Source organism: Microcoleus sp. FACHB-1515 (assembly GCF_014696105.1).
GTDB lineage: Bacteria > Cyanobacteriota > Cyanobacteriia > Elainellales > Elainellaceae > JAAUTJ01.
Genome location: NZ_JACJPO010000058.1, coordinates 57,058 through 107,249, shown reverse-complemented (window position 1 = coordinate 107,249; position 50,192 = coordinate 57,058). Strand labels below are relative to the sequence as shown.

50 protein-coding genes and 1 pseudogene (1 of these 51 running past the window's edge) are annotated in these 50,192 nt (G+C 54.0%); 18 read left to right on the top strand and 33 right to left on the bottom strand.

Annotated elements, in window-relative coordinates; translation table 11 throughout:
- Positions 1-109: 109 nt before the first annotated feature.
- Positions 110-844: an HAD family hydrolase gene (locus H6F67_RS20535; RefSeq protein WP_190768496.1), complete on the bottom strand. Its 735-nt coding sequence runs from the start codon at positions 842-844 to the stop codon at positions 110-112.
- Positions 845-932: 88 nt separating this feature from the next.
- Between H6F67_RS20535 and gloA the strand changes: the two genes are divergently transcribed.
- Positions 933-1,361 (top strand): lactoylglutathione lyase, encoded by a 429-nt coding sequence (gene gloA / locus H6F67_RS20530; RefSeq protein WP_190768511.1) that lies wholly within the window; start codon positions 933-935, stop codon positions 1,359-1,361.
- A gap of 163 nt (positions 1,362-1,524) precedes the next feature.
- Here the strand turns inward: gloA and hpsU are convergent, their stop codons facing one another.
- From hpsU to H6F67_RS20515, 3 genes are read right to left on the bottom strand one after another with little or no spacing between them, the layout of a single operon-like run.
- Complete coding sequence (hpsU, locus tag H6F67_RS20525; protein WP_190768495.1) at positions 1,525-2,130, bottom strand: hormogonium polysaccharide biosynthesis acetyltransferase HpsU; 606 nt, start codon at positions 2,128-2,130, stop codon at positions 1,525-1,527.
- Complete coding sequence (locus H6F67_RS20520) at positions 2,127-3,053, bottom strand: glycosyltransferase family 2 protein (RefSeq protein WP_190768494.1); 927 nt, start codon at positions 3,051-3,053, stop codon at positions 2,127-2,129. The genes hpsU and H6F67_RS20520 overlap by 4 nt, the downstream gene beginning before the upstream one ends.
- On the bottom strand, positions 3,050-3,964 hold the full coding sequence (locus H6F67_RS20515; protein ID WP_190768493.1) for a glycosyltransferase family 2 protein: 915 nt from the start codon (positions 3,962-3,964) through the stop codon (positions 3,050-3,052). Before H6F67_RS20515 ends, H6F67_RS20520 begins: the two co-directional genes overlap by 4 nt.
- A 307-nt stretch (positions 3,965-4,271) precedes the next feature.
- Between H6F67_RS20515 and H6F67_RS20510 the strand changes: the two genes are divergently transcribed.
- Entirely contained in the window at positions 4,272-5,888 is a 1,617-nt protein-coding gene (locus H6F67_RS20510; RefSeq protein WP_313926875.1) for a serine/threonine-protein kinase, read from the top strand.
- Positions 5,889-6,101: 213 nt separating this feature from the next.
- Here H6F67_RS20510 and H6F67_RS20505 read toward each other — a convergent pair whose 3' ends face one another.
- The 6 genes from H6F67_RS20505 to H6F67_RS20485 form a co-directional block, all read right to left on the bottom strand.
- A complete protein-coding gene (locus H6F67_RS20505) occupies positions 6,102-6,296 on the bottom strand; it encodes an NblA/ycf18 family protein (RefSeq protein ID WP_190768509.1) in 195 nt (64 codons plus the stop codon).
- 283 nt (positions 6,297-6,579) lie between these two features.
- Positions 6,580-7,332, bottom strand: a complete 753-nt coding sequence (locus H6F67_RS20500) for a Stp1/IreP family PP2C-type Ser/Thr phosphatase (protein ID WP_190768492.1) — start codon at positions 7,330-7,332, stop codon at positions 6,580-6,582.
- A gap of 27 nt (positions 7,333-7,359) precedes the next feature.
- Positions 7,360-9,075: an AarF/ABC1/UbiB kinase family protein gene (locus H6F67_RS20495; protein WP_190768508.1), complete on the bottom strand. Its 1,716-nt coding sequence runs from the start codon at positions 9,073-9,075 to the stop codon at positions 7,360-7,362.
- Between the two features lie 160 nt (positions 9,076-9,235).
- The gene (locus H6F67_RS20490; protein WP_190768491.1) at positions 9,236-9,565 is read right to left on the bottom strand and encodes a DUF6825 family protein; all 330 of its coding nucleotides are present in this window, start codon (positions 9,563-9,565) and stop codon (positions 9,236-9,238) included.
- Positions 9,555-9,683, bottom strand: coding sequence for a hypothetical protein (locus H6F67_RS28205; protein WP_277874618.1), 129 nt, complete (start codon positions 9,681-9,683; stop codon positions 9,555-9,557). Before H6F67_RS28205 ends, H6F67_RS20490 begins: the two co-directional genes overlap by 11 nt.
- A complete protein-coding gene (locus H6F67_RS20485) occupies positions 9,661-11,052 on the bottom strand; it encodes an HlyD family type I secretion periplasmic adaptor subunit (RefSeq protein WP_190768490.1) in 1,392 nt (463 codons plus the stop codon). Before H6F67_RS20485 ends, H6F67_RS28205 begins: the two co-directional genes overlap by 23 nt.
- A gap of 236 nt (positions 11,053-11,288) precedes the next feature.
- On the opposite strand from H6F67_RS20485, the gene H6F67_RS20480 reads away from it, so the two are divergent.
- A complete protein-coding gene (locus H6F67_RS20480; protein WP_190768489.1) occupies positions 11,289-11,519 on the top strand; it encodes a hypothetical protein in 231 nt (76 codons plus the stop codon).
- Here the strand turns inward: H6F67_RS20480 and H6F67_RS20475 are convergent.
- Genes H6F67_RS20475 through tyrS form a run of 3 tightly spaced genes read right to left on the bottom strand, consistent with a single transcriptional unit; the run spans position 11,516 to position 14,040 of the window.
- The gene (locus tag H6F67_RS20475) at positions 11,516-12,094 is read right to left on the bottom strand and encodes a hypothetical protein (RefSeq protein ID WP_242020735.1); all 579 of its coding nucleotides are present in this window, start codon (positions 12,092-12,094) and stop codon (positions 11,516-11,518) included. The two genes, H6F67_RS20480 and H6F67_RS20475, sit on opposite strands and share 4 nt — an antisense overlap.
- Positions 12,075-12,794, bottom strand: a complete 720-nt coding sequence (pyrF, locus tag H6F67_RS20470; protein WP_190768488.1) for an orotidine-5'-phosphate decarboxylase — start codon at positions 12,792-12,794, stop codon at positions 12,075-12,077. Before pyrF ends, H6F67_RS20475 begins: the two co-directional genes overlap by 20 nt.
- Positions 12,795-12,798: 4 nt before the next feature.
- Complete coding sequence (tyrS, locus tag H6F67_RS20465; RefSeq protein ID WP_396798604.1) at positions 12,799-14,040, bottom strand: tyrosine--tRNA ligase; 1,242 nt, start codon at positions 14,038-14,040, stop codon at positions 12,799-12,801.
- A 424-nt stretch (positions 14,041-14,464) separates the two neighbouring features.
- Between tyrS and H6F67_RS20460 the strand changes: the two genes are divergently transcribed.
- Complete coding sequence (locus tag H6F67_RS20460) at positions 14,465-16,276, top strand: penicillin-binding protein 1A (protein ID WP_199304545.1); 1,812 nt, start codon at positions 14,465-14,467, stop codon at positions 16,274-16,276.
- Positions 16,277-16,357: 81 nt separating this feature from the next.
- On the opposite strand, the gene H6F67_RS20455 is transcribed toward H6F67_RS20460, so the two are convergent.
- The 3 genes and pseudogenes from H6F67_RS20455 to H6F67_RS20445 all read right to left on the bottom strand — a co-directional run bounded on the left by H6F67_RS20455 (position 16,358) and on the right by H6F67_RS20445 (position 18,164).
- Positions 16,358-16,681: a DUF1825 family protein gene (locus H6F67_RS20455; protein ID WP_190768487.1), complete on the bottom strand. Its 324-nt coding sequence runs from the start codon at positions 16,679-16,681 to the stop codon at positions 16,358-16,360.
- A gap of 146 nt (positions 16,682-16,827) precedes the next feature.
- A pseudogene (gene fosX / locus H6F67_RS28540) lies at positions 16,828-17,229 on the bottom strand (FosX/FosE/FosI family fosfomycin resistance hydrolase).
- 23 nt (positions 17,230-17,252) lie between these two features.
- Entirely contained in the window at positions 17,253-18,164 is a 912-nt protein-coding gene (locus H6F67_RS20445) for a J domain-containing protein (protein WP_190768486.1), read from the bottom strand.
- Between the two features lie 588 nt (positions 18,165-18,752).
- Here H6F67_RS20445 and H6F67_RS20440 point away from each other — a divergent pair.
- Together H6F67_RS20440 and H6F67_RS20435 are read left to right on the top strand one after the other, a co-directional pair.
- A complete protein-coding gene (locus H6F67_RS20440; protein ID WP_396798588.1) occupies positions 18,753-19,145 on the top strand; it encodes an NINE protein in 393 nt (130 codons plus the stop codon).
- Entirely contained in the window at positions 19,099-19,677 is a 579-nt protein-coding gene (locus tag H6F67_RS20435; RefSeq protein WP_242020734.1) for a ComEA family DNA-binding protein, read from the top strand. Before H6F67_RS20440 ends, H6F67_RS20435 begins: the two co-directional genes overlap by 47 nt.
- A gap of 18 nt (positions 19,678-19,695) precedes the next feature.
- Here the strand turns inward: H6F67_RS20435 and H6F67_RS20430 are convergent, their stop codons facing one another.
- From H6F67_RS20430 to H6F67_RS20420, 3 genes are all read right to left on the bottom strand, one after another.
- Positions 19,696-20,946: a VWA domain-containing protein gene (locus H6F67_RS20430; protein ID WP_190768485.1), complete on the bottom strand. Its 1,251-nt coding sequence runs from the start codon at positions 20,944-20,946 to the stop codon at positions 19,696-19,698.
- A gap of 128 nt (positions 20,947-21,074) precedes the next feature.
- On the bottom strand, positions 21,075-21,410 hold the full coding sequence (locus tag H6F67_RS20425) for a type II toxin-antitoxin system PemK/MazF family toxin (RefSeq protein ID WP_190768484.1): 336 nt from the start codon (positions 21,408-21,410) through the stop codon (positions 21,075-21,077).
- Positions 21,407-21,628 (bottom strand): hypothetical protein, encoded by a 222-nt coding sequence (locus H6F67_RS20420; protein ID WP_190768483.1) that lies wholly within the window; start codon positions 21,626-21,628, stop codon positions 21,407-21,409. Before H6F67_RS20420 ends, H6F67_RS20425 begins: the two co-directional genes overlap by 4 nt.
- A 137-nt stretch (positions 21,629-21,765) precedes the next feature.
- Here H6F67_RS20420 and H6F67_RS20415 point away from each other — a divergent pair, with 137 nt between their 5' ends.
- The 4 genes from H6F67_RS20415 to H6F67_RS20400 all read left to right on the top strand — a co-directional run bounded on the left by H6F67_RS20415 (position 21,766) and on the right by H6F67_RS20400 (position 24,397).
- On the top strand, positions 21,766-22,452 hold the full coding sequence (locus H6F67_RS20415) for an ATP-dependent Clp protease proteolytic subunit (RefSeq protein ID WP_190768482.1): 687 nt from the start codon (positions 21,766-21,768) through the stop codon (positions 22,450-22,452).
- Between the two features lie 13 nt (positions 22,453-22,465).
- A complete protein-coding gene (locus H6F67_RS20410; RefSeq protein ID WP_190768481.1) occupies positions 22,466-23,131 on the top strand; it encodes an ATP-dependent Clp protease proteolytic subunit in 666 nt (221 codons plus the stop codon).
- A gap of 4 nt (positions 23,132-23,135) precedes the next feature.
- Positions 23,136-23,732: an ATP-dependent Clp protease proteolytic subunit gene (locus H6F67_RS20405; protein ID WP_190768480.1), complete on the top strand. Its 597-nt coding sequence runs from the start codon at positions 23,136-23,138 to the stop codon at positions 23,730-23,732.
- A 62-nt stretch (positions 23,733-23,794) separates the two neighbouring features.
- Complete coding sequence (locus H6F67_RS20400) at positions 23,795-24,397, top strand: J domain-containing protein (RefSeq protein WP_190768479.1); 603 nt, start codon at positions 23,795-23,797, stop codon at positions 24,395-24,397.
- Between the two features lie 140 nt (positions 24,398-24,537).
- Here H6F67_RS20400 and H6F67_RS20395 read toward each other — a convergent pair whose 3' ends face one another.
- The 3 genes from H6F67_RS20395 to H6F67_RS20385 all read right to left on the bottom strand — a co-directional run bounded on the left by H6F67_RS20395 (position 24,538) and on the right by H6F67_RS20385 (position 27,278).
- Positions 24,538-25,734: a Coenzyme F420 hydrogenase/dehydrogenase, beta subunit C-terminal domain gene (locus tag H6F67_RS20395; RefSeq protein WP_190768478.1), complete on the bottom strand. Its 1,197-nt coding sequence runs from the start codon at positions 25,732-25,734 to the stop codon at positions 24,538-24,540.
- 116 nt (positions 25,735-25,850) lie between these two features.
- Entirely contained in the window at positions 25,851-26,051 is a 201-nt protein-coding gene (locus H6F67_RS28535; RefSeq protein ID WP_396798601.1) for an SH3 domain-containing protein, read from the bottom strand.
- A gap of 459 nt (positions 26,052-26,510) precedes the next feature.
- On the bottom strand, positions 26,511-27,278 hold the full coding sequence (locus H6F67_RS20385) for a TIGR01548 family HAD-type hydrolase (protein WP_190768476.1): 768 nt from the start codon (positions 27,276-27,278) through the stop codon (positions 26,511-26,513).
- A 103-nt stretch (positions 27,279-27,381) separates the two neighbouring features.
- Between H6F67_RS20385 and H6F67_RS20380 the strand changes: the two genes are divergently transcribed.
- Positions 27,382-27,681, top strand: coding sequence for a 30S ribosomal protein PSRP-3 (locus tag H6F67_RS20380; protein ID WP_190768475.1), 300 nt, complete (start codon positions 27,382-27,384; stop codon positions 27,679-27,681).
- Between the two features lie 47 nt (positions 27,682-27,728).
- Here the strand turns inward: H6F67_RS20380 and H6F67_RS20375 are convergent, their stop codons facing one another.
- The 7 genes from H6F67_RS20375 to H6F67_RS20345 are packed head-to-tail and all read right to left on the bottom strand — an operon-like array spanning position 27,729 to position 38,835.
- On the bottom strand, positions 27,729-29,732 hold the full coding sequence (locus tag H6F67_RS20375; protein ID WP_190768474.1) for a glycosyltransferase family 4 protein: 2,004 nt from the start codon (positions 29,730-29,732) through the stop codon (positions 27,729-27,731).
- Between the two features lie 59 nt (positions 29,733-29,791).
- Positions 29,792-30,520 carry an FkbM family methyltransferase gene (locus tag H6F67_RS20370; protein ID WP_190768473.1) on the bottom strand — a complete coding sequence of 243 codons (729 nt, stop codon included), beginning with the start codon at positions 30,518-30,520 and terminating at the stop codon, positions 29,792-29,794.
- 17 nt (positions 30,521-30,537) lie between these two features.
- Positions 30,538-31,752: an ABC transporter ATP-binding protein gene (locus H6F67_RS20365; RefSeq protein WP_190768472.1), complete on the bottom strand. Its 1,215-nt coding sequence runs from the start codon at positions 31,750-31,752 to the stop codon at positions 30,538-30,540.
- A 19-nt stretch (positions 31,753-31,771) separates the two neighbouring features.
- Positions 31,772-32,560 carry an ABC transporter permease gene (locus H6F67_RS20360; RefSeq protein ID WP_190768471.1) on the bottom strand — a complete coding sequence of 263 codons (789 nt, stop codon included), beginning with the start codon at positions 32,558-32,560 and terminating at the stop codon, positions 31,772-31,774.
- A complete protein-coding gene (locus tag H6F67_RS20355) occupies positions 32,550-35,108 on the bottom strand; it encodes a glycosyltransferase (protein WP_190768470.1) in 2,559 nt (852 codons plus the stop codon). The genes H6F67_RS20360 and H6F67_RS20355 overlap by 11 nt, the downstream gene beginning before the upstream one ends.
- A 9-nt stretch (positions 35,109-35,117) precedes the next feature.
- Positions 35,118-37,682: a glycosyltransferase gene (locus tag H6F67_RS20350; RefSeq protein WP_190768469.1), complete on the bottom strand. Its 2,565-nt coding sequence runs from the start codon at positions 37,680-37,682 to the stop codon at positions 35,118-35,120.
- Positions 37,683-37,686: 4 nt separating this feature from the next.
- Positions 37,687-38,835: a glycosyltransferase family A protein gene (locus H6F67_RS20345; RefSeq protein WP_313926873.1), complete on the bottom strand. Its 1,149-nt coding sequence runs from the start codon at positions 38,833-38,835 to the stop codon at positions 37,687-37,689.
- Positions 38,836-39,214: 379 nt separating this feature from the next.
- On the opposite strand from H6F67_RS20345, the gene H6F67_RS20340 reads away from it, so the two are divergent.
- From H6F67_RS20340 to H6F67_RS20330, 3 genes are all read left to right on the top strand, one after another.
- Positions 39,215-40,249, top strand: coding sequence for a glycosyltransferase family 2 protein (locus tag H6F67_RS20340; protein WP_190768468.1), 1,035 nt, complete (start codon positions 39,215-39,217; stop codon positions 40,247-40,249).
- A 10-nt stretch (positions 40,250-40,259) separates the two neighbouring features.
- Positions 40,260-41,924 (top strand): LIC_10190 family membrane protein, encoded by a 1,665-nt coding sequence (locus H6F67_RS20335; protein WP_190768467.1) that lies wholly within the window; start codon positions 40,260-40,262, stop codon positions 41,922-41,924.
- Between the two features lie 86 nt (positions 41,925-42,010).
- Positions 42,011-42,208 (top strand): hypothetical protein, encoded by a 198-nt coding sequence (locus H6F67_RS20330; protein WP_190768466.1) that lies wholly within the window; start codon positions 42,011-42,013, stop codon positions 42,206-42,208.
- Here H6F67_RS20330 and H6F67_RS20325 read toward each other — a convergent pair.
- Positions 42,196-45,015: a GAF domain-containing protein gene (locus H6F67_RS20325; RefSeq protein WP_190768465.1), complete on the bottom strand. Its 2,820-nt coding sequence runs from the start codon at positions 45,013-45,015 to the stop codon at positions 42,196-42,198. The two genes, H6F67_RS20330 and H6F67_RS20325, sit on opposite strands and share 13 nt — an antisense overlap.
- Before the next feature lie 290 nt (positions 45,016-45,305).
- On the opposite strand from H6F67_RS20325, the gene H6F67_RS20320 reads away from it, so the two are divergent.
- From H6F67_RS20320 to H6F67_RS20305, 4 genes are all read left to right on the top strand, one after another.
- Positions 45,306-46,430, top strand: a complete 1,125-nt coding sequence (locus H6F67_RS20320; protein ID WP_190768464.1) for a quinone-dependent dihydroorotate dehydrogenase — start codon at positions 45,306-45,308, stop codon at positions 46,428-46,430.
- 347 nt (positions 46,431-46,777) lie between these two features.
- The gene (locus H6F67_RS20315; RefSeq protein ID WP_190768463.1) at positions 46,778-47,104 is read left to right on the top strand and encodes a hypothetical protein; all 327 of its coding nucleotides are present in this window, start codon (positions 46,778-46,780) and stop codon (positions 47,102-47,104) included.
- 39 nt (positions 47,105-47,143) lie between these two features.
- Complete coding sequence (locus H6F67_RS20310) at positions 47,144-47,398, top strand: hypothetical protein (RefSeq protein WP_190768462.1); 255 nt, start codon at positions 47,144-47,146, stop codon at positions 47,396-47,398.
- 96 nt (positions 47,399-47,494) lie between these two features.
- A complete protein-coding gene (locus H6F67_RS20305) occupies positions 47,495-47,905 on the top strand; it encodes a hypothetical protein (protein ID WP_190768461.1) in 411 nt (136 codons plus the stop codon).
- Here H6F67_RS20305 and H6F67_RS20300 read toward each other — a convergent pair.
- From H6F67_RS20300 to purM, 3 genes are all read right to left on the bottom strand, one after another.
- Positions 47,902-49,230, bottom strand: coding sequence for an NAD(P)/FAD-dependent oxidoreductase (locus H6F67_RS20300; RefSeq protein WP_190768460.1), 1,329 nt, complete (start codon positions 49,228-49,230; stop codon positions 47,902-47,904). The two genes, H6F67_RS20305 and H6F67_RS20300, sit on opposite strands and share 4 nt — an antisense overlap.
- A 224-nt stretch (positions 49,231-49,454) precedes the next feature.
- Positions 49,455-50,003, bottom strand: a complete 549-nt coding sequence (locus H6F67_RS20295; RefSeq protein ID WP_190768459.1) for a hypothetical protein — start codon at positions 50,001-50,003, stop codon at positions 49,455-49,457.
- Positions 50,004-50,125: 122 nt separating this feature from the next.
- Positions 50,126-50,192, bottom strand: partial view of a phosphoribosylformylglycinamidine cyclo-ligase gene (gene purM / locus H6F67_RS20290; protein WP_190768458.1) — the 3' end only. It continues 947 nt past the right edge of the window; 67 of the gene's 1,014 nt are visible here — the last part of the coding sequence; the start codon falls outside the window, past its right edge; it ends in the stop codon at positions 50,126-50,128.

Genomic DNA, 50,192 nt, shown 5'->3' with positions numbered 1-50,192 from the left:
TTAACGGTCGAACAAACAGCGGTGGGTACATGATCAAAAGCATCTTTGGGATAAGTAATAGCTTATCGATTGGCTGCTGCTTGTGCAAAATAGGTCTCTTAAGACTGCACTAGGCAATCACTTCAATTTGATCGAACTGATCGATCACCACATCCGCGCCTGCCAACTGCTGAATCGATGTCCAGCCCCACGTCACGCCGATCGCGCCTGCCGCACCTGCCGATCGTGCCAGTTCGATATCTGCGATCGAATCACCCACCACGAGCATTTGAGCGCAAGGCACATCGATCGCTGCGCCTGCCCGTTCTAGGAATTGCGGATTGGGTTTGCCGAGATTGTCGTCTGTGCCGATCGCGGCATCCACGTCGAGGGCGTAGTGCTGCACAAATTCTTGAACGTTGGCAGTAGTGTCAGCAGAGAGAATGGCGAGTTTGAGCTTGGCCGATCGCAGCGATCGCAGCAGTTCTAGGCTGCCTGGGAATATTGGCGTTTGCGGCGCTTTGGGCTGGAGATTGCGATCGGCTTCGGCAAAGGCTTCCTGGGCGATCGACAGAGCTTCCATCCAGTCGCGTCCCGTTTCGGCAACGTAGGCAGCGGCGGCAATTTCGTTGTCTCGTCGCGATCCAACCGCCATCATGCCCGCCGGATTCAAACCGTTCTCTCTAACCCCGAACGCCATCAGCAAGGGTTCTCCAACACCGGGAATTTTGGCATCGATCAGGCGCGATCGCCGCATTCCCAGAGTCCGCAAATAAGCATGTGAATCGGCCAGCGTTCCGTCCTTGTCAAAAACAACGGCGGCAATATTAGAAAAAATGCGGTTTTGACAGCGAATGGTTGGCATGAATCGGATGCAATACTCCAGCTATCTTGTGGTACGCCTGCCGCGATCGCAAGCCACAATAAAAGAAAACTGCATGGGAGATGAATTTATGCGGCTACTACACACGATGCTGCGCGTTGGCAACCTGGAAGAATCGCTGAAGTTCTACTGCGACCTGCTGGGAATGAAACTGCTGCGGCAAAAAGATTATCCGGGCGGCAAATTTACGCTTGCCTTTGTTGGCTATGGCGAAGAATCCGACCACACGGTTTTGGAACTGACGCACAACTGGGAAACCGACCATTACGATTTGGGCGACGCTTACGGCCACATCGCGATCGGCGTGGATGATATCTACGGAACTTGCGATCGCATCAAGCAGCAGGGCGGCAATGTCGTTCGCGAACCGGGACCGATGAAGCACGGCTCCACCGTGATCGCGTTTGTTCAAGACCCGAACGGCTACAAGGTCGAACTGATTCAGCTTGGCACACAGGGAACAGCGTCGGAAACTGAGCGGCAAGTGGCAGCGCGTTAGGAATCGGGGGCGGTCTCGCCCTGGGGTGTGTTAACAGCCATTGATCCTCCCCAGCCCTCTTTAAGGAAGGAGCCGAACCACGCCTCAAAGTCCCCCTTTTCAAGGGGGATTTAGGGGGATCTCCGCCAGGGAATCAAACCACCAGAAGGTCTTCAAACACACCCTAGCCCGATCGCATCGATCGCACCTGCTGAGGACGGCAGGGATGTCCCCAGCAGACATAGCCTGCGGGCATCGAAGTCAGAACGGTACTGCGAACGCCGATCGTCGCATTGGAGCCAATTTGGACGCCGGGCGCGACAAAGCACTGGGCAGCGATCCAAACACCGTTGCCGATCGCGATCGGAGCCGTCTGCAAGCCAAAGGCGGGATCGGTGCGATCGTGGCTGCCCGTACAAAGGTAAGTTTGCTGGGAAATAACGCTGTGTGAACCGATCGAGATGGAATCGAGGCTATAGATCACCACGCCATCTCCGATCCAGCTTGCCTCCCCGATGCTCACCTTCCAGGGATACGTGACGCGGACGGTCGGACGAATGATCACGTCGCGCCCAATTTCTGCCCCGAAGCAGCGCAAAAGCCAGCAGCGTCCTCGGTTGAAGCTGTGCGGCGTCAGGGGAAACGCGATCGACTGCACCAGCCACCACAGGAAAATCAACCAGTTTGGCCGTCCGCGATCGAAGTGAGTTTGATCGTATTGCCGCAGATCCATCCAGGCGGGAGTCGTCAGGTCGATCGGGAGTCGAAAGTCGGGAGTCGGCTGATTCATCGATCGGTGCGGCGGCGACGGAGTTCATACAGCTTGACGCTGATTTGATATTCGTACTGGCTAATCAGGCGGGCGTGGATGTAGCCTGCTTTGCCGTCGAGGAAGCCCAGCATCAGAAAGTAGACGGTGAGGAAGCGGATTGTGGGGCGAAACGGGAGCCACACCCACAGCCGCCGCAAAAAGCGTTTGCGCTCTAGCGGATTGCCGAAAAAGTTCGATCGAATCGTGCCTTCGGGCGATCGCCCTTCCAAAAAGTTGAGATAAAGCTGAGCTTCCCAGTTGGAGTAGCGGTTGTGGCGATCGATCCAGTGGTAAAGATCGCGGAAATCTTCGTGCAGCATCGGCGTTTTTAACAGGCCGATTCGACTTTTGGGAATCGGGATGCCGTCGCGCTCCAGGATCACATGCTCGTGGACTTCGTTATCTCCGGTTTGCGGAGCGGCCTGCGTCTGCAAATTTTCGTAGCGACCGAGTCGATGCCGAAACAAGCGCAAATTCAGGTCGGGATATTTGCCGCCGTGCCGCAGCCAGCGACCGAGGAAAATCACTTTGCGCTTCAGGTGATAGCCGTCAAATCGATCGTCCTGAATCGCGATCGCCATTTCGTTCCACAAGTCAGGTGGAATCCGCTCGTCCGCATCGACAATCAGCACCCACTCGTAGCGAAACGGCAGCTTGTCGAGCGCCCAGTTTTTCTTTTTCGGCCAGCCGCCGCTGAACTCAAACTGCATGACGATCGCGCCTGCACCTTCGGCAATTTCAACGGTGCGATCGATGCTGTGTGAATCGACCACAAAAATTTCAGCCGCTCGTGTCAGGCTGGCAAAACATGCGGGCAGATTCATTTCCTCGTTTTTGACGGGAATCAGGACGGACAAGGGGAGGGTGTCGGGTGTCGGGCGTCGGATATCGGCTGAGTTCATTTGCCCGATCGCTGCTGCAAGCAGGCTTTGAGGTAGGCAATTTGTCCATAAGCATAAACGAGATTGTCAAAGCAGATGGCGGGCTGGTGCAGGTGGCGGATTGCTTTGACGCAGCCGCGCAACAGGCGATCGCTACCTTGTTGAAGCTGTTGGCGGCGATCGATCTGAGCAGCCTGCTCGCGATAGCAGTCGCTAATGCCCTGCCACCAGTTTCGGCTGAGAAACCAACTCGCCCGCAAGCGTTCTGGGGCAACCTGGTGAGCCACTTGCGCCTGTGGCAAATAGGCGACGCGCCCGCTGCGCTGCAACACTTGTTCAGTTGCGTACAGTTCTTCGTTCGAGAGCAAATTTTTTCCTCTCCGGCCTAGGTTCACGTCAAAGCCGCCGATCGACTCCAGCGTTGATTTGCGGATCGCGTAGTTCAAGCCTCTCGGCGTTTGACCAGGGCGATCGATCCACACGCATTCCGCTCCCAAATCATATGCGCCCAAACTTTGCATCAGGCCAGCCGACAGCCAGCGCGGGCGCGTCATGCCGTCCGGCCACAGCAGCGTGACGCGCCCGCCTGCGATCGCCAAATCGGGATGCAGGACAAACGCATCGTAGAGCATTTGCAGCCAGTGCGGACTGGCGATCGCATCGTCGTCGAGATACGCCAAAATCGGGCTGCTAGCGTGTTTGGCTGCGGTATTGCGGGCGATCGACAAGCCAAGCTGTGGTTCATACACATAGCGCAGGTGCGGATGAGGCAGGCGAGATTCCACAACGGCGCGAGTTCGATCGATCGAGGCGTTATCAACCACGATCGCTTCAAATTCGCCTGCAAAATTTTGAGTCAGCAGGCTATCGATCGCGCCACCGAGATAGCGATCGCGATTGTGCGTACAGACGATCGCAGAGATTAGCGTCATTTCCGTTGATGTCGATCGGCTTTTGATCGATGCCGCCTCGATCGACATTAACCATTGTGTCTTGACCCTTTCGTCAAATCATCCGCCCGGAACCAGAGCACACCGCTAGAATGTTCTCTAGGGTGTTTCTAGTTGCTGAAATTGAATGGCTCAGGCGCGATCGAGGCAACGCTTCTGTCTCGCTTCATTTTTGCGAGCATCGATCGAAATTGATAAAGTCACCTAGAATCTAGGTTAGGGTAAATAAATCTTTATGAAATCGTGGTGCGTCTTCTAGCAGCATTCACAGTAATTAGAAGCGCCTAGTTTGCCGCCTGATTACGACATTGGCGGGTTCGCTCCGTACACGGCATCGGCAGATATTTCGGCAATGACAACGACAAAAGATTCCTACATCGGTCACACCCTGGCAAAGCGCTATCACCTGATCAAGCTGATTGGACAAGGTTCAATGGGCAAGGTATACGGCGCAAAAGATATGCTGCTGGGCGGGGTTCCGGTTGCGGTGAAATTTTTGTCGCACGCGCTGCTGAACAAAAAAATGAAAGACCGCTTTGAGCGCGAAGCCACCACCTGCGCTCAGCTTGGACATCGCAGCCGCCACATCGTTCGCGTTTCGGACTGCGGCGTAGACGATGAAGGCATTCCGTTCTACGTGATGGAGTATCTTGACGGTCAAAGCCTCAGCGAACTGATTGCTCGCCAACCGCTGCCGCTGCCGCGCTTTCTCAGCTTGATTCGGCAAATCTGCCTGGGGCTTCAGTGTGCTCATCAAGGCATCCTGATCGACAACGAACTTTGCCCGATCATTCATCGCGACATCAAGCCCAGCAACATTGTGATTAGCCACGATGACACGCTGGGCGAACTGGCAACGATTTTGGACTTTGGCATTGCCAAACTGCTGCATGAAGATAGCGGCCAAACCAACTGCTTCATGGGCACGCTGGCCTACTCGTCGCCAGAGCAGATGGAAGGACGCGAACTCGATGCGCGATCGGACATCTACAGCTTGGGCGTGATGATGTTTCAGATGCTCACGTCCAAAATGCCGCTGATTGCTGAACCACTCAACTTCAGCGGTTGGTATCGCACGCATCGGCTGCAAATGCCGCGATCGTTTGAAGCTATCAATCCCAGCCTTAAGCTGCCGCGATCGCTGGAAAATTTAGTGATGAGCTGTCTTGCCAAATCGCCGGACGATCGCCCCCAAACGGCGGCAGAGGTGATTCGCGAACTGGAACCGCTCGAAAAGCAATATCGTCCGGGCTTGGAACTCGGCAAACGTATTGGCGATGCGCTGGCGCAAAAGCCGATCGCCCCGAAAATCGATTTGCGCCTGTCCGAAGGCGCACCAACGATCGCAACCTGGCCGCACGACAAACCGATCGCCGATATTGTGTTTCCGCAGGTACTCAGCACAAATCGAGAAACGATCGCAAGCGTTTGGGTGATGCTGCCTCGACAAGAAATCGAGCGACGCTTAATTTGTGCTCGCTACAACTGGTTTTTGTTTTCACCATCTCCGCATCCGGTCGTGCTGTGGCTGACCGTTTTGTTTAGCCGCATTGCTGAACCGCGCTGGCTATCTTGCTATCTTGACTTGCGTACCAATCAAGGGCAACACATCACACGCCTGCTTGCAGAAAGCGGTCAATACCGAGTGTTGCTGTTTTCAAAAGAAACAAAGCGCTGTACCAACGTGTTGCCTGCGACGGTTCCGCCCAGCCAATGTAAGCTGCTGATGGAGTGGGCAGCGATCGGTTTTTCTTCACCTGCAACTTCGCTCTACACCGTCAGCAAGCAGATGTTGAAAGACGAACTGGAAAAGACAAAGCCGAGTATTTTGCTAAGACTTGAATCGCTATATGCAGATTTGAACTACAACTCAAATTCAACGACATCCAGCGCGATCGTGAACTAAGTGTTTTGCATTAGCCTTGGTTGAATCGTCCAAGCGGTGACTGAAGAAGCGCTCTTTCCTTTCTAAAGTCAAACGGGCGAATCAAATAATCGAAATCTGAGGCGAGCAAATTGATTCGCGTCTTCGGAAGTTGACGCCCCAGCACCCCCAGCTTCCTTCCGCGATAGAACAAAGCAAGAGAAGGAGGTCGTCCACTGTCGAATCGAAGCGGAACTAGAACTGTGGGCCAGATTCGATTCCCCACTGGTGCTTGAGGAAGTGCTTGTACATCGTTTCGCGCAGCATCATTTGCTCGTAGAGCTTAACGAGAAACTGCTGGGCTTGCTCGTGGCTCATCCGCTCAACTTGCGTTTCAAACGATCGCAAACTGAACTGCTGCTCTAGAGTGAGTTCGACGGGCTGGTTCATCATACAGGTTAACTCCTTTAACCGGATGGTGGGCGCAGTCGGGAAAGACTGCATTGAGATTAAACTGGCGATTTGCTTGGCTTAATCCTCCCTTGATATTACAAAAGATAACAAGCAATTGACAAATCGCCCATCCCTCTTCTTGGGTACTTTGGGAATCTTACCGAAGGAGGAAAAAGAAACTGCTGTTTACGCTACCGATCGGCAGTAAGACTCAACCGCTCCCTACGGTTTATAACCAGAAGAGCGATCGCATAGAAATTTAAAGTTCTTTGCCGCGCTGCTACTGTGCAGCTAAATCGTTCCAGTCGGACGGATCGATCGAAATAATCACAACGGTGATATTGTCACGCCCGCCTTGATCTTTAGCATCGTTAACCAAGGCGATCGCCGCCTGCTCGCCCGCTGCGATCGATTTGAGTCGGGCAGCAATCGCGCTATCGGGCAGTTCTTCGGTTAGGCCGTCGCTGCACAGCAACAGGCGATCGCTCGGCTGAAGCTCGATCGCCTGCACGTCAATTTGCCGCACATCCTCACGCCCCAGGCAGCGAGATAAAATATGCCGCCAAGGATGCATCCGCGCCTGCTCCGGTGAAATCTCGCCTAGCTTCGTCGCTCGTGCCACCCAAGTATGGTCTTCGGTGATTTGCTCTAGCTGATTTTGACGCAGACGGTAGAGACGCGAGTCGCCGATGTGAGCACACCAAGGCTGATCATCACGAAACATCAAAACCACTGCTGTTGTCCCCATGTCCGATCGCTCCGGGTGCATGGCTTGGTCTTGCAGAATGGCTTGATTCGCTTCGAGCAGTGCGGTTTCGAGCAGCGTTTTGGAATGCTCGGTTGAGTCCCAATGTTCTTCTAGATAAGCTTGAATCGCGTCAGTGGCAATCCGACTAGCTTCTTGCCCACCTGCATGTCCGCCCATGCCGTCTGCTACCACAAAGAACCGCCCGCGATCGTCGATGTGATAGGCGTCTTGGTTAACAGTGCGAAGCAACCCCGGATCAGTCAGACCCGCGAAGGAGCATTTCATAAGGCACAGATGACACAGGCAGAAACGTTAAAACATGCGTTCATAGCGATCGAGACGAATCAGCAGACGAATTAGCGCAATTCCAGCAAGGGCAGCCGCCGTTGCCGCCGCCGCCGCCAGCCAAACATATTGGTGAATGAAGAGCAGCGTAGCGGATAGGGTAAACGCTCCGGTCAAGATTGCGTAGTTAGTCCCTATATTAACGTTACTCAGCCGACGCAAGGCGCGATCGGTTTCGGTGGAGCGCGTGCGGATGCGAATATCGCCGCGCTCTAGCTTATCGATCGTATCTTCGATCCGGCGCGGTAGGCCGAAGGCCGTGCTGCCTACCTGCGCTGCTTGCCGACCGAGTTCGCTCAAGATGCCGCTTTCTGGAGAATGCCCGTTACTGCTCATAATTTGGGTAGCAAAAGGTCTGGCGACCTCCATGAAGTTGAAATCAGGATCAAGTCCTTTGCCGACACCTTCTAGCGTCGAAAAAGCTCGCATCACAAAGGTAAACGTAGCGGGAAACCGAAACGGCTGGTCATACGCGACTTCATACAGATCGTCGCTAATCGCCGCGACCGATTGATTCTCAAACGGCTGATCCATGAAGTGATCGAGCATGTACTGAATCGATCGCCGCACAGGTCCCATATCGTCTTGCGGAGCAAGTGCGCCCAGCGCGACCAGCGATTCCATCACGCGATCGCCGTCTTTTTGCGCGATGCCAAAGAACGTATCGAGCAGCTTTTCGCGCGTAATCGGCTGGATCTGTCCCATCATGCCGAAATCGTAAAAAATCAAGGCTCCATCCGGGCTGGCGGCAATGTTGCCCGGATGCGGGTCGGCGTGGAAAAATCCATCATTGAGCAACTGTCGCAGATAAGCTCTTGCACCAAGCTGGGCAAGATTCTTGCGATCGAGTCCGGCAGCTTCGATCGCATCGTACTGACTGATTTTGATTCCGGGCAGATATTCCAGCGTCAAAACTCGGGGTGAGGCATAGCGCCAATAGACGCGCGGCACTTTTACCCACGATTCGCCTCGGAAGTTGCGGCGGAAGGTGTCGGCGTTGCGGCCTTCATTGAGGTAGTCGATTTCTTCCCACAAAATCCGGCAGCATTCCTCGTAGATTCCAATCCAGTCGCGGCCTCGTCCCCATTCCGGATGCCGCTGAAAGTATCCGGCGATGCCTCGGAGAATTGCCAGGTCAATTTCAAACAGCTTTCGCAGTCCGGGTCGCTGCACTTTGACAACGACTTCTTCGCCGGAAAACAGTTGAGCGCGATGGACTTGGCCTAAGCTAGCCGCAGCCAATGGAATTGGGTCAAAGCTGCGGAACAAATCAGGAATCGGCTTGCCCAAGTCTTGCTCAACGATCGCCTCGACCTGTGCGTAGCTAAAAGCCGGAACTTTGTCTTGCAGCTTCGAGAGTTCTTCGACGTATTCGCTGGGGAAGAGATCGGCACGAGTGGAAAAAAGCTGCCCGACCTTGATGAAGGTTGGCCCCAAGTCCAGCAGCGTTTCGCGAATCCAAACGGCCAAGCGGCGACGACGCAGCGCTTTTTTCTCTTCGCTGATGCCGCCTTTATAGCTCCAAGACTTGTTATATGCCCAGCGTTCTGCAAGCAGCTTGAGCATGAATGACCAGATGTCGATGAAGCGGCCTTGACGCGAATAGCGATCGCGGCTCCAGCGATATGCCTTTGCAGGCGGCGGACGGCGAACTACCAGCTCGTCCTCGTGCTGCGCTTGCATTGCCGCCAAGGTTTCTGAGTGAATTTGCGGGGTCGGCTCCGGCAAATCGAAAGGCGCGGAGCGGAGCGGCTTCGCGTCGGGCGGCATCAGGTGAGAGTCGTCAGGAAAAGGCACTCAGAAACTTCCAGGGACAGTGGGCTAAGAACTCTAGGCTAGGAACTTAAAGCGAAGCGCTGCGGTGACGCTGAATTTCCACACGCAAGGTGGCAATTTCGGCGCGAAGATCGTCGATCGTCGCCTGCACGTCTTCGCTGCCCTCTGTTGCTACAACGGTTGTCGCAGTGCGTCCGTGCATTGCCAGTTCTTCTTCTTGTCGGGCGCGTTCCAAGACTTGCTCGGTGAACTGCCGCAGTCGTTCGCGCTGTTCTGCGTCAAACTTGCCCAGTTCACTCAGGGCATCAGTGACGGCAATTTCAACTTGTTCGCCTAGCGCTTCAGCAAACGCTCTGCCAACAAAAAACGCATGAATCAGAGGATTGCTATTGCTCATAAAGAAAGATTGCGATCGCTTCCGCCCAAATTATAGCCTGCTCGCCCTCCATCGCGCCGTCTGCCGCAGGAGAGTTTCCTGCAACGCCCAGGTGATTACCGCACCGAGAAGGCTTCATCAAAGCGACGAGTGATCGGCTCGACCAAGAAAGTGAGCACGGATTTTTGGCGCGTCACGATCTCGGCAGTCGCAGCCATACCCGGAACCAGATCAACTTCCTGACCGCGCACTCGCATCGAGGTGCGATCGAGCTTCACCTGCGCCGTATAGACCAAACCGAGATTTTGATCCATTGTGGCGTTGGGACTAATTTGCTCGACTGTGCCTTGAATTGTGCCGAATTCCTGAAACGGAAAAGTTGCCAGCTTGACTTTGGCAGGCATTCCCTCGCTGATAAAGCCGATGTCACGGTTGAGCACTTTTACTTCCAGCAGCAGCGTTTGGTCTTGCGGCACAATCGACAACAGTTCTTCTCCCGGTTCGATCGTTCCTTCGCTCAAATTCGCTTCCAGATTGTAGACACGACCGGAAACCGGAGCGCGAATGATCGATCGATCCTGCTGCGTCGTCGTTTGGGCGATTTGGCCTTCCAAATTCGTCAGTTCCTCGCGCCGCTGGTTCAACTGCGTCAAAATTTCGCTTTGCCGCTGAGCGGAAAGGCCATTCGCTGTTTCTAACGCAGCCTGATAGGATTGCTCTGCCTGACGAATTTGCTGCTGCTGAGCCGCGATCGACTGCGGCAAGGAGTTTACGGTATTTTCCGCCTCGGTCAAGCGGTCTCTGGCTTCTAGATAGTCAAAGCGAGGCACAACTCCATCCGCCACAAGAGGACGCAGGCTGCGTTCGCGCTCTTGAGCGTTGGCAAGCTGCGATCGCGCATTGGTGAGATTTTCTTGAAGCCGAGCGAGTTCCGCACGGGCTGCACCGATCGCGGCCTGCTGGCGGTTCGCTTCGGCAATCGCAGCCGCGCGGCGCGTATCAAAATCTTGCAGGCGGGCAGCAAGAAGCTGATCTTGAGTGGAAGTGCCTGCCGTGCTGCGTCCGGTACGTTCTGCCTCTAAGCGAGCAATATCCTGGCGGATCAGCTTGGCCGATTCTTGCAGACGAGCGATCGCCGTTTCAGTTTGCGTCGGGTCTTGCACGATCAGCACATCGCCCTGCTTCACTTCGTCTCCTTCCTTGACCCGCACCTCGCGCAAAACGCCGCCATCCAAAGCGCGAACCGGACGAATTTGCGCCGAGGGAATCAGTTCGCCGTTGGTCGTTGCCACTTCATCAACTTTGCTAAAGTGCGCCCAAGCGATCGAGCCAAACACAAGCAAAGACAAGCTTCCGGCCAATAAGCGCGTGTAGAGCGGCGGCAGTTCGCGGACAGCTTTTCCCAGTTCATACGACAAATAATCTTCGGGATTGGCGAACTGCTGGCGAGTTTGACGAGCTTGGGCAGCTTGTGTGGCAGGGGCAGGACGGGGAGAATCGATCGTCATGATTGGGGCAAGTACTGAGAAAACGGACAAGCTTTTGTGATTAAGCGTTCCCGATCGCAACCGACTTTGCAAAAGATTTTTTGCAATTTATTACTTTTTTTCAATTATTTCGGTTTTAGACGAGGAAAAACGGTTTCTTCATTCTACTGAGGGAGGCAGTTTCAAAGTGAACCAATCACACTTCTAGAACCCAGTTGAAATACTGCTGTTAATACAAACTGGTTGGGAGAACGGCCATGAACGTTGATTTTAATCATTTGTTTGAACGATCGCTTGACCCGCTGATTGTCGATTCGCCACAAGCGCAACTGACTCCCAGCGAAACAAATCCTTCAAGCGCGAATGCACCCGTTGATCTTAGCGAAGATTCCGCTGTGAACTCGGACGATCGCTTTAGCCGCGCAGGTCGCTATTATGACCGCAACGATCATCAGCGATTTGGCTACAGTTCAGGAGATGAAAGCTAAGGTGCGATCGAGCGATGGCGGCAGTCGCGCAGCCACAAGCGGATGGCCTGGGCGATCGCGCCGTCGCTCGTATCTTGGGGCGGTGTAGGTGGCTGGTCAGCAGGCAGATTGCCCAGTTGCGATCGCATTGTCACCAGCCACCAGCCATCGGATTCCTGCGCCAGAAAAATCCAGTGATAGTGCTGAAGATTGATCGCTTGATCATCAACATATTGCCGCTCCAAGGTGGTGAAAAAAAGCTGCTGCGGCTCGGCTGTTGTGGTCGGCAAGTATTCACCTGGCCCCCGCGAAAGCGGCTCAAATTCAGGCCGACCCGCGACTAAAACATATCCAGGTCGAGTCGCTGGAGTATCAAAATTTGTGAACGATCGCTGCGTCACCCGATTCGCATAGCTGGGCAAATCTCGCAGCAGCAAAGTTGTTAAAGCGGACAAATCCGTTGGGCAATCGATCGACGGGCGAATCGGGCGTTCCACCTCCGCCAGAACCGGAAGCGGCAGCAGACCCAACCCAAAACCGATAGCAGCCAGCCAGCCATACAAGCGACACATCAAACTAACCTGCGGCAATTTCATCACAAATGCGATCGAAGGCGGCGGCTGGATCAGGTGCAGTTGTAATAGGACGACCAATCACCAGATGATTTGCGCCCGCTTTCATCGCTTGAGCAGGCGTTAGCGATCGCTTTTGGTCGCCTGCTTCTGCCCAAGTGGGACGCACACCCGGACAAACGAGCAAAAAGGAATCACCACAAATCGATCGCAGTTGCTCTACTTCTTGCGGAGAGCAAACCGCTCCGGCCAATCCGCTATCTTGCGCCAGCAGCGCCATTTGCAGCGCGTATTCCGGTAGCTCCAGCGGAATCTTCAGGTCGAAAGCCAAAACTCGTGCAGATAAACTTGTTAAGACTGTAATGGCAATTAGCTTTGGTGGGGGTTGATTTGCGGCCTGTGCTCCTGCTTCTGCGGCGGTTTGTGCCGCTTTAAGGGCATCTTTGCCAGCAGTGGCGTGGACAGTGAGCAAATCGACGCCATAGCTGCCTGCGGCGCGACAAGCTCCTGCCATTGTGTTTGGAATGTCGTGTAGCTTCAGATCAAGAAAAACCTGCTTTTGACGAGCTTTCAGCGTTTCGAGGATGCTGGGACCGCTGCTGACAAACAGTTCCAGGCCGACTTTCCAAAAGCCAACTTGCGGCAGGCGATCGATCCAGGCGATCGCTTCCTCCTCGCTCGACACGTCCAGCGGCACAATAATTTTCTCAGCAGGATTTGACATGGATTTAGGCAACGAGGCGGACGAATTTATTTTTACCGACCTGGAGCACTTTGCCGATTAGCTCCGCAGGCTGATCAAAGCTGAGATCGACTGCTTGGATGCGATCGCCATCAAGCCGCACCGCACCGCCTTGAATCTGCCGCCGTCCCTCGCCGCCGCTTTTGCATAAACCGCTTGCACCCAAGATGTAAAACAGTTTGGCGGGAAACTGAATGTTTGAGAGAGAGAATTCTGGGACAGATTGCGCTTGAGTTGCGTCGCCCTGCACGATCGACAGGGCAGCATTTTGGGCAGCTTGGGCAGCTTCCTCGCCGTGATACTGTCGGACAACATCGAGCGCGAGCAGCTTTTGGCGATCGCGGGGGGCATCTGGCAGCGAGTCAAGCGGCAGGTTGGTCAGCAGTTCCACGTAGTCGTTCAAGAGGCGATCGGGCGTTTTCTCCAGCTTGGAGTACATCGTCAGCGGGTCTTCGGCCAGTCCAACGTAGTTGTTGAGCGATTTGGACATTTTTTGGACGCCATCGGTTCCCAGCAAAATCGGCATCAGCAAGCCGAACTGCGGACGCTGCCCAAAGTGCCGCTGCAAATCGCGTCCGACCGCAAGGTTAAACTTCTGGTCAGTTCCCCCCAGCTCGACATCGGCTTGTAGAGCAACCGAATCGTAGCCCTGCATCAGCGGATAGAGAAATTCATGCAGGAAGATCGGTGTTTCCTTTTGGTAGCGTTCCGAGAAGCCTTCTTTTGCCAGCATTTGCCCGACGGTCATCGTGGCCAGCAGGTCAATAATTTCGCTCAGATTAAGCTTGGAGAGCCATTCAGAGTTGTAGCGAATCTCTAGGCGATCGGGCGTGTCAAAATCGAGAATCGGTCGCACTTGCTCTAAAAACGTTTTGGCGTTTTGGGCAACTTCTTCAGCGCTAAGCTGACGGCGCACCTGCGATTTTCCAGTTGGGTCGCCAATGCGAGCGGTAAAATCGCCAATGAGCAAAATTGCCGTGTGTCCCGCGTCCTGAAACTGCCGAAGCTTGCGGAATACAATACTGTGGCCGAGGTGCAGTTCGGCTCCGGTCGGGTCAACGCCGAGCTTGATTCGCAGCGGGCGATCGCTCTGTTGCAACCGCGCCACCAAATTCTCATCGGGGTTTGTGGACTGTGGCTGATTGGGAAAAATCTCGACCGTGCCGCGATCGAGCCAGTCGGGGCGATCGAGTGTTATCGAAGTAGAAATCGTTACGCTCACAGGAATTTACAAAAGCAGGTAGGAGGAAAGCAAAGCTGGAAAGACTAAAATTTTGCAGCGCATTTACAAGCAGCGTATCTATAATTGCAAACTTCTGTGCGACTGAAGTAGTTTCGGCTATAGTGCAAGGCAAGCGTTTGTCAAAAATTTAAGTCGGGTGGCGATCGAAATTCTCCAATTTGGTGGTGAAATGATACTCTGTCTATCTTGAACAGCCGTTTAATCTTGAACGCCCTGCTGCTATGCGCCTCAACCCGCCTTGCCTTTTGTAAATTCCTTTCGCAAAGTAACTGCTGTGGCCTCCAACACTGCCCGCTCCAAAAAGCGCCCCTCCGAACCGCCCGCCTCTAACAAGGCACAGCCGCCTGCCGCCCTGCAATTTGTGCAGACGGTCGGCAAAGTCACGGCGGGAACAATGCTCGGAATCACAATGCTTGCCAGTTCCGTTGTTGCGGGAGGACTGGTCGGACTAGCCGTGAGCTTCCGAAATTTGCCGGATGTCCGGGTGTTGCGTAACTACGTTCCTGCCGAAACGACGTACATCTACGACATCAAAGGACAGTTGCTCGACAGCCTGCACGACGAAGCCAACCGGGAAATTATTCCGCTCGATGAAATTTCGCCGGAACTCAAGCGAGCAGTGCTGGCGATCGAAGACAGCAGCTTCTATCAGCATCGCGGCATCGACCCGACGGGCATCGCTCGCGCCTCGATCGCCAACTTTGAAGAAGGACGCACGGTCGAAGGCGGTTCAACCATCACCATGCAGCTTGTCAAAAATTTGTTTTTGACGCCAGAGCGTGCCCTCAGCCGCAAAGTCGCCGAGGCGGTGCTTGCCTTGCGGCTAGAGCAAATTTTCGAGAAAAATCAGATTCTCGAAATGTACCTCAATCAGGTGTATTGGGGTCACAACAACTACGGCATCCAAACCGCTGCCCAAAGCTATTTCAACAAGTCGGCCTCGCAGCTTAATTTGGCCGAATCTGCAATGCTGGCCGGACTCATTCAAGCGCCCGAAGTATTCAGTCCGTTCTTGGACTATCCGCTTGCCAAGCAGCGGCAGGCGATCGTGCTGCACCGAATGCGCGAACTCAACTGGATCACTGCCCAGGAAGAACAAGCCGCCCGCCGTCAACCGTTGCGCCTCGGCCAGATCACCTCGTTCCGCGCTAGCCGCTTGCCCTACGTCACCGAAGCTGTGACGCAAGAACTGATTCAGCAGTTTGGCCGCGATGCCGTTTTGCAAGGCGGAATGCGCGTGCAGACGACGATCGACATGAACTTTCAGCGCATGGCTGAACAGTCCGTGCAGTCGAGCTATCGATCGCTCCGCAGACGCGGCGTTCGAGCTGACCAGATTGCGCTGGTGGCGATCGATCCGCGCACCCACTTTGTCAAAGCAATGGTCGGCGGCGTAGACTACAACCGCAGCCAGTACAACCGCGCCATTCAAGCACAGCGGCAACCCGGATCGGCGTTCAAGCCATTTGTCTACTACGCGGCGTTTGCCTCTGGTCGATTTGGTCCCGATTCGATCATCAACGATTCTCCGGTCAGCTATCGCGACGGCTACGATCGCTATGCGCCGCGCAACTACGACGGCAGCTTTATGGGACCCATCACGATTCGCAAAGCGCTGGAAGTATCGCGCAACATTCCAGCGATTCGGATTGGGCAGTCGGTTGGCCTGGAAAATGTGATCGAAGTTTTGCGATCGATCGGCGTGACCAGTCCAATGCAGCCGGTGATCTCGCTGCCGCTCGGCTCAGTTGATATGTCGCCAATGGAAATGGCAGGCGCGTATGCCGCCTTTGCCAGTGGCGGCTGGTACTCCAAAACGACCTTCATCGTGCAGGTTACGGACAGCCAGGGCGAAATGCTGCTCGACAACACGCCGCGCCCGCAGCTTGTGCTCGATCCTTGGGCAGTGGCCGCGCTGAACAGCGTCATGCAGGGCGTGATCACGAATGGAACCGGAACCGCGGCCCAAATTGGCCGTCCCGCCGCAGGCAAAACAGGCACAACGTCTTCACAGCGCGACATTTGGTTTGTTGGCTATGTGCCCCAGCTTGCCACTGCCGTTTGGGTCGGCAATGACGACAACCGCCCGCTTCCCGGCGGCTCAACAGGCGGCGTTTACGTCGCTCCGATCTGGCGGAGCTTTATGCAAAAAGCGTTGCAGGGCGTGCCCGCTGAAAGCTTTAAGCCAATGTCGGCTTTTACGCCACCTAGCCGTCGGTAGGAGTCGGCGCTGCTGAATTGCTCTTTCTCTGTCGATCGATCGCAACTCGGTTTTCTTCCAAACCTCCAATCCCTAGCCGCTCTAGGGCTGGCGCTCTAGTTCAGTCTTCATCCGCTCTAGCGTCAGGTGCATCTGGTCAAACATCTGCTGCGGCGTAACGCCAAACTGGTTAAGCTGCGTTTTAAGCTGCTCGACGGTCATTTGCGCCATGAAGTCTTCAGAAAGCTCAAAGCGCTTCATAAACACGCGATAGCGCTCCATCATTGCTTCCATCTGCTCGATGAAGATCTTCTTGCCTTCGCGATCGAATTTGCCGTAGTCGCCGCCAAGCTGCATCAACGACTGATAATCATGAAAAAGCTGCTTGGCTTCTTCCTGAACAATTTCAGAATCAAAGAATCCCATTGCTGCTGGCCTCGTTGCGATCGAAACTGCCTGTCTGCCGTTCGATCGGCGCAGGCATTTAATAGTTTCACTATACTTTAAGCCTTTAGCCGTTGCGGTTGAAAGGTCGGAAATCTCTACTTCTTGAGGTTGGGAAGCAACGCTGCTTAGCTTGGTTGGTGTGCGGCTAAGCGTTGCTCAAGTGTCCCCGTGTGTGATTCAAATAAATGATTGTCATAGTCGTAGAGATAGAGCGATCGCCCTTCTCCTGCAATTCGGTTACGACCTTGGTGAATTTCAATGTTGATCGAGTTTAATCAATTAACGTACTGCTCAAAGTCTGGCTCAGAAAGTTTAAAGGCAATATGGTTATAAGTTTTCTCAAACAGCGATTCACCTTCCATGATTGCTATCCAAATATTGTGAATCAGAAAAAACTTCTCCCTTGCGATTAAAAATATTTGATCGACACTGCAATAAACTTCTTGGGCATCAAAGATCGCCGTCAAAAAGTTTGCTATGCGATCGAGGTCGTGCACGATAAAAGTAATGTGGCTTAATTCCTCGATTTGCACAAACTCTTGAATTTGCACTACCGTTTCTTAGCAAATAAGCCGCCAAATAAACCGCCTTTTTCGTCTTTTGGCATGGCTCCGTTCATCATTGAATCAAGCTGAATATTAAGCTGCTTCGCGTGTTGTAGCGCAAGTTCGTTGCGGGGGTTGAGCTTGAGGGCTTGCTGGAAATAGGTCTTTGCCATACCGGGAAGATTTTGCATCAGGTAGGCTTTGCCCAGCAGCGCATGGTAATCGCTTTTCTTGGGATCGATCCGAATCGCATCGCGCAGTTCTTGCACGGCCTTTGCCCACTCTGTGTGCTTCATGTATTCCTGTGCTCGCTGATAGTGTCGCTGGTCGTAATTGACCACGACTCGATCCGGATCGGGCGCAACAGGCGTGAATTCGAGCGGCCTGGCAGCGGTGGCAGGAATGATGCCTGTACGCTTTTCGCGAATCATCGGTTCACCCATCTTCAGCCGCAGGTAAACCAAATTGAGTTCTTCAATTTGCGGAGCGATCGACACAAACTGATCGAGCGGCTGATACTGCGCTTCGGCCAGGTCGGTCACAGCCTGCTCATAAAACGTGTCGATCGAAGCAGTCGGTACGCTGAGCAGCCGCCGAGCACGATCGCTTTTGGGGACAAGCACTTCTTCTTTGGTCATGCGGCGGACGCGAAATCGCAGCGTCGCCAACATTTCCGATCGCCCCTTTTCCTGCTTGAGCTTTTGATAGGCCGGATTGACCAGCCGCGCAAAAAGCTGAGTGGCAAAATCGCGAGTTTCGCTGTCTGCTCCGGCCAAGCTGTCAGGATGTAGCAGTTTTGCGACGCTGCGATAGCGCTTGAGAGCGCGGCGATCGTCTGCGGTCACAGCCAGCCCCAGCACCGCATAGGGGTCAGAAAATTGCTTTAGCCAGTCTGCGGAGAAGGGAATCTGTGACATTAGTAGCCGATTTTTTATCGCAAAAATTCTATCAATTTATTTTTTGCAAGGCTGTACAGTAGGACACTGCCTGTGTGCTGCACCCAACAGGTTAAAAACCGATCCTACAAACTTGAAACGATCGCATTTTGAATAAAGAGAAGCAGCAATCGATCCCTGGCAGTGGGGCTAGAAAACCAGATAAATCGCGCTTTGCTTCCAGTAGTGACACTTCCAATAGTGACAATGCAGCGGCTACATCGCCAACCGATCGAGAATTGATTGAGAACCCATCTTCTCTTCTACTGTATTCTTTTGACATCCGGATGACCCTGTAGACAGAAATTTGTGTTCAACGTTCGATAGCTGCATCCCAAGCTGCCCCACAGTTTGCTGCACTGACGGTTTTGCGTCATTCTTAGTATGTTGCTTCTGAGTCCCTTCGTCCAGAGTCAAGTTACCGATTTTTGAGATTCTGCTTTGATTACAAACTTGTTCTAGCAGCGTACAGCGCGAGGTTCTTTCCGCATTGCTGCTGCGATCGCGCCTGTCTGCCACCACTCAGTCCGCCGCCGCTATGATAAAAACAATTTCGATCGCTTGTTTGCCATGTCTAATTTGCTGAGCCAGCCCAAAGATCGCCGCATCGCCACGCTGCTTGCTTGGTCAGGAGCCGTCACGCCGTTTTCGGGGCTGCACAAGTTCTATTTAGGCCAGCCTGTTTGGGGCGTGGTCTATCTGCTGCTGTCTTGGACAATGATTCCCAAGTTTGCCAGCGCGATCGAGGGCATTTGGTATCTGCTGCAAAATCAAGCCGAATTCGACAGCAACTTCAACGGCGCACTGCCACCTGCTCCGCCCCCTTCCCCCCCGATCGATGCAGGCCAAGTTGAAGCCGTTGCTGCTGCCCTGCGTCAGTTGGATCAGCTTCGGAAAGAAGGCTTGATGTCGGAATATGAATTTGAGCAAAAGCGTCGTCAACTGCTCGATCGAATTGCGTGAGGAAGACATGCCGTTTTCTCGCTGGTTTGCTTCCAGTCCAACTCCGCTCTGGCAGCGCATCAAACACGACCCGTACTATCGCCTGCAATCGATTTCAGAAGTGCAGTTGGCGATCGAACTGGGCATCCGCATCGACGTGAATCGAGCCACGATGGATGATTGGCTCAGGCTTCCGGGAATTTCGATTCATCAGGCGCGATCGATCGCCGCCCTCACGCAGTCGGGCGTTCAGCTTTTGTGTCTGGAAGATGTCGCTGCCGTTTTGAATGTGCCTGCATCGCGGCTGGAGTCGATCGCTCCAATTTTGCAGTTTTGCTATTACGACCGGGCGATCGCGCCGCAACCGATGAACGCAAATACGGCAGCGATCGAAGCGCTCGTTAAAATTCCGGCTGTAGATTTGTATTTGGCGCGGGCGATCGTGGCAGGCAGGCGATTGGGCAAGTACGGCAATTTAGCGGATTTACAGCAGCGCTTGAATCTGCCACCGCAACTGACAGCGGAGCTGCTGCACTACTTGCGGTTTGAATAGGGCTGCGGTTTGAATCAGTTACGGCTGCGGATCTTGCAGGATGGTTTTGGAAACGATGCGCGTTTTTTTGCGATCGCTCTCCGACAGTTCCTCGCCCGATTGCAGCCTTGTGGCGTTGGCTTGCAAAACGGTGGCCGCGCTTTGATCACCCATTTGCAGCGCGGTTTTGGCGGCAGATTGCAGCATTGTGGCAGCTCCGGCACGATCGCCCTGCTGAAGTTTCGCCTCGGCAATTTGCGTTTGCCGATATTTCGCCAGCGCGAGAACGTGCTGCTGCACTTGTGGATTGGCGGCAGGCTGATAGATGCGCGTTACATTTGCCAAAACTGAAACTGGGTCAGACAGGATGCCTGTTTGATTTTGTGCCGGATCGTCATAGCGGACTTGAAGCTGGGCGATCGCTTGCTGACCTTCGGGCAACTGTCCCACGTAGAGATTCGCTAGCACGACGCGAGGCGCATCCACCATCAGATCGCCTAACCGCACGGCAACCTGATTATTTTCCTGAATCAGCGGCAGTTCGATCGTGTCAGGAACAACTTGGGCGATCGGCTTGAGTTCGGCTAATCGCACTCCGGGCGACAAGCTAAACAGCAGATGGGCATTTGTTAGCGCCACCGACTGAATGCGGCTAAACAGGCGGCTAAATTCGCTGACGGCTTCTTCGGGCTGCTGAATGTACGAGAGCGTTCCACCGCCCGCATCCGCGATTTTCTCAAGAATGTCTTGGTTCCAGTTGTTGCCAAATCCCAAGGTGTTCAGCGTCAGATTGTACCCAGCGGCAAGCTGAGCGAACTTGAGGCAGCGATCGTTATCTCCATGTTCGTTCTCGCCATCCGTCAGCAAAAACGCCTGCGAAATCGTGTCTTTCTTCGCCTTCGCCAGTTCTTCAATGCCGAGTCGCATTCCCTCGTCGATCGCGGTTCCGCCGCTGGCCTTCAAGCGATTTATCTCGACTTTGATGCTGGCTGGATTTTCAATCACCTGATTGTGTACGAGCACTTTCGCCTGATGGTCAAAAACAACGACCGAAAGGCGATCGCCCGGAGACAAACTGTCTACAATGCGCGAAGCGGCCTGCTTGACCGTGTCGAGCGCTCGTCCGTGCATCGAGCCGCTGTGGTCGAGAATCAGGCACAGATTCAAAGGAGCCGATCGCCCCATCGATTCCGCCAGCGCCGAGATTGAGATGGCTAGCTGTCGCTGACTGTTTGGCTGTGATGCATCCAGATTGACATCGTTGAGCGCGGCTTGCAGACCTACTCGCATATCAAGGCTCCTAGACAACAGAGAGATCGAATAGCTTCATCGCTGGGGCGATCGATTCCGAAAAAAATTCGCTTGCTTCTAGAATCGCGTGTCGATCGGATTTCGTCTACTCATCTTTGTGGTGCGAATTAATCGAATACGGCAAGCGCGACCTTCACGGCTCCACGTACTCCCTGCCAATCTTGATCGGATAAATGACCAATTGAAATGAGATTGGTCGATCGCGGCAGCGTCACAATAAAGCTGCGAAACACAGAAGCGACACGCAAACCTGCCGCCGACCAATCAAGTAGCTCATAATCAGTTGCTCCCAGCGCAGTGGTTGAACTGGTAATCAGTCCAATCACCACATCAGGGCGAGTTGCGTGATAGGTTGCAAATGAAAGAACAACAGCAGGACGACGCTTAACGCCAGTGACACCTGGAAAATCAACCGTAATCAAATCACCTGCATTCAGCGTCACTCAACATTCTCCTCATCAGAAAAAATCGTATCTGCATGTTGCAAAGAGAAGTTTGTCAAATCTGTTTGATCTTGCTTACTCCATCGATCGCTTTGTTCAACAAGCGCCACATTATTCTCAACCAAGCTATTCAAAATTAACGTTGCTAAACGAAGCCGTTCAGCCAGCGTTAGTGTTTGAATAATTTCGTTGTACACCTCTTGAGCAGTACTTGGCATATCGACTTCTTCTGTGAATGAATCGGAGTAACAAGCTTCGGTTATCCGTAACGGCGATCGCTCTTCGTCAGGCTCGATCGATCTGTGACTCACGTTACTATGATAGAAATTGCTTCTTTACTCGGCACTGTGACGATATGGGTTCTATTAAAGCTGTGCAATCGCAATATTTTGGAGATGCAGCGTACCGGACGCCTCCGCCTGACCTGCCCTCATTGCTGTTAAAGGAGCGGATTATTTACCTCGGTGCGCCGCTGGTGTCTTCTGATGACCTGAAGCGGCAAATGGGGCTAGATGTTACCAAGCTGATCATCGCGCAACTGCTCTACCTTCAGTTTGACGACCCCGAAAAGCCGATTTTCTTTTACATCAACTCGACCGGAACTTCTTGGTACACGGGCGATGCGATCGGCTATGAAACCGAAGCGTTCGCCATCTGCGACACGATGAGCTACATCAAGCCGCCCGTCCACACGATCTGCATTGGTCAGGCGATGGGCACAGCCGCGATGATTCTCGCATCGGGCACGAAAGGCTTCCGGGCGAGCCTGCCCCACGCCACGATCGTCCTCAACCAGTCGCGCACCGGGATGGGTCAAGCGCAAGCGACCGACGTGCAAATTCGGGCGAAAGAAGTGCTGGCAAACAAAGCCGCCATCCTTGACATCCTCTCGCGCACAACCGGACAAGCTGCGGAGAAAATCGCGCAGGATACCGATCGCACCTTCTACATGACGCCCCAACAGGCGAAAGAATACGGACTGATCGATCGCGTCCTCGAAAGCACCAAAGATCTGCCCGTCCCCGTTCCCGCCCTCACCTAACCTCATAAAGCTCATGTCTGTTGACGGTACTTTGCGCGTCCCCTACAACCTGCCGGGAACTCAATACTGGCAGTGGGTGAACATCTACACTCGCCTGAGTCAAGAGCGCATCATCTTCTTGAATCAGCCGCTGACCGATGGCGTGGCGAATTCGATCGTTTCGGCCATGCTGTACCTGGAATCCGACGATTCGACCAAGCCGATTTTGCTGTACATCAACTCGATCGGCGATCCGGTTTTGTCTGGAATGGCCTCGGTTGTCGCCGGATCAGTTTCGATTCTGGCGGGCTTGGCAATCTATGACACCATGACCCACATCAAATCGCCCGTCCACACGATCTGCCTCGGTCAAGCGGTCGGAATGTCGGCGATGCTGCTTTCGGCTGGAAAGAAAGGTCAGCGGTTGAGTTTGCCTCATGCTTCGATCGTCCTTGACCATCCGAAAATGGGCAGTCAGGGACAGGCGACAGACATCCAGGTGATGTCGCAAGAAGTGCTAGCCAAGAAAAACCTCGTCCTGGAAATCCTCTCAGAAACGACCGGACAGCCGATCGAAAAAATCCGCCAAGACACCGAGCGCACCTTGTACATGACGCCCGATCAGGCGCAAGAGTATGGGCTGGTCGATCGCGTCTTGACCAATACGAAACTGCCCGAACCGTCCCTTACCCTCCCCTAAACTCATGCCGATTGGAGAACCGAGCGTTCCTTACCGCCTCCCAGGTGGCACATACGAACAGTGGATTCGCATCTACGAACGGCTGTTTCGCGAACGGATCATCTTTTTGTTTGAAGAGGTAGACGATGCGATCGCCAATGCGATCGTCGCCTATATGCTCTACCTCGACTCCGAAGATCCCAGCAAGCCGATCTACCTCTACATCAACTCTCCTGGCGGCTCGATTACGGCAGGCATGGCGATCTACGACACGATGCAGCACATCAAGTCGGAAGTCGTGACGATCTGCGTCGGGCTAGCTGCCTCGATGGGTGCATTCCTCCTTGGTGCAGGCAGCAAAGGCAAACGCCTCGCCCTGCCCCACGCTCGAATTATGATTCACCAGCCCCTCGGCGGCACTCGCGGACAAGCCAGCGACATCGACATCGAAGCGCGGGAAATTCTGCGCGTCCGTCATGAACTCAATAAGCTGATGGCGCAACATAGCGGTCAAACGGTTGAGCGAATTGAGAAAGATACCGATCGCGACAACTTCATGTCCGCCGAAGAAGCCAAAGCTTATGGTCTGATCGATCAGGTGATCGAAAGTCCGCTTGGCTAGGCTAGATGCCAAACTCATCTTCTTAATGGCAGAATTTCAATAATTCTGCCTTTTTTTCGTCAATGAACCTTGCTGACTGCTATCGCCTGTTGGGACTTCGCACCGGAGCATCGTATGAGGAAATCAAAACTTCCTATCGACGCTTGGCGCGGCAATATCACCCCGACGTGAATCCCGGTCAGCAGGCCGAAGAAAAATTCATCCAAATCACCGAAGCCTACAAATATCTTTTAGACGTCGTGCAGCCCCTTGAAGGCACAACGACCGAGAAGAAATCTTCGCGTCCGTCCACACCTCCGCCACCGCCTGCCAAGGTGCGCGTCACGCGCAAGCCGCCACCTGTCGAGATTAATCGCGATCTATCGCAGACCGATCGCCAACTCAAGCAAAACTCCTACGAACAGCTACAGGAATTTCTCAAGACGCAGCGGTTTCCCAGAGCGATCGCCCTGGTCGAAGGTCTCGCCCAGCGGATGCCGAACGACCAAGAAGTCCGGCAGTGGCAGGCAATCACCTACCAGCGCTTCGGCCACCACCTCGCCATCACCAATCAGGCGGAAAAAGCCAGAGTGTATCTGAAGAAAGCCCTGCGAACCGATCCGCACAACAAAGCCTTGTGGTACGAAGTCGAGCGCGATTTTCGCCGAATTGAGGAAATTCTTTAGCAAGGAAATTGATTTCCTCGCTCAAAGCTGAAGTCCGTTCAAACAGACTAAATTCACGCCGATTAACCCGTTTCAACAGGTTTGAGCTTTGAGCCGGAAATTGATTTCACGGCTCACGGCGACTGCCGCAACTCTTTCAGCTAGGCATCCGGCAACTTATATTGATCCACGATGCGCTTAGCGTAATCCGGCACATGAGCATCGAGTTTTTCAGGGTAGTTCCGCTTGACAAATAGATAGTTGCGTGTGAAGTGCGAATCAATCGAAAATCTCGCATACTCCAAGCCTTTTGGCCCAATTTTCTCGATCACCACGCCCATCAGCTTCGCCGCCCACATTGGCAGTGTCACCCCCTTATCGTAAGCGGGAATGCTCTGCTGAACGGCGTTGCGGCGATCGCCCTGCGACATCACAGGCTGCGTCTCGATCTGGTCTTGGACGAGATCGAGCATTTCCTGACCGCGATCGTTTCGCACCACGATCCACTGCCAGCCGAACGGCGCACCCATATAGCCAACCACGAGATCCGCCAGCGAATTTACGTAGTCAAAGCAACTCATGCAGGACGGCGCGAACACGTCCTTAAGCTGATTGGTTTTGAGGCCGAAGAAGGGAACAGTCTCGGTTGAGCCGTCTTCGTGGCGGAAGTGGACGCGGAAATCCTGCATGAATTCGTAATGCACGACCGTATCGGGCGATCGACTCGTTGTTTCCAGAAATTTCTGCAATCCGGCGCGAGTAACATTATCGACGCAGGGCGTTCCCAGAACGTACAGCTTTTCGAGGCCGAGCTTTTGTTCGACAGCGCGGAGCGCTTGGATCTGACAGCCGACACCGATCGCCAGCAACCGCTTCATTCCCGACTGTTCGACCTGCTCCAGAATCGACAAATTCGGTGAAAGTGTTGGCTTGTTCACTCGTGCGGCCAGGATTTCTTCGCGGTTACGGGCGATCACAGGCTGCGGCTGAAAGCGATCGTCTGTGGTGTTTTGAACGCAGACCACACCTTCAACCATGCCGCTTTCCAACATTTCAATGGCGATCGAACTCACAATTCCTGTCCACTGCGCGCCTGCGATCGGCTCGGTTTTGCGAGCAGCCATCATCTGCTGACTGACACCAAAGTACCAGTCGTCTTGATTTTCGAGATTGCGGCTGCGTCCGTGCGTTTGCTCTTCCAGTGGCGCAATCTGCTGATTCAAAAAAGCACAGGCGTCTTTGACATAGTGAATGTAGTGCGTGTCGCACAAGCCGCACTCGCTGCACAGCGCTTTGGCCGGACGCGGACTATTCGGTTTGAGCGCTTTGGCGCGTTGATGTGGCTGAACAGAAGTCATGTTAAATCGCGATGCAAACGAAAACCTTTTATCTAGCATAAGGTCTAGCGCCTGCGGACGGATTTACGCAATTGTCAAGATTTTTAAGAACTGGCAATCACCATACAGGCTGAAGGCTAGTTCCACCATCCTCGCGCATAGCGGAGATCAATAAAATCTGCGCGAACCCATCCAATGTGTCCGGACACAGGAAATCTGACTTGAATCCACGTCTCACAGTTTCTGCTAAATGCTTGACCGATAACTTGAATCCTGTCCCCGACTAATCCATACGCAGTTGCTGCATACTCGGTTCCCGGACCAGTTCTGACGTTCACCCGATTGCCGAAAGCGTCACCAGCAATATTGCCTGGCTCAGCCTCAACCGGAAAAACTCGACCCACTGGAATGTACTCATCAAAAACTTCACAGGTTGCTACTGGTTGACCATTGGACGGTGAACTGACTGATAGCACTACGACGGCGGAGAGAAAAAACCTTCTGAGCACTGCCTAAATTCCTTGGTTAGCATTGCTGAATTTCAATCTGAGCTTAGCTTTTCAGCGAGCAAGGCACCCTACTGAAACTTCTCCCACAACACAGTCTTCTTACTAGTCCGTAGCTCGTTTGCTAGCACTTCACAATTCATCTCTCAGTGACTGTCGCATCTCTCGATCAACAAACTCTCAGGCACTTTTGGTAATTCGGGTTCTTGAAGTTCCCTAAAATTTAATCTTCTCGTTGAGCCACTTTAGCCATCACGCTCCACTTCACCAAAAGCGCGTAAAAACCAATCTTTAAGCGTTGATCAATGCTTCAACTTGAAGCGGGCTTAGCTGCTCAATGTTTTCCAGCACGATCGCTGCCCCCGCCTCAGTCAGCGTCTTCGCATAAGCCGTTGCGTAATCGGCTGAATTTTGGGCGTGAGGGGGCAGAATGCCAACGCCGATCCAAAGGCGATCGGGCTGAAGCGCTTTGGCATTCAAAACGGTCTGCATGTCTGCCACCGTATCACCTGCGTAAAGGACGGGTGCAAGTGAATCAAAGCGCTTCACCACGTCAAATAGTCCGGTCGGGTCAGGTTTGCCTGGAGCATCTTCCATCGCCACCAGCAGGGGAGAGTGCAATCCTAATCGCTTTTCCAGCACGTAGTTTGCCGATCCGCGTGTTGCGCCGCTGAAAAATCCCCAGCCGATCGCCGCTTCGGTCAAACTGTCGAGATAGCTCGATCGCACCAGCAGCGGTTCATCACGAATGTAGCCATTCCAGTTCACCGGATCAGTGCCACGATAGCGACTTTGGAAGAAGGCAACGATCTCGTCGTAGCTGACGGTTTGCTGCGATCGATCGCGCCCTAGTGCTTCGTAATACCGATACACCAGTTCTTGAGACGCTTCCCAGTCGTTATTCCAAATTCCTTCGCTCTTGAGAACATCGATATCCGCTACTGTCGGACGATATGCGCCTCCGGTGAACTGCTCGACGGTGTCGGCTAAGGCGCGACGGTACGATCCGCCGACATCGCGAATGACACCATCAATATCGAAAATGACGATCGATCGCACAGCAAAAATTCCTAATCTTTTGGGTTTGGCAACTAGCGGAAGCCATGCACTAATATAGAGGGTTGTAGATTACTTGCAAAGTCGGGTTTGGCTCGGAGGCATTTTGTCGAAGTTTATTTTGAAGGTTTTGTGGTTAGAAGATAACGTGGCGCTTGCCGTTGATCAGGTCGTCGGCAAAGGCACAAGCCCGCTCACGTCCTATTTCTTCTGGCCGCGCAACGACGCTTGGGAACAGCTTAAGACCGAAATGGAAGCAAAGCACTGGATCGCCGAAAACGATCGCATCGAACTGCTCAACCAAGCAACCGAAGTGATCAACTACTGGCAGGAAGAAGGCAAGCGCCGTCCAATGGCCGAAGCGCAAGCCCGCTTTCCGGAAGTGACATTTACGGGTAGCGCCTAACGTCGATGGCGCGATCGCCTAGCAAATCAGGGTGCAGTTGATGCACCCTATTTTATGCCTGCCATCTGGTTGCACTTCCACTGCTGAAATCGCTCGACCATTTGCTGTTCTGACTGAGCGTAGATGCTTTGCCAGTCGTATTCTTGTTCGACAAGCTGACGGCTGTTGGTGCGGAACTTCTGCCGAAGTGAAGCATCTTGCAGCAGCTTCAGAACGCCAGCGGCAAAATCTGCGGGGCGATCGCACACCAGCAGATGCTCGCCATCTTGAACCTTTAACCCTTCACACCCAAGGCTGGTCGAAACTACAGGCAGTCCCATCGCCATCGAGTGAATGATCTTGATGCGCGTGCCGCTTCCAACGCGCAGCGGGACGACCGTGAGGCAGCAGGCTTTCGCCACTTCGCTCATATCGTCGGGGTCAGCGATCACCTGGATGCGATCGTCTCGTCCCAAATCTTTGACCGATTGAGGCGGCGATGCGCCCGCGATCCAAAACTGCACGGTCGGGTCTTGCTGCCAGATCAAGGGCAGAATGGATTCGGCAAAGTAGCACGCGCCGTCGATGTTCGGGTAGTAGCTCATTGTGCCGATGAACAGAATGCGCTTGCTGGAATTGTCGGGAAAGGGAACGATCGATCGCGTGTCAATGCCGTTATTCACCACAAGCGTTTCCCCAACCTTGCAGCGTGAATCGAGAATCGCTTTATCAGTTTCGCTGACGACATGCCGGAGCGGAAACTGCGGCCACTGAGCATCTTCATAGGCAGCGAGCAGTTGCGCTTCCTGCTCGGATTCGACAAATGCTCGGACTGCATCGACCTGTTTGGCAAGCTTGTCGATCGCCGTGCTGTCTGGGTTTACTTCAGCGCAGCGCTTGAGCAGTTCCGATTCGATGTTGTGTTCTTCCAAAACGTGATAGGCGCGAGGAAACAGGTGGCGATATTGCGCCATGTAGATGAAGTTGAACGAAACGATGTCGAACTCGATCGCGCTCAGTTCTCGCAGCACCTTTTCCATCCGCTGACTGCTGTAGCGATGAATCAGCTTGGGCTGTTTGGGCTGCTTCGGTTCCGCATCACCTAGATGCAGCATAATCGTCAGATCGCAATATTGTTCTAGCTCTGCTTCAAGAACATAGTCTTCTTTGGTGAAGATGAACGAGGCAACCGTGACATGGTGGCGATCGCCCAAACTTTTAATTTCGTGAAACATTCGCGACAGAGCGCCCAGCGTGGGTGGAAACGGTGGATAGGGCGTCAGCATCAAAATTTTTAATTTTTCACCGTTTGGTGTTGTTGCGAGTTGCTGCTGATAGTCAGCAATCCTTTGTCCTTGCAATCTCAGGCGACGGGCATACTCTAAGCTGCCCTGCAACAAATGATTGTTGGGTCGCAGCCGAACGGCTTGTGCATAAGCCGCGATCGCCGCTGCTGTTTGATCTTGTGCCAGCAGTGCTTCACCCAAGTAATAGTATGACCAGGCAAAATTCGGCTGAAGCGTAATTGCGTGCTGAAGCGTTTGTGCTGCTTCTGCCCAGCGGCCAGCTTTGACTAGCGCTTCACCCAAATTGAAGTAAAACCAGGAAATATCCGGATCAAGTTCGATCGCTCGCTGGCAAGCTTGAATCGCAGAGAGCCATTCTTCCTGACTAATATAGGCTTTTGCCAGGTCATAATGGCACCAAGCATTGGTGGGCTGAAGCACGATCGCCTGCTTGCTCGCTTGCACGGCTTTTGCCAACAGTCCTTGCCCGCAGTAGGCAGCAGTCAGCGCTTGGTAATAGCTTGGCGTTGTAGGATCTAGCGCGATCGCTCGTTCACAAGCGGCTGCGGCAGCTTCCCATTGCTCTTGCTGAAGCAGTGCTTTCGCCAGCTTATAATGCGCGTGGGGCGATCGAGGAGACAACGTCACGAACCAGCGGCAAACCGCAACCAGCAGGGCAACAAGCGACTGGCGATAAAACTGTTGGGCTTGCTCAAACAGATTCATCGCTTCTAAGGTGCTGGCAGTCATTTGGGCGATCGCCGTAAAATCAAGCCGAAATCTCATGCTGGTCGTATTCCTACAAGCTAAAAAGCAACGCAGTACGAATCAAAAGAGCGGCATCCTCAAAGCTTCAGGCTTTGGTGGATGAAATACCTTTCCCAAGGTTTATCAAGATTGAACGGATTGTGAATCGATCGATAGCAATGGGACTGCAATAGTGGCTCAATCTGCAACCAGGCCGCGTAGTCACACTCTAGGCTGAGCGCCAAAAATTGATACTGCTCGAAATCAAAATTCTTCAAAACAACATATTCGCTGCCTTCAATATCAAAAGCGCCATAATCAATTGTGCGAGGCGCGTCATGTTTGTTGAGCAGTTCAGTAAGCGTGGTCGCTGGTTTTTCGATCGCCTCGCCCGCTGCAATCACGCTTTCGCTTCCGGGCTTGTACTGTTCTAAATGCGCTTGAATTCCGCTGAAATACGGCTGTGCCGGATCGCCTTGTCCGGCGATGTAGGTGACGGTGCCGGGGCGATCGCTCAGACAGACATTTTCACAGATGCTGTTGGGGCGATTTTGCACCAGTTGGGCAAAGAAAAAATCGTTCGGTTCGATGCAAATGCCCGTCCAGCTTCGTTCTTTTTCCAGGACGTAGCAGCTACTTGCGGCTTGACCATTGGCGGCTCCCGCTTCGACAAAATAGCCGTTGCGCTTGGTGGGAAAGACATATTCGCAGATCCAGCGATCGTTGAATGTCTCGTTGTAGTAGGTGGTTTGGGGCGGGAAGCGATTGGGATCGCGATCGATCGCACGGCGGCGCAGCTTTTGCAGAAATTCGAGCGGCTTGGGCATGAACGCCTCCGGCAGCGTTAAGCTTGATGTCCTTCGATCGACAGTGGAACGCCCACATTAGTTTCCCACTGACGCGGTGGATGGAGAATACTTTTCTCTGGATTTAATCCTTGGATGATGAGCGGATAACGCTGCCAGTGATAATCGTGGGGCTGACCCCAATCAGGAGGGAAAATGCCAACGTTCACATAATACTGACCACCGCTGAGATCGAGCCGTGCCAGATTCAGCTTAATTTTGCTGCTGCCCGGAACGAGCGGAAGCGTGAGTCCAGCCGCTTGTGAGTGCGTGTTGAGGTAGATTTGGCCGTCTTCGGTGCTGATGTTGATCAGAAAAATGCTGTTGTCCGATCGCATTTGCGAGAAATATTCGATTTCAATACCGATCGCATCCCCGACTTGAATTTCAGTAGTGGGGCGATCGCGTCGATCGAGCAGACGAACGCCGCGAATTTCGACTGCTCCGGTGCGCTCCTGCACCGGAGCAGTCGGACGCACATCAAATTTTGCGCTGTAGGCAGTGACAACTTCTGTGGGATCGCCCTGCGCCATAATCTGACCTTGGTTGAGCCACAGAGCAGTGTCGCAAAAGTTCTGTACCTGCTTGACGTTGTGCGAAATCCACACGATCGCGCAGCCGTTCGATCGCAACTGACCAATGCGATCAAGACATTTAGACTGAAAGGCTTGATCGCCCACTGAGAGAAATTCATCGACCAGCAGCACGTCTGGATTTGAGTGAACGGCAACCGAGAAGGCCAGCCGCATCTGCATTCCGGTACTGTAGGTGCGCGTGGGGTTGTCGATGAACGATTCGAGCTGAGCGAACTCCACAATGTCATCGAAGCGGCGAGCGGCCTCGCGGCGCGTCAGCCCGCCAATCACGGCACTGACAAACAAATTTTCGCGCCCCGACAGGTCTGGATGAAAGCTGGCTCCCAGATCGAGCAGTGCGCCGATGCGTCCGTGCACCTTGACACGACCTTCATCCGGCTGACCAACGCCGCCGACCAGTTGCAGCAATGTCGATTTCCCGGCTCCATTCTTGCCAATGATGCCGAGCATTTGTCCAGATTCAACGCTGAAGCTGACCTCGCGCAGCGCCCAAAACTTTTCAGTCGGGCGCAGTCGTTTTAAGCCGCTCAAAGCCGCTTCCATAATCGTCCGGGGGCGATCGGCATGGTAGCGGGCATAGCGTTTTCCAAGGTTTTGAACGGTGACGGCAGGCATCATGGTGGTTGGGCGGTAGAAGCTAGATTTCTTCGACAAAGCGGTGACTTTGGTGCTTGAAGATGCGATACCCGATCGGCAGCAGTACAATTGCCACGATCGCCAAGCTCAGCAGCGATCGCGGGTCAGGCAGTTCGCCGCGCAGCAAAATATCGCGGTAGGCTTCCAGCAGCAAAACCATCGGATTGATCAGGTAGAGCGATCGAAATCGTTCCGGCACATTGCTGACATCATAGAAAATTGGCAGCACGTAGAACATCAGTTGCAGCAAAACGCCTAAGGTGTGCTGCGTGTCGCGAAAGGTGACATTGAGCGCAGCCAAAGGATAGGCCACGCTGACCGTCAGCACAAACTGAAGGGCGAACAAAATCGGCAGCAGCAGCACGATCGGCGTGAGATGTACGCCTTCAATTGCCAAAAAGACGACCAAAACGGGCAGCGCCAGCAGAAAGTGAATCAGTCCGGTTGTGACGGTGACAATCGGCAGAATGGCAACCGGAAATCTTGGCTGACGAATCAAAGGGCGATTGTTGGTGATTAATCCGGTTGCTTGAAACAGCGAGGTTTGCGTCCAAGTCCAAATCAGCAGACCGCTGAAGGCGAACGAGGCGAAGTTGGGCACGTCCACCCGCAGAACGGATCGAAACACAAAGGCAAAGACGGCCAGTTGCAGCAAAGGGCTGATCAGCGTCCAAGCAATGCCAAGCATCGATCGCTTGTAGAGCAATTTCAAATCGCGACTGACCAATTCGCGCACGAGATCGTAAACGTAGATGAGTCGGCTCGATCGCCTTTTTCTGCTAGCTACCATGTGCTTTTACAACTTCAGATTGAGGATGAGAAGACGCGATCGCTCGCTCGGAGACGGGAATGTATCGATCGCTACGGCCTTGCCGCTGTACGCGCTGCCAGCTTTGCCAGTAGCACCAGTAGCCCGCGAAATAGCCAGAAACCTCTTGCCACAGCAGCAGCCAAGGTGTTTTGTCCCAGCCGCGCAGTCGATGATAGATGCGCCGAGCGTAGTAGTTGGGCAGTTCCCAAAATTGATGGCGCAATGCGCGTCGATCGCCGTCTTTGAGCCAAAGCGTTAAATTGTATGCGGTCGCGCTTTTCATGTAGCCGTGAATTTGGCGGTGAAGCGCTGACATTTCGCGGCGATGACGGTGCCAAACGTAAGCTTGCGGCTGATAAACGATCGTGTAGCCCGCGTTGAGCGTTTTGTACATCAAATAGCTTTCTTCTGCACCTGCGGTGGGCGTACCAGGGCCAAGGACTTCTTCCATCAGGCCAATCTGTGGATGGGCGAAAATGCTGGCGCGAAAGGCAGCGTTGGCAGAAACGCCAAGTTCCCATGTGGGCGGAGTCGTGTGTGCGTAAGCGGCGAGCCAGCGACCATCTGCCTCAAACGGAACAAATCCTTGGCTAAGGCCATTGCGTAGTCGTTCCACCAAAATTTGAGCAGGCGTTTCGAGTTCACGAGGCAGCACATTTCCGGTCACGATCGCGACTTCCAATCGATTCATTGGCGCAATCAGTTTCTCTAACCAGTCGGGCGGAACCGTAATGTCATCGTCGATGGTGACGATGATCTCGCTGGTTGTCGCCGCGATCGCCGCGTTGCGCCCGTAAGACCCTCCCGGACGCGCTTCCTGCACTAGCTTCACAGTGGGAAATTCCGCGATTACAGGCGGCGTCAGATTGGAATGTGGGCGGTTGTCGGCAACCACAATTTCGATCGGACGCTGCGTTTGTTGAGCAAGCAGATGGGTCAGGCAGTTGTGTAAATCGTTGGGGCGATCGCAGGTTGTGATAACGATCGAGACGGGCAGATCTGGTGTGAGCGTATGCGGAGTATCGGTTGACTTTGAAGCAGGCTCAACAACCAGTGCTTGTTGCAGTTGGGTTTCGATCGCCGCCCAAGCTGCCTGCTGATCATGTTGATGCGGAATCGCCAGCAAGGGCAGCGTGAGATTTTGGGCGATCGCGTGCTGCAAGCGTGCGGCACTCACAGTCTGGCCGCGATGCTGAATATCAACGCTGCCGATCGGCCAGCCTGCCGCAATCACAAACACGCGCACCGCTTCGTATTCGCTCAAATCAGTCCAGGTTGGCAGCGGTTCCGACAGATTTACTTCGCGCACCGCGATCAGTCGGGTGGGTGCAGGCAGCTTGGCAGGTAAGCCAACGCGCGATCGTCCACTGACCAAACCTTGCCAACCGCTTTGCAGTTCCGTTGCCATCAGCGGATTGTGACGCAGGGCAAGCAGCGATCGCGCTAGCTTCCAGCCGCCCAAAATGACAATCTGACGGCGATATTGTGGGTATTTGTGCCAAATGGCCTTGAGATAAGCGGCAAAGCCGAAGCCGTTTCGCTTGGCCTGCTCGTGCAGTGCGGCTGGTATCAGCGAGGGACGATAGCGGGCGATCGCACTGGGTTCATAAATCAGCGTTTGTCCAGACAGCAGCACGCGGCAAAATAAATCCAGCTCGCCGCCATAGGCATCAAGCAGTTCATCGAAGCCGCCGAGATGCGCTAGCGCGGTGCGCCGAAAGGCCATGTTGAGTCCTGTCCCAAGCTGCATTGTGCCGAGATCTGTCCAATGCGGCGTTTGGCCGAGGTGATGCCAGCGGCGATCGAGTCCGCGATTGAAGCTGTAGTTTTGCTCAAAGATGATTTGCGTTTCGGTTTTAAGCTGATCTGCGACAATCAGGCCAGTCAGCGCGATCGCGTCTGGATTGCGATCGAAGCTCGTGGCGATTGCATGAAGCCAGTTTGCATCAACACGGCTATGCGCGGCGGTAAAGGCCACGATGTCACTTTGGGCTGTGGACGTTGCGAGATTGCGGGCGGCGTTCAGGCTGCTTGCTTGCAGGTAGCGGAAGTGGGGATAGCGTGAGGCGAGCAGTTGTGCCAATGTCTCACTTGTGGGCGCAGATTCGACGATCAAGATTTCATCGGCGACTGGCGCGATCGCCTCTAAGCTGGTGAGGCATTCAGCAATCGCCGGATTTTCGGCTTCCAGACAGAGAGCAACCGTAACGGAAAGCGGCATTGAGCGCGGTGCAGCTTTCGACTGGAGCCAATTCATGATTGACATTGAATCATTCCAGTTCGTCTTGGGATCGCTGAGTCGATCGAAGACGCTTTGTTGAGCGATCGATCGTGAACACTGATGGAGAATTGCTTTTGCCAGCATTGCGGCTGGACAGCAGCCGTTTGCAATCGGAAGCTGAATGCTGCCGATCGGCGTGCCCCGAAACTTCACCAAGCCCTGCAAGGTGTCGTAGCCATCCAGGTTGGAGATTGTTGCAATCGGCTGGCTGAGTTCAATGTCGAGGGGCTTGATCCGGCTGAACATAGTGCGTGCTTAGCGAGAAGAGAAAGCGGGTTCTGGTGCGGGTAAGGAGCGCTGACTGGGTGGAAGATAAGGAGTGCTGCGGCCTTGCTGTCGAACTCGCTGATGCGACTTCCAAAGTGCCCAAGCACCTACAAGATTTCCTCGAATTTCCGTCAGCAGCAGCGAAAGCGGATAGCTGGTTTGTCCCAAGAGGCGGAGGACGATTCGCTTGGTGTAGTACAGCGGCAGGCCAACGAACAGGGTTAAGAGTGCCCGCCAATCGCCGTCGTTTAACAGCGTTGTGAGATGGTAGGACACAATGCCTTTGCTGTAGCCATAAAGCTGCCGAGCCAGTGCTGCTCGATCGCGGCGGTGCTGATGCCACACACAGGCAGTTGGCTCGTAAATGATGGTCGCTCCGGCTTTGAGGATTTTATAAAACAGGTAAATGTCTTCCCCAACGCCCGATGGCATTCCGGGACCTAGTGCCTCGTCCATCAGGCCAATCGCCGGATCGTGAAAGATAGCGGCGCGAAACGCAGAATTAGCCGTCGCGCCCAATTCCCAGGTTGGAACAGCAAAGGGAAATGACTGCACAAACCATTGGCGATCGGCCTCAAATCGTGCAAATCCGCGTCCTAGGCCGCCGTTACCATACTGCTCAAACAAGCATTGTGCAGGCGTATCGAGTTCGATCGGCAGTACATTTCCTGTTACTGCCAGCACATCCACACGAGTAAAGGGCGCAATCAGCTTTTCGAGCCAGTCTGGAGGAACAACCACATCATCATCAACTGTGACAATGATTTCGCCTTGACTTTGCACAATTCCAGCATTGCGAGCGTAAGCAACTCCCGCTCGCCCTTCGCAGCACAGCACAACACCGGGAAATTCAGCGACAATTGGCGGCGTCAAGCCGGACTCTGGGCGGTTGTCTACCACAATGATTTCGATCGATCGCGGCGACTGCTGAGCGGTGAGGCTCGCTAAACATTGGCGCAGCATGTCTGGGCGATCGCAAGTTCCTACAACGATCGAGACAGCAATCTCTGGGGGTAGAACCGCAGGTGTATTCGGTGCGCTCCAGCGATCGCGCAAGATTGACAGAACGCGAGCAGCTAAGACAGCATCACTCTCGCTTCGATCGAGGTCAAGCAGACGCAATCCGACTGCTTCAACGATCGCCGATCGCAATTGGTCAAGCGTTAGGGCTGGCTGAGTTGGCCGGATTGCCTGCGCGATCGGCGCGTTTTTCCAGGTGAAATAAAGCTGAACGGACTCATAGTCCGAAAGGTCATCGAGCGGTGCGAGCGGCTGAGCCAGTTCGATCGAGCGAATAGCAATCCGCTTGGTGGGCGTGCAGCGATGACCTTGGGACGCTGGTGCAGCAACGGTAGTGCCGAGCAGCGGTTGCGTCGTGTCTGTAGCCGAGCGACGCACAAACGACATTAGGCCAGTCAAGCTGCCCCGCAGTTCTGCCCAGATGAAATCGCGGGGCAAAACTGTGGGGTGAATCGTCGATCGCACCAGTCGCCACAGATGCCAGTAAAACAGTTTCACCAGACTCACCAGAAGCGATCGCGACTGGCTGCCGTCTGCCCCACTCGTGATTTGTGAAACAGCCAGCTTGCCACGCTGGAAGAGGCGATCGCGCAACTGCTCAGGACTGCGGGGTGGGCACTGCCGCACGATCGCTTGCGGTTCATAAACGCACAGATAGCCTTGCTGCACAATCCGACGAATGAGTTCGAGATCGCCGCCGTCCACGTTTGCAAAACCGCTAAGCTGCGCGAATAGGCTGCGCCGATAGGCAATATTAGCGAGCGAGCTGTCTGCTTGCACTGGCAAATACTGCCCAAAATCTCGACTGTCTACGCAGCGTGGTTTAAAGCCTTGTGCTGTGCTGGATTGCTCATACCATTGGGCATCGGTTTCTAGTTCGGCAGGCATAACAAGCCCTGTGACAGCCATGATCTTGGGGTTGCTGGCAAAGCCATCGGCGATCGCGTTTAACCAGCCACGCTCGACTTGGGCATCGCTGCTGGGAAAAGCAACAATCTCGCCTTTGGCGATGGCCAGGGCGCGATCGCGAGCGTTAACCCAGCTAAGGCTTGATTCGTGCAGGTAGCGAACGGTGGAATACGGTTTGACCAAGTGGGGGGCTGGTTCAGGAGAGGCATAATCCACCACCAGCAGGTCGAGATTGGGGTAGTCAAGCTGAACGATCGCGCTCAAACAGCGGCTTAGCTCAATTGTGCGATCGCCCCAACAAACCGCTACCGTTATCAGCGGCCAATTGGTGCGAGCGGGTGGTGTCAGTTCCAGCAGCGCTTCAAGCTTCAGCGGAGGAAGCAGGCCAGCAGCTAGACCATTGTGCAATAGCTGGCGGGTGATTGCGTCGTGATGCTGGTCAAGAATTAACCTGCTCAGCGTGTGGGCAGAACAAGTGTCCTGCTCGATTGGTGCATTTACCGAAGCGATCGGTACACCGTGCAACCGCACGAGTGCCTGCACTGCTCGATAGCCGTTTAGGTCAGTCAGCGTCGGAATGGACTGACTCAGTTCAATCTCAACAACTTTGGTAGGGTAGGGCATGATGCTACCTCTGATCCACGAAGTAATCGCCAGAAAGCGCGATCGCGCTGGTTTTTTGTGACCTTGACGGTGCTACCCAGCGCAGCAGTTGATGTAGGCTGTTGCCGACTTGCAGCTTCAAAAAGACCTTGAGCGGCGGAGGGGCAATCGCTGGATGTGTAGAGTCTGCTGCCTCAGAGCGCTTGACAGCAGGACGCTTAAGCCGCCACCAGCTTTCGATCGCCAGCCGATAAAATCCGGGTCGAAGCAGCGGTGTGATTGCTTCGGCTGCAAGCGTTTCACCCAGCCAGAACAGCGTATTGCGATCGTCACCGCTTAGACTGCACTGCCTGGCAAGGTAAAGATAAAAGCTGCTGCGCGACAAGCGATGTAGAAATTCTGGAATGGCTGGACGTTGTACTCTGACGTTCTCCAACATCAGCGCTTGCGATCGCGCCATTGTTTGATAGTCGCGAGACATGCTTTGCTCGATTCTGCGATAGCCAACTAGAAATTCTGGAACCGCAAGAAATTCACAGCAGGCGGCAAGGCGCAAATAAAGATCCCAATCTTCGCAGCCTTGGGCTTGCTGTAATCGAAACTCGCTATTGTAGCCGCCGACGCTCAGCAGGGTGGATCTGCGGATCATGGTGCAGCTTGCGTTGCCCAAAAAATTGTGACAAAGCAGCGTGGCGTAGACATCACCTTCGATCGTGGCAGCGTGAAAGCCTCCAGTGGGGCAATCGTCAGCGTCAATGTCGGTTGACCAAGAGTAGACAACGCCAACCGAAGTGGAACTGCTCAAAAAGCAGTCGATTTGGCGCTGTAGCTGCGTTGGATACCATAAGTCGTCTGCATCCAGCGGCGAGATAAATTCGCCTTTGGCTTGCCCAATGCCAAGGTTGCGAGCCGCTGCAACACCAGAATTAGTTTGCCTCAGTAGGATGACGCGGGAATCACAGCGAGTAATCGCTTCCACAATTGCGGCAGTTTGATCTGTCGAGCCATCATCCACCACCAGAACTTCAAGATGAGGATAAGTCTGGTTCAAGACTGAATTGAGGGTTCTCTCGATCAAACCTGCCGCATTGTACGCCGGAATGATGACAGAAACCAGCGGCATATTATCGGGAAAGGCCTGATCGAGCATGGTATGGTAGCGCGTCTGTTTCACTCAGAGTACCCCTGAAGGCAAAAAAGTACCGTCCTGTCGAGGAAGGGAATGCCCGACGATCGATCGCACGACTGCTGCAACTGAACAGTTGACATTTTGATTTTTCGCAGGTCAGCAGCGAACTTGTCACGTCCTGACCTCAAGCTTTACCAGAACTACATACAAACAGGCTGGTAGCACCAAAATCACATGCGCGAGTCGAACTGTCCGACACAAGCTACAGAGAATAATTTTTCTTTTAGATTCGCATTAATCGCTGGCAAAATCTGCCGCAAATTGATGAAGACTTGGTAAAGCTGACCGAGCTGCTGTTCGTCCCCTCAGAAGCGGTGGCTACTATCTGGAGGTAACTCAGGAGTATCAAGCTGGAAATCACTCAATGCCATCCAATGCTCGTTCCGATTCGGCTAAAGTGCTGCCCACAATTTCGATCGTCATCCCTGTTCACAATGGCGGTCAAAGCTTTCGTAAATGCCTCGCGAGCGTTCAAGCTTACGCACCAGCAGACGTTGAAGTGATTGTTGTTGTTGATGGGGGGAGTGATGATTCGGCTGAAGTTGCCGAGCAAGCAGGCGTCAAAGTCATCAAGCGTCCGACTGCGGGTGGCCCAGCGCGAGCGCGCAACCTTGGAGCGCGAGCGGCAGAAGGTGACATTCTTTTTTTCATCGATGCAGATGTAACCATCAACGCTGCTACCATCCCTCAGGTCGCGATCGCCTTTGCCCAAAATCCCTGCCTTGATGCGCTAATCGGTTCCTATGACGATGCTCCAGGTGCACCCAATTTTCTAGCGCAGTACAAAAACCTGTTTCACCACTACACGCATCAAACCGCTGCCGAAGAAGCTTCGACCTTTTGGGGAGCTTGTGGTGCAATTCGACGCAGCGTATTTTGGGCGATCGACGGCTTTGATGAGAACTACCGCTATCCTTCGGTTGAAGATATCGAACTCGGCTATCGGCTTAAGCGGGCAGGCTATCAAATTCGCCTGTTCAAGTCCATTCAAGTCAAGCATCTCAAGCGCTGGGAAGCTATTTCCCTCCTGCGAGCCGAAATTTTCTACCGCGCTTTGCCTTGGACAGAACTGCTGTGGCGCGATCGAGCCTTTGTCAACGATCTCAATCTCAAAACATCGAGCCGCGTCAGCTTAATTCTTACCTACGCGCTGCTGACCACGCTGATTGTTCAAGGGTGGTGGCCGAGCGCCCATGTCGCTGCTGGGCTGGCGATCGCGCTGCTGTGGCTAAATTGGCCTGTCTATCGTTTTTTCCACGAAAAGCGCGGCTTGTGGTTTGCCCTGCGGACGATTCCCTGGCACTGGCTGTATTTCCTCTACAGCGGCCTCGCGTTTGCGATCGGTACGACACGGTATCATCTGCTCAATCGATTCAATCGAGCTTCGATGACATCCTGAAAAGCACAACATGCTGTATCTCATTGCAGTTTGGCTTGTCTTGGGCACCGTCTGTAGCGCAGTTGGCCTGGCCTTGCTAAATCTGCTGTCCGCAAACTGCTTTGCTCGGATCAGCGATCGCCTGGTCGTGGCAATTTGGCTGAGTCTGCTTGTGTCTGCCAATGTGCTGCTTGGCCTGTCTACACTGCTGCCGCTCTCACCTGCAATTGGCGCAGTGATATTCCTGGGTTTCGGGATGTTTGCACTGCTTCAGCCTGCAACTCGCGCCGAACTGCAAAAGCTTCGCTTCAGTCGTGGCGGGATCGTCACGATCGCCAGTGTGACAATTGCGATCGCCGCAGTTTGCAGTCGTCAAGTTACCTGGATTGATACAGGGCTTTATCACTACAGCGTTGTGCAGTGGCTGGCGCAGTATGGCTCTGTTCCCGGTGTTGCTTTGCTGTTTGCCAATTTTGGCTTTACTTCTGCTTGGTTTGCGCTGGCTGCACCGTTTGATTTTGGCGTTTTTACGGCTCGCGCTAGTGCGGTTGCCAACGGCTTTGTCTTGCTAATTGCGCTTGGGCAGTGGTTTTGGGCAGCGCGATCGATTTGGCAACGGCAGGCACAGCTCAGCGATTGGTTTGCGATCGCCTTTTTGAGTTTGCTGATTCCGCTCGTTTTGGTGTCGGATCTGCTTTCAGATATCTTAGTTTCGCCTTCACCCGATATCGCCGCTTTGCTGATCACAGGCATTGTCGCCTGGGCAATTTTGGTGATTCTGGGCGATCGAGTGGCGCCGACCGATCGCCAATTTACAGACCGTCGCGCTTCCAGTACAGTTGTGCTGCTGCTAGCCGCTGGTGCAGTCAGCGTTAAGCTGACGCTGCTGACGCTGCTGCTAGTGGCGGGCTGCTTCTGGCTCGTCAATTCCTGGCGTCAACCGCTGGCAGGGAGTGCTGCGATCGCGCTGCTCGTGCCGCTGCTTACATCCAGCATCATCACGTCTGGATGCCCTTTGTATCCTTCGACAGCGATGTGCTTGGATTTACCCTGGTCGCCAACTGCCCTTGTGCGATCGCAAGTTGCCGCCGGAACGCATCAGTGGACAAGCTGGTATGGCGAATCTGCGGCGGGAGTACGTGGAGTTGTTTGGGCGCTGTGGCAATGGTTTAGTCTCTCGAAGACCAATCAATTGCTTCTGCTGCTGATTATTGTTTCGCTTCTGGCAATCGGGATCGTGCTGAAAAAAATCAAGCTCGATCGTCAACCGGGACTTCTTTGGGTCGCTGCAATTGGCGGTACAGGAATTGGCTTTCTGCTGCTGACTTCGCCAATGCTGCGGTTTGCGCTGGCCTACGTGCTGCTGGTGCCTGCACTGCTGCTGGCACTGTGGGGACAGAAGTGGAGCGCGAAAATTCAGTTCAAAGGTTGTCCTCAGCAAGCGGTGTGGTTGTGTCCGCTATTGGCTACGATCGTCACTGTGACGAGCTTACACAGCCAGGTCGATCGCCTCTTGCTGCCGCCACCGATTCAGCGCGTCCGCGTCGAAGAAAGGCAGCTTAACAATTTTCGCTATTTTTCTCCAATCTCGGATTTGTGCTGGGCAACTGCGCTTCCCTGTGCATTTAAAGTGACACCTGATATTGAGCTTCGCGATCCTCAGCGCGGCCTTCGAGCAGGATTTAGGCGGCGCTAGCGCAAGCCACATATCAATCTGCTTGCAGAGCACTGCGCCTTGAGGGTAACACCAATCGGTCTGATAGAATTGCCTCTACCGAAGAAGTGTCAATTTTGGCGTTAATTGCTGTAGCTAAACTGCGATCGACTCGATCGCTCTATGTGCTGAAAGAATTTTCCGCTTGGAATCGCGCTAGAGGTGTGTGTGCGTATGTCTCCAGTTTGGAGAAAGAGCAGTTTGATTTGGCGCCTAGTCCCAGTAGTCGTATCGTGAAGCTGAATTTCAGTCATTACATTGGCTGAGAAGACGACAAATCTCGATCGCGTACTTCCTCAATTTGAATGCGCGTTGGTGGAGCCGGAATCGTAGGGGCGATCGGCACGATCAGGCGGCTGAGAATGCGTCCATCATCCAGGCGATATAAATTAAATTCTCCGTTGATTTGCTGCATCAGTGATTTGCAGATCGCCAAGTGTAGTCCCGGCGGATGATTCAGCATCGAGGGTGTCAGCAGATCGATCGATCGCCCGCTTTGGAGTTCTTCAAGCAGGCGCGATTCAATCACGCCATTGTCGGTGATCGAAATTTCAAGCCAGCGGTGATCGAGCGGACGACACCAGATGTCGAGGCGGCTGTTAGGCGGCGATCGATGGCAGGCAACGGTCAGCAGTTCGCACAGGACAAGTTCAATTTTGGGAATGTCGCCTTCGATCGACAGGTTTGCGTCGTTGTGCACCTGCGTCCAGATTTGTCGCTGCTTGACCAGTCCATCAACTCGTTCGAGCGATCGCTTCAGCAGGCTCACGAGCGGAGCGGTCTCGATTTCGTGTCGGAACTGCCACGCCTCCAGCTTTAGGACAGGAGACATTGCCGTCAACAGTCCGCCCAAGTGCCGCAGGATTTGCTGATAGCGCATACTGGCTGCGCTCTCTTTGTGCTGACCGAGTTCGTTTAAGCGGCGAACGGCAACGTTGAGCGTCCGATACATTTCTTCGAGGCGGTGCTGTTTGTACCAGTTCAACTGTTCAAGCGTGGCTTTGCGGGCGCTGAGCATTTCCGTCAAGGTGACGTAGCGGCGCGACCAGGCAAGCTGACTGACCAGCGTTCCCAGGGCGTTAAGCTGACGTTCGCCCCAGTAGCGATCGCGATGATCGGCTACCAAAACAATTCCAGTTGGTTCATGGTCAGGAGCCGTCCGCAGCGTCATGGCGAGGATTTGACCGATGCCCGAACCGCTGAGCCACTGGCGCGTTTCCACTGCGAGATCGTCCACGCTCAAGGTGAGCAGATCGTCGTTGTGCAGTGCCCACTGGATTAAGGTGTCGGTGTAAACCGAAATTTGCACATCGGCATTGAGGGCAAACTGACTTTTGGTGATGACGGGCGCAACGATGCGGGCGGTTTTGCGTCCGGGCTGCCAGGTGATCAGCGTGGCGAGCGGAACCTGAAGCACCTGAGAGATATGCTCCATTGCCGATCGCTCTAGCAACTCTAGATCGTGGGTTTGCTGCATCGTTGTCAGCCCCCACTGAATCGTTTGGTAGGTTTTCTGCTGCTGGTCAGTTTGCCGCTGCAACTGCCACTGGTGCAAAATTAAGCCGATCTGCTGGCTGACGATGCGGAGCAAATCGCGCTCCGATCGATTCCAAGTCCGAGTCGCTTCATGGCCGATCACGACCAAGCCTTCTAGCGGATGATTGATCGCTGTGCTGCACACGAGGAGCGACTGAACGCCTAAGTCAAGAAATACTTCGCGCCACGCCATCAGCTTCAGGTCGTCTTCCAAATTTTCGACGCCGACTGCTTCTGTGCTGCGCTCTAGCATCTGCCAATCGACCTGATTGAGTCCTTCCAGGAAAGAAGCGATCGGGCGGCGGCTGTTCGGCTGGCTTTGGTAGCAGATTTCAAATCGCTCTAGATCTTGGTCATATAGCAGCACCAAAAATCGCTCGGCTCTCAGGCGCGAACAAAGCTCCAAGGCGCAGTGGTTGAGCGTGTTGCGCCAATCGTCGTCGCTGTAGATGGCGCGGGCGATTTCTGCGGTCAATAGCTGGTCTTGCTTGGCACGCTGGATATTTTCTTCCATCGCTTCCAGCGGAGCAGTCAGGGCGACTAGTTGCGCGGCTCCTCGCACATAGCTTTTTTCTTCTTCGCTCCAAATGCGCGGTTCTGTGCCTTCAACGGCTAAAAATCCCAACAGTTCGTTTTGAAACAAAATTGGCGCGGCAAGCAGCGATCGCGCTCCTAACTGCTGCATCAAGCGTCCGGTAATATCTGCCTTGAGCGAACTGTGCGCCTCGCCAATCGAAACAAGCTGATCGGCAGCAAGTGCTTGATAAAAGCTGTTGACTTCCTGGACGTTGATCCCCGGTGTCTCGATCGAGTCGCGCGTGCCGATGCGTCGCCAAAAGTAGCGCCGTTCTGGTTCAAACCAGTAGATATTCGTGCGATCGGACTGAACAAAAGCTTGAGTTTGCTGCGCGATCGCCGCTAAGCGTTGACCGAGTGAGGTGAACGATCGGAGCTGTGCCAACAGCGTCAACAGCGGTTCGTCCGGTCGCTTGGTTTGCTGCCGCTGCTGCTCCACATCCGCCTGATACAAAGCGGCTCCCAGCTCGCCTAACACCATTGAGAGTCGGGCTTTTTCTTCGGAATGCGGCGATACGCCCCACAAGGTTGAGCCGAGCAGCGTGACGCCAAAGCACTGTTCTTTGTAGCGAATTGGAAAGATGATAGTGCCTTGAATGTTGAAGGTTTGAGCGGCTTTGCGCCATTCGCCTGCACGCGGTTCTTCGCGCAAATCGGGGACGCCAACGAGCCGCTGTTGAATCACGACTTGTTCGAGCAAATCACCGGGATTGAGGACAAGGCGCTGCTTCAAGAAACTAAGATCGCCTGTGGGAGTTGAGCCGCCTTGACCGATTAGCCGATGTTCGACGCGATCGTACAGCCCAATCCAGGTGAGCGCGTAGGAAAATTCGCTTTGCAAATAGCCCAGCGCAATTTCCACCAGTTGCTCGGCGCTCTCCGCCTCCCGTAGGGATTGGAGAACACGCCCCAAGGCAACAAGCTGTCGTTCGTAGGTCGATGGCTCCCTCTGCGCCCCCATAGTTCAAACTCCCGATCTCTTCCGGGCGATCGCTGCACCAACCGCTTTGCCACGCCAATTCAGGTAGGACAGGCAAGTCAATCTTAGCTCTATCTACCAAACTGCATCGTGATTTTGCGGCGAAATGGAGCGATCGCGCTGATTTTAAGTGTGTTTTGAGTCAATTGAAACGGCAGATGCACGAGTATCCCTGTGTCCCTAGGATGCCCAGCCACGATTCTGCACTACCAAAGCCGAAGGTGCGTCTAACTTGTTTGAATAATAAAGGGAAATGATGCAAGTTTGTCGCTGTGGATATTTATCGATCGAGCCTCCGCCCGCTCCTGTTTCGCTCTCAGGCCGACCCCGAATGGCTACATCAGCAAACGATCGCCGCTTTGGGCAAGCTCACTCCGCAATCTTGGCTCGCGCACCAAGTCGAGCGATCGTGCGGCTTCGCGCATCCAAGTTTAGAACAAGCGCTTTGGGGCTTGAATTTTGCCAATCCGGTCGGGCTGGCAGCAGGTTTCGACAAAGACGGACTCGCCGCTGGTGCATGGGCAAGCTTGGGCTTTGGCTTTGCCGAATTGGGCACGGTGACGCATCTGCCGCAACCCGGAAATCCGCAGCCGCGTTTGTTCCGCCTGCCTGCGGATTCCGCCGCCCTTAACCGCATGGGCTTCAACAATCAAGGTGCAGCAGCTTTGGCCGATCGCCTCACCCAGCTTCGCCAGCGCATCACCGTTCCGATTCCCTTGGGCGTGAATTTGGGCAAATCGAAAGTAACGCCGCTTGAAGATGCCGCCGCCGACTATCGATCGAGTTTTCACCGATTGCGCCAACTGGGTGACTACTTTGTGGTCAACGTTTCCTCGCCCAACACGCCCGGCCTGCGATCGCTTCAAGCCCGATCCCAGCTTGAGCCAATCCTGAATGCACTTCAGCAAGAAAATCGAGACGGCAAGCCAATTTTGGTGAAAATCGCACCGGATCTCGACTGGGAAGACATCGCGACTGTGGTTGAACTGGTTCAGCTTTACAAACTGGCGGGGATCATTGCAACCAATACGACGATCGCCCGCGACAACCTAAAAACCCAAATCATCGATCGCACCGGAAATGCTGTTTCAGCCGAAGCGGGCGGCATCTCTGGCGCACCCGTAAGACAGCGATCGACCGAAGTGATCCGCCAAATTTATCAGCACACGAGCGGGCAAATGGCGATCGTCGGCGTGGGCGGCATCTTCACCGCAGACGATGCGTGGGAAAAAATTACAGCCGGAGCGAGCTTAATTCAGGTTTATACGGGCTGGATCTATGAAGGTCCCTGGATGGTGCGGCGCATTTTGGAAGGGCTGGTGAAAAAGTTAGAAGCGCACGGATTGAGCAGCGTGAAGGACGCGATCGGTTCTGCCCCTGAAGCCCGCCCAAGCTAAAAGCAAAAGCTGGTGACACTGCACGACTCGCTGCTTCGGGCAGCGTGGAAAAATCAGGCTGCAAAGCAGAAAAGCTCACTGGAATTTCAAGATTGTATTGAAGCACGGCGCGATCGGTCAAGGTGCAGGAAATTACTGAAGCAACAGTAATAAAAAGCACATTAAATATTTGAAGCTACTAGTGTGATTTGTATCACTCAATTTGCTGCTGCTTGTCACCGAGCTGCCTGCTAGAAATCACCCATTTTCTCTGTAAAAATCACGATTTAATCGAGATGCCGTCACAAGAAGATTCCGTAAAACCTGGGCATACTAACAATAACAATCCCCTGAATTCTCACTGCGTCATGACTGCTTCCACTGTTGTTCCCCCACAATCGATCGGTGTTGATACGGAATCGATTTCGGCAATTGACTATCTTCAGCACCTCCATCAGTTCCTTGTTACTCAAAAACAGCGCACCCAAAGAAGCGCCCGTCAAAAGATGCCTGTTTACTGGCGACAGCTCATCGAAGTTGGCGTGCCGATCGATACTGCTAAACTGCTGGCCTGGGCGATCGTCCGCTACGAAGTCGCTAAAATCATTCCGACGCCACAGCAGCAGCAGTTGCTCCGGCACTACAGCCGCTTCATTTGTCGAGCCGGACTGTGGCGATCGAACCTGCTGAGATAGAGCGCACTACAATCAAAGGCAGCGTTCGAGAAACCCAACATGCCGCGATTCAATCCGTTTACTCTGCAAATGCAGCTTACTCGCATGTTTGAGCAGGGACAGTCTTTTTTTGCCACAACGAAAGTGCAAGACTGGCTGCGCGAACGCAACGAAGATCCCAACGCCTATGAGATCATCTTTCACCAAAGACCTGCGCCTCCGGGTTCCGGTGCGGTGATGGTTGTGGAGGTGGAACTGCGCCGCCGCGACGGTCAGCCTGTCGATGAATGGCTGCAAACCGAAGTGAACCAGTAGCTTGTGCAAGCCAGCGATCGCAGCGTTGATCTGCGGATGCTGGCTGCATCTAAAAACGGCTGAGCTATAACCGGAACGACCTCCATTTCCCTTGCCATGCGGCAAAGATTTCTGCTGTTTGTCTTGCTTGGTTTGATTCTGTTTGGCTGTCAACCCAGCACCGCTCAGCAGCGACGGCAGGTCGATCGCTTGCCTCGCAGCTTCGCCACCCTGGAGCAAGTGCGCGTTGAAGGCTACCGCAGTCAGCAGCCGTTTGGCGCTCAGGCGCAGCAGGATTTTGAGCAGGTGGAACGAGCGATCGCTGCAACAGGCGTGCAGGTGAATCTGATCCAAGACCTGAAGTATGACGCAAACGGAACGCTAGTCGGCGCAGCATTTGTGCTGCCGAGCGGCCATGATTACGTCTACGCGCCTGCCTACAAAACGCTGCCAGCCAGCCTTCCCAACGAACTAGAATACCGCCGCATCAGTCAGGACTGGTACTTCGTTTGGCACGATTGGAACTAGACGTTTGCCATTTCCTTTTGCGGCAGGGCGGCGGCTGCGATCGCTGGATCGCCTTCTTCACCCGTAATCAACCTTGCGCCTCGCTTGCGCGTGAAGTAGTTGATGCCCCACTGGATCATCACCAGCAGCTTATTGTCAAATTCGATCAAGAAGTAGATGTGAATGAACACCCAGATTAACCAGGCGGGCAATCCTGTTAGACGCAACGCTTTCAGGTCAACAACAGCAGCATTGCGACCGATCACAGCCAAACTGCCATAGTCGCGATAGCGGAACGGGTCGATCGATTTTCCAGCCAGTCGCGCCTTGATCAGCTTTGCCACATAGCTGCCTTGCTGCATCGCAACCGGGGCAACTCCGGGCAGCGGCTTGTCGCCTTGGTGGGCATAGTGCGCCAAATCGCCAACGACAAAAATATCGGGATGAGTTGGCAGCGAAAGATCCGGAGCCACCATGACGCGCCCGACGCGATCGAGTTCGGCCTGAGCGCGATCGGCCAAGACTTTGCCCATTGCTGACGCCTTGACACCTGCCGCCCACAAGATTGTGCGAGCCGGAATTTCTTCGATCGCATCGCCCTGCTTCGTCGTGACGACATCATCGGCAATTTTGGTGACGAGCGTTTTGGTTTGCACCGTTACGCCCAGCCGCTCCAGCGAATCGGCGGCGGCAGCCGATAGATCAGGCGGGTAGGGCGGCAAGACGCGATCCATCCCTTCTAGCAGCAAAATTCGCGCTTCACTCGTATTAATGCTGCGAAAATCGGACTTCAAGGTGCTGTATGCAAGTTCGGCCAGTGCGCCTGCCAGTTCAACTCCGGTCGGGCCACCGCCAACGACGACAAACGTTAGCCACGCCCGTCGCTTTTCTGGGTCGGTTTCTTTTTCAGCGGCTTCAAAGGCCAGAAAAATGCGGCGGCGCATTTCCAGCGCATCCTCGACCGTTTTGAGTCCGGGCGCGATCGCTGCCCAGTCGTCATTGCCAAAATAGTGATGGCTCACGCCCGTCGCAACGATCAGCGTGTCGTATTCGAGTTCGCCGTTTTGCAGCGTGACGCGCTTGGCCTGCGGATCGATCGTGATGACTTCATCCATCAGGACTTTGACATTGCGATAGCGGCTCAAGATGGCGCGAATCGGCGAGGAAATATCGCCTGCCGACAAGCCGCCCGTCGCTACTTGATACAGCAGCGGCTGAAACAAATGAAAGTTGCGCTTGTCAATTAGCGTTACATCCACCGCAGCGCCACCGAGCGCTTTTGCAGTGTATAGGCCACCAAATCCGCCACCAATAATTACCACGCGATGCCGAGGAGCGTCTGTCATACCTGCCTTGTGTTGAGCCAAAAATGGGCAATGTTTCTTCACATTACTGGATTAGTCATCGATCGACACACCGATTTTTAACATTTTGTGAAATCCTTAAAATCGACCTGCCTCGATGCCAACCATTCAAACGGCGATCGCTTTTCACAACCGTAACGATCGTTACGTCTGCCAGTTGGAACGACAAAAAAGGGTGAGCGACTGCCCACCCCCACAATTGAAGATTAAGGAGCCGTCTGACCGCTCGGCTGATCCGGGGCAGCAGACTCGGCAGGCGGCTGCGGTTCGGCAGCGGGGGCAGCCTCTTGCGGTGCAGCTTCAGCGGCAGGTGCAGGCGCAGCGGGGGCAGCAGGTGCGGGGGCAGGTGCTTGAATGTTGACTTGGGGTGCGGGCGCAGGCACTTGGCGCTCGATCGTGCGCTGAATGATCGTGGTTTGCTGGGGTTGCGGCGAAGGCGACTGCTGGGCTTGTGGAGAAGGAGCAGGTGAGGTGGGAGCAGTCGTCGGCTGCACGATCACGTCGGGCTGACGGTCTTGGGAATTGTAGTAGAACAGGGCGATCGCACCGCCAACCAAGGCAGCGAGCAGCGTGCCAATCAGCAAGCCAGCCGCAGCACCGTTGCTTTCGCTGGCACGCTCACGTTCATACTGATAGCGCTGTTCCTCAACTTGGCCTTGCACAAAGCCGTCTCGATAGTTGATTTCGTCAGAGGAAACCGGGCGGCCATTCACGTTTTGATTCGATTCGTTTGTAGAAGGTTTTCTTGATGTCATGATCGCAATTTGTTAACTCAACAACTGAGAGTTCTGGTGTATCTCAATCATCAAGATAGCCGCGCTGCGATCGCAATCAGTTCAGCACTAAGTAAGACGATTCCTCCATCTTGAGGTTGAGTTTAGGTGACAAATTGCAGTTCTCCAGAACCGTTCACGACTTCCCCGATCGCCCAAGCCGATTCGCCT

Coding starts and splice junctions, on each gene's coding strand:
- H6F67_RS20535 (WP_190768496.1), bottom strand. CDS start 844: ATGCCAACCATTCGCTGTCAAAACCGCATTTTTTCTAATATTGCCGCC.
- gloA (WP_190768511.1), top strand. CDS start 933: ATGCGGCTACTACACACGATGCTGCGCGTTGGCAACCTGGAAGAATCG.
- hpsU (WP_190768495.1), bottom strand. CDS start 2,130: ATGAATCAGCCGACTCCCGACTTTCGACTCCCGATCGACCTGACGACT.
- H6F67_RS20520 (WP_190768494.1), bottom strand. CDS start 3,053: ATGAACTCAGCCGATATCCGACGCCCGACACCCGACACCCTCCCCTTG.
- H6F67_RS20515 (WP_190768493.1), bottom strand. CDS start 3,964: ATGACGCTAATCTCTGCGATCGTCTGTACGCACAATCGCGATCGCTAT.
- H6F67_RS20505 (WP_190768509.1), bottom strand. CDS start 6,296: ATGAACCAGCCCGTCGAACTCACTCTAGAGCAGCAGTTCAGTTTGCGA.
- H6F67_RS20500 (WP_190768492.1), bottom strand. CDS start 7,332: ATGAAATGCTCCTTCGCGGGTCTGACTGATCCGGGGTTGCTTCGCACT.
- H6F67_RS20495 (WP_190768508.1), bottom strand. CDS start 9,075: ATGCAAGCGCAGCACGAGGACGAGCTGGTAGTTCGCCGTCCGCCGCCT.
- H6F67_RS20490 (WP_190768491.1), bottom strand. CDS start 9,565: ATGAGCAATAGCAATCCTCTGATTCATGCGTTTTTTGTTGGCAGAGCG.
- H6F67_RS28205 (WP_277874618.1), bottom strand. CDS start 9,683: ATGAAGCCTTCTCGGTGCGGTAATCACCTGGGCGTTGCAGGAAACTCT.
- H6F67_RS20485 (WP_190768490.1), bottom strand. CDS start 11,052: ATGACGATCGATTCTCCCCGTCCTGCCCCTGCCACACAAGCTGCCCAA.
- H6F67_RS20480 (WP_190768489.1), top strand. CDS start 11,289: ATGAACGTTGATTTTAATCATTTGTTTGAACGATCGCTTGACCCGCTG.
- H6F67_RS20475 (WP_242020735.1), bottom strand. CDS start 12,094: ATGAAATTGCCGCAGGTTAGTTTGATGTGTCGCTTGTATGGCTGGCTG.
- pyrF (WP_190768488.1), bottom strand. CDS start 12,794: ATGTCAAATCCTGCTGAGAAAATTATTGTGCCGCTGGACGTGTCGAGC.
- H6F67_RS20460 (WP_199304545.1), top strand. CDS start 14,465: ATGCTTGCCAGTTCCGTTGTTGCGGGAGGACTGGTCGGACTAGCCGTG.
- H6F67_RS20455 (WP_190768487.1), bottom strand. CDS start 16,681: ATGGGATTCTTTGATTCTGAAATTGTTCAGGAAGAAGCCAAGCAGCTT.
- H6F67_RS20445 (WP_190768486.1), bottom strand. CDS start 18,164: ATGTCACAGATTCCCTTCTCCGCAGACTGGCTAAAGCAATTTTCTGAC.
- H6F67_RS20440 (WP_396798588.1), top strand. CDS start 18,753: ATGTCTAATTTGCTGAGCCAGCCCAAAGATCGCCGCATCGCCACGCTG.
- H6F67_RS20435 (WP_242020734.1), top strand. CDS start 19,099: ATGAATTTGAGCAAAAGCGTCGTCAACTGCTCGATCGAATTGCGTGAG.
- H6F67_RS20430 (WP_190768485.1), bottom strand. CDS start 20,946: ATGCGAGTAGGTCTGCAAGCCGCGCTCAACGATGTCAATCTGGATGCA.
- H6F67_RS20420 (WP_190768483.1), bottom strand. CDS start 21,628: ATGCCAAGTACTGCTCAAGAGGTGTACAACGAAATTATTCAAACACTA.
- H6F67_RS20415 (WP_190768482.1), top strand. CDS start 21,766: ATGGGTTCTATTAAAGCTGTGCAATCGCAATATTTTGGAGATGCAGCG.
- H6F67_RS20410 (WP_190768481.1), top strand. CDS start 22,466: ATGTCTGTTGACGGTACTTTGCGCGTCCCCTACAACCTGCCGGGAACT.
- H6F67_RS20405 (WP_190768480.1), top strand. CDS start 23,136: ATGCCGATTGGAGAACCGAGCGTTCCTTACCGCCTCCCAGGTGGCACA.
- H6F67_RS20400 (WP_190768479.1), top strand. CDS start 23,795: ATGAACCTTGCTGACTGCTATCGCCTGTTGGGACTTCGCACCGGAGCA.
- H6F67_RS20395 (WP_190768478.1), bottom strand. CDS start 25,734: ATGACTTCTGTTCAGCCACATCAACGCGCCAAAGCGCTCAAACCGAAT.
- H6F67_RS20375 (WP_190768474.1), bottom strand. CDS start 29,732: ATGAGATTTCGGCTTGATTTTACGGCGATCGCCCAAATGACTGCCAGC.
- H6F67_RS20370 (WP_190768473.1), bottom strand. CDS start 30,520: ATGCCCAAGCCGCTCGAATTTCTGCAAAAGCTGCGCCGCCGTGCGATC.
- H6F67_RS20365 (WP_190768472.1), bottom strand. CDS start 31,752: ATGATGCCTGCCGTCACCGTTCAAAACCTTGGAAAACGCTATGCCCGC.
- H6F67_RS20360 (WP_190768471.1), bottom strand. CDS start 32,560: ATGGTAGCTAGCAGAAAAAGGCGATCGAGCCGACTCATCTACGTTTAC.
- H6F67_RS20355 (WP_190768470.1), bottom strand. CDS start 35,108: ATGTTCAGCCGGATCAAGCCCCTCGACATTGAACTCAGCCAGCCGATT.
- H6F67_RS20350 (WP_190768469.1), bottom strand. CDS start 37,682: ATGCCCTACCCTACCAAAGTTGTTGAGATTGAACTGAGTCAGTCCATT.
- H6F67_RS20340 (WP_190768468.1), top strand. CDS start 39,215: ATGCCATCCAATGCTCGTTCCGATTCGGCTAAAGTGCTGCCCACAATT.
- H6F67_RS20335 (WP_190768467.1), top strand. CDS start 40,260: ATGCTGTATCTCATTGCAGTTTGGCTTGTCTTGGGCACCGTCTGTAGC.
- H6F67_RS20325 (WP_190768465.1), bottom strand. CDS start 45,015: ATGGGGGCGCAGAGGGAGCCATCGACCTACGAACGACAGCTTGTTGCC.
- H6F67_RS20315 (WP_190768463.1), top strand. CDS start 46,778: ATGACTGCTTCCACTGTTGTTCCCCCACAATCGATCGGTGTTGATACG.
- H6F67_RS20310 (WP_190768462.1), top strand. CDS start 47,144: ATGCCGCGATTCAATCCGTTTACTCTGCAAATGCAGCTTACTCGCATG.
- H6F67_RS20305 (WP_190768461.1), top strand. CDS start 47,495: ATGCGGCAAAGATTTCTGCTGTTTGTCTTGCTTGGTTTGATTCTGTTT.
- H6F67_RS20300 (WP_190768460.1), bottom strand. CDS start 49,230: ATGACAGACGCTCCTCGGCATCGCGTGGTAATTATTGGTGGCGGATTT.
- H6F67_RS20295 (WP_190768459.1), bottom strand. CDS start 50,003: ATGACATCAAGAAAACCTTCTACAAACGAATCGAATCAAAACGTGAAT.